The sequence below is a fragment of the Bacillus sp. Au-Bac7 genome (assembly GCF_021341655.1).
GTDB lineage: Bacteria > Bacillota > Bacilli > Bacillales > Cytobacillaceae > Niallia.
The window spans coordinates 1-45,898 of sequence record NZ_JAJTTG010000023.1 but is presented as its reverse complement, the minus strand read 5'-3'; the positions used below and the strand labels follow the sequence as shown (position 1 = coordinate 45,898).

The following is a 45,898-nucleotide window of genomic DNA, read 5'->3' as shown; positions in this document are numbered from 1 at the left end:
GCGCCGATGGTAGTTGGGGGCTCTCCCCCTGTGAGAGTAGGACGTCGCCAGGCATATTTAATATTACCGTCGCGGGGTGGAGCAGTCTGGTAGCTCGTCGGGCTCATAACCCGAAGGTCGCAGGTTCAAATCCTGTCCCCGCAATCAAAGCAGAAAATCCTTAGGGTCTAACCTAAGGATTTTTTTTTAGAAAAAGAAACATGCTGTATTTATTAGGAAAGTTCTAGCACTATCTATATAATGAAGATAGGCTAAAAATAATATAGGACAAACTGGGTGAGTTTTATGGATAAATATATGTGGACAACAAATAATGCTGATGAGACAATGGCTTTTGCTGAAAGACTTGCTGAGCTTTTGGATCAAGGTGATGTACTGACATTAGAAGGAGACTTAGGTGCAGGAAAAACAACCTTCACAAAGGGACTTGCTAAAGGGCTAGGCATTACAAAAACAGTAAACAGCCCAACCTTTACAATTATTAAGGAGTATGCGGGCAGGCTTCCGCTTTATCATATGGATGTTTATCGTGTCGAGGATGCCTTTGAGGACCTTGGTTTTGATGAGTATTTTCATGGCAATGGAGTTACAGTGGTAGAATGGGCACACTTAATAGGGGAACAGCTGCCTGAAGAGTATTTAAACATAAGTATTCATTATAAAAATGAAACAGGAAGAGAAATTGTGCTAACCCCCTATGGGTCTAGATATGTGCAAGTATGTAAGGAGTTAATGAAATGAAAATACTAGCAATTGATACTTCCAATCTTGTATTGGGAATTGCCATTATGGATCAAGATAAAGTAATTGGAGAATATATTACGAATTTAAAAAAGAATCATTCTGTCAGGGCAATGCCGGCAGTAGAGATGCTGATGAAGGAATGTGACGTGAAACCAGCTGATTTAACAAAGATAGTGGTTGCTAAAGGTCCTGGTTCTTACACAGGTGTCCGAATAGGAGTCACAATTGCGAAGACTCTTGCTTGGACATTAAATATTCCTCTTGTTGGTGTTTCGAGCCTTGAGGTATTGGCAGCAAGTGCAGGCCGATATTTTCCTGGCAGTGTAAGTCCGTTGTTTGATGCAAGAAGGGGGCAAATTTATACAGGGCTGTACAAGTTTTCAGATGGAGCAGTAGAACAGCTGGAAAAAGACCAGCTTATTCTGGCAAAGGATTGGGTTAGCCGGTTACGAGATGAGCAAGGCAAGGTTTTATTTACAGGTAATGATCTGTCTATCCATAAAGAGCTGCTTGAAGCTGAACTAAAAGATATTGCTGTATTTGCTGATTATGCTGACTTTAATCCAAGAGCGGCAGTGCTGGCGAGATTGGGGCAAACGAGGGAAGCAGAAGAGGTTCATCCGTTTACTCCAAATTATATTCGTTTGGCTGAGGCAGAAGCGAATTGGCTTAAGGCAAATAATAAAGAGTAAAAAGGAAGAGAGTAGGTATCATGGAGGATTATCTTTTTCGGGATATGACGATTGGGGATATAGATAAGGTACACATGGTTGAAACACTTTCTTTTAGCACACCATGGAGTAAAGAGGCCTTTTTTAATGAGCTGACAAAGAATCGGTTTGCCAAGTATATAGTTATAGAACATGGCGAACAGTTGGTTGGTTATATTGGAGCATGGATTGTTATAGATGAGGTTCATATAACTAATATTGCCATATTGCCTGATTTCCGGGGGCAAAAGCTTGGAGAAAAACTATTAAGAGCAATGATGGAAGAAGCGAAAAAGCAGGAAGCTAAGTCTATGACATTGGAAGTAAGGGTGACAAATATAGTTGCTCAAAACTTGTACAAAAAGCTTGGTTTCCAAAGCGGCGCTATCAGAAAGAATTATTATACCGATAATCAAGAAGATGCTTTAGTAATGTGGGTGAAAATATAATGATAAAAGATGTATTAATAATGGGAATGGAAACAAGCTGTGATGAAACAGCTGTATCCATCGTTAAAAATGGAACGGAAATCTTATCGAATGTTGTTGCTTCACAAATCGAAAGCCATAAAAGATTTGGCGGTGTTGTCCCAGAGATTGCTTCTAGGCATCATGTTGAACAAATAACATTGGTCATTGAAGAAGCACTGCGCACTGCTGATGTTTCTTATGAAAATTTAGATGCAATTGCTGTCACAGAAGGACCTGGACTTGTCGGTGCTTTGCTTGTTGGTGTTAATGCTGCTAAGGCAATCAGCTTTGCACATGGCATTCCTCTTGTTGGTGTTCATCATATTGCTGGTCATATTTATGCGAATCAGCTTGTGGATAAGTTAGAATTCCCGCTGTTATCTCTAGTAGTCTCAGGGGGACATACAGAGCTTGTCTATATGAAGGAGCATGGTCATTTTGAAGTAATTGGTGAGACAAGGGATGATGCAGCAGGAGAAGCATATGATAAAGTAGCAAGAACGCTAAATCTTCCGTACCCAGGAGGACCTCATATTGACAGGCTTGCCGCAGAAGGAAAGCCATCAATTAAGTTGCCGCGTGCATGGCTAGAAGGCAGTTATGACTTTAGTTTCAGCGGGCTGAAATCAGCAGTTATCAACACGGTTCATAATGCTGAACAGCGAGGGGAAACCATAAAGCCAGAAGATTTGGCGGCAAGTTTCCAGGAAAGTGTCATTGATGTGCTGACAACAAAAGCCTTTGACGCAGCAAAAGAGTATAAAGTAAAACAAATAGTCCTAGCAGGCGGAGTAGCTGCAAATAAAGGATTAAGGTCTGCGTTGGAAAAGAAATTTTCAAGCCTTAATGATGTCAGACTGACAATACCGCCATTATCTTTATGTACAGATAATGCTGCGATGATTGCTGCTGCAGGAACAGTTTTCTATGAGAAGGGACAAAGAGCTTTCTCTGATTTAAATGGAAATCCTGGCTTGGATATTACTATCCACAACTAGAAATAGGTATAGGTCTAAATCCCTGTTGAAAAACAGGGGTTTTATTTTAGGATATAAACAGAAATGTCCACAACACTGTGGATAATGTGAGTAAAATCAATAGAAATTGTGGATAATGTGAATAAATCTGTGGAAAGCTAGTTTAATAACTATTTTTATGTGGATAAATATGTGGAAAAAAAGTACTGGGCAAATCACTGCCCAGTACTTTTTACTTATCTGACAATTCAGTCCACTCATCCATAAGGTTGTCGATTTCGCTTTTAAATTCTTCTAGTTCTTTGTTCAGTGCAAATACCTTTTCATGGTCTTGGAAGATGTCAGGCTCACAGAGCTTTTCCTCATGATCTGCTACCTTTTGTTCCAAGCTTTCGATTGTTTTTTCAATTTCTTCAATTCTGCGCATGCGCTGCCGTTCTGCTTTCTTAGCTTCCTTATCTTGTTGATAAGATGTTTTTTCAGTATTATCAACAGCAGGAGCAGAATTGGAAACGGCTGTTTCCATTGCCAGCAACTCTTCTTGTTCGAGTTTCTTGTCTACATAATAGTCATAGTCTCCAAGATATTCCGTTGAACCTTCCTGTTGAAGCTCAATTACTTTTGTAGCAATTCGGTTAATGAAATAACGGTCATGGGAAACGAATAATAGAGTACCAGGATAATCAATTAAAGCATTTTCAAGCACTTCTTTGCTGTCTAGATCAAGATGGTTTGTTGGCTCATCTAAAATCAGTACATTTGGCTTTTCCATCATAAGCTTTGCAAGAGCAAGTCTAGCCTTTTCCCCGCCGCTCAGTGAATTGACAATCTTTAGTACATCGTCTCCTGAGAAGAGAAAATTACCTAGAACGGTTCTAATTTCTTTTTCAGGTCTTAGTGGGAACTCATCCCACAATTCATTTAATACTCTCTTGTTCGAATGGAGTTCTGCTTGCTCTTGGTCATAATAACCAACCATGACATTTGTTCCCCAAGCTGTTGCGCCTGCATGCTTGTCTATTTTTGAGATAATTGTTTTTAGTAATGTTGATTTACCGACACCGTTAGGTCCCACTAAAGCAACACTGTCTCCTCTGGTTAATTGGAAAGAGATATGTTCAGAAACAGTGTTTCCCTCGTAACCAATCGCAAGATCCTGCACCTTTAACACATCATTGCCGGATTGCTTCTCAATTTGGAATCCGAAAGAAGCTGACTTTTCATCACCATCAGGACGCTCAAGACGGTCCATTCGATCCAGTGTTTTTCTTCTGCTTTGAGCTCTTTTTGTTGTCGATGCTCTAGCAAGATTCTTTTGAATAAATGTTTCTAGCTTAGCAATCTCTTCTTGCTGCTTTTCATATACCTTCATATCTCTTTCGTAATTCTCAGCTTTTTGCTGAAGGTAAGAGCTGTAGTTACCATTGAACTTTTGGATATTTGTTCTGGAAAGTTCATATATTTGGGTTACAACTTTATCAAGGAAGTAGCGGTCATGGGAAACAATTAAGACAGCACCATCGTAGCCTTGCAAATATTGTTCCAGCCATGATAGGGTCTCAATATCCAAATGGTTAGTCGGCTCATCCAAAATTAAAATTTCAGGGGTTGTCAGCAAAAGCTTTGCTAAGGCAAGTCTTGTCTTTTGTCCGCCGCTTAATGTAGATATTTTTGTGCTGTAATCAAAGGAACCGAAGTTCAAACCATGAAGTACAGAACGAATATCAGCTTCATACTGATAACCGCCATTTTCCTTAAAGTTATATTGAAGAGTATCATATTCCTTCAATATCTTTTCGAATCTTTCCGGTTGGCTGCTTATGTCAGGGTCTGCCATCTGCTGTTCCAGCTTTCTTAGCTCTGCTTCCTGCTGCTGAAGGCCTTTAAATACGGTCAACATCTCATCCCAAATGGACAGATTAGATTCGAGCCCTGTATTCTGAGCAAGATAACCTATTTCTACATTTTTTGGTTTAATGATTTCCCCAGTATCATATGAAAGGTGGCCAGCGATCATCTTTAGCAATGTCGATTTTCCAGCACCGTTTCGGCCTACTAACGCGATTCTATCTCTTGTTTGCACTTCTAATTTTATATTGGATAAGATAATTTCAGCTCCAAAGTATTTGGAAAGTTGATTCACTTGTAATAGTATCATTGCGTAATTCACCTCAGAATGTATGTATATCAAGTGTAACTTATATACGTGGGAAACCGCAATAAAGGCAATCGCAGGCAGTGAAAATTCTTTAATGATACACTTTAGAAGGAAAATAGTGTATGATTTGCTTAGAGGTGTTAAAAATGAAGAGTTTTACACACTTTAATGATGAGGGCCGAGCGAAAATGGTTGATATAAGCGAAAAAAGCGAAACCGCTCGCATAGCAGTTGCCCACTCAAGCATTATAGTAAATAAATATATATACGACAGCATCATCCATAATACGATAAAAAAAGGAGATGTTTTGGCTGTCGCCCAAGTAGCAGGCATCATGGCAGCAAAGAAAACATCTGACTTAATACCGATGTGCCATCCCATCTCTTTGAAAGGGGTCGATATTTCTTTTCGTTGGGAAGAAGAAGGACAAGAACAAGAAGCTTACCGTTTAGTAATAGAAGTATCAGCAAAGACGATTGGGAGCACCGGCGTGGAAATGGAAGCACTGACTGCAGCATCCGTCACGGCATTAACGATTTATGATATGTGTAAAAGCATTGATAAAGGAATGGTCATCGGCGAAACTTACTTGCTTGAAAAATCAGGCGGTATCAATGGTCCATACAAGAGGGTTTAAAGTTTATCAGGAAAGATAGATGTATTATTAATTACAGGTAGGGGATTACAATGAGCAATGAGATAATGAAGATACCGCAAGCTACTGCTAAGCGGTTGCCTTTATATTATCGCTTCTTAAAAAATTTACATTCTTCAGGGAAACAAAGGGTTTCATCTGCCGAATTAAGTGAGGCAGTTAAGGTAGATTCAGCTACCATCAGAAGGGACTTCTCGTATTTTGGAGCATTAGGGAAAAAGGGTTACGGATATAATGTAAACTACCTGCTTTCCTTTTTCCGGAAGACATTGGACCAAGATGAGCTGACGAAGGTTGCCCTGATTGGTGTGGGTAATTTAGGGGTTGCCTTCTTAAACTATAACTTCTTGAAAAACAACAATACAAAAATAGAAGTGGCATTTGATATTGCAGAAGATAAGACAGGAACGTCAATTGGAGAGGTAGATATCCATCATATGGATGATTTGGAGAAGGTCATTTTAGAGCATGATATCCAGGTTGCCATCTTAACTGTTCCGGCAGCAGTTGCCCAAACGATTACTGATCGTTTAATAGACTGCTCTATTAAAGGCATTCTGAACTTTACACCAGCTCGGCTGACTGTGCCTGCTAGTGTACGAATTCATCATATTGACTTGGCTGTTGAACTTCAATCTCTAGTCTACTTCCTTAAACACTATCCGACTCCAGCAGATGAAGCGGAAGAGGAATGAGCCACAAAAAAAGCAATTATAAATGCTTCCATTTATAATTGCTTTTTTTATTATATATGGCATTATCTCTCCTGATTTTTGCGGGTAGCCTTTTTAATCATAAAATGGAAGGAAATGAGCCGGATTCCAGTGCCTATATCAAATGTCGCCAGTATGACAAGTATATAGGAGAAGAAGCCCCATCCTCCATGATCACGGACTGATTGAACAGCAAAATAGGTAAATAAAGCACCAAGTATTAAATAAAGTATTCCAGAGAGTAATGCTGATTTCCTCATAAAAATCCTCCAATAAATTGTGAAATGTTCTCCATATTTCGCTGCCATTCCTGGATGGCATCCAGATTAAACTGGATGATGACAACCAGTGTGTTCATTGACACATGAGCAAAAATAGGAACCCAGATTCTTTTTGTTCTTACATAAAGGAAAGCAAAGGTGAAACCCATGCTGGCGTACAGCAAGATATGTACAAATTCCATGTGTGCTGCTGCAAAGACAAGAGAACTGATCAATGCAGACAGGAAAAAGCCTAGTCGTTTATAGAGTACCCCGAATATGATTTTCCGAAAAATGATTTCTTCTAAGATTGGACCGACAACGCTGATAACTATAATCACAAGCGGAGAATACTCAACAAAGGTCATAAGCTGCTGTGTATTTTCTGATTCTTGTTCAATTCCTAATGCCATTTCGATTGAACCGGCTATTGATTGAGCAACTAAGGAAAGAAAGATACCTGCCACTGCCCAGCCAATGCTTGCAGGGATGCTTGCGGGATTTTCGCGGAGCGGATTCCTCATCTCATGGCGAAGCAGGAAAAGAACAACGAGCAATGTGACAAGGAAGCTGAAAATCAGCCAAATAACGACAGAAGCCATGCCAAGCTCTGCAGAATCATATCCCATAAGGTTGCCGAAAAACATGACAATCGGAACGCCAATTAAGGTAGATAATTGCATAGCAATATACGATATTACAATAATCCAATATTCTTTTTTCAAGATATCGTACTCCTTTTCGATATTCTAATATATAAATTAATCATATAAACTTTTGAGCATTAGTATTCTTCGCATTCAGCAAATGCTGTCTTTTGCACAAACATGATTAGAATTAGTAATACACATACTATTTATTCTACTAATAAGTGCGTGCTTACTCAAATAGAACACATTAAAAAAGAGGAGATTTTATGAATAAAGTCGAAGAAAGAGTGTATACTTCTTAAAGGCGTGTACAGGGCAGTATAATTTTTTGTAAAATCTAAGGCTTGTCTCTTGCAAATTATAAAAAGATTAATTAATATAATAATTGTGTTAGCACTCAAGAGTGATGAGTGCTAATAATAATAAATTTACATATTATTTGAGGAGGTTGTTTCACTTGTTAAAGCCATTAGGAGATCGTATTGTTATTGAGCTTGTTGAAACAGAAGAAAAAACTGCAAGTGGCATCGTGCTACCTGACTCTGCTAAGGAAAAGCCGCAAGAAGGCAAAGTAGTAGCAGTTGGTAACGGCCGTGTTCTAGACAACGGAGAGCGTGCTGCACTTGATGTATCTGTTGATGATGTAATTATCTTCTCAAAATATTCTGGAACTGAAGTTAAATATGAAGGGAAAGAATATTTAATCCTTCGCGAAAGCGACATTTTGGCAATCGTACAATAATTTGAAATTAATATATAAGAAATAACATAAATTCTTGAGGAGGTTTTTTAAAATGGCTAAAGATATTAAATTTAGTGAAGAAGCGCGCCGCTCTATGCTTCGTGGTGTAGATGCACTTGCTGATGCAGTTAAAGTAACACTTGGACCTAAAGGACGCAATGTCGTGCTTGAAAAAAAATACGGTTCACCGCTAATTACAAATGACGGTGTTACTATCGCAAAAGAAATCGAGTTGGAAGATGCATTTGAAAATATGGGTGCTAAACTTGTAGCTGAAGTTGCAAGCAAAACAAACGATGTTGCTGGGGACGGTACAACAACTGCTACAGTATTGGCACAAGCGATGATCCGTGAAGGACTTAAAAACGTAACTGCTGGTGCAAACCCAATGGGTATCCGCAAAGGGATGGACAAAGCGATTTCAACTGCTATTGAAGAGTTGAAGGCTATCTCAAAACCAATCGAAGGCAAAGCTTCTATCGCACAAGTAGCTGCTATCTCTGCTGCTGACGAAGAAGTTGGCCAATTGATCGCAGAAGCTATGGAACGCGTTGGCAACGACGGTGTAATCACAATTGAAGAATCTAAAGGCTTCACAACTGAATTAGATGTAGTAGAAGGTATGCAATTCGACCGCGGATACGTATCTCCTTACATGGTAACTGATTCAGATAAAATGGAAGCTGTTCTTGATAACCCATACATCTTAATCACTGACAAAAAGATTTCTAACATTCAAGAAATCCTGCCAGTGCTTGAGCAAGTAGTTCAACAAGGCAAGCCATTATTAATCGTAGCTGAAGATGTAGAAGGTGAAGCAAACGCTACATTGGTAGTGAACAAACTTCGCGGAACTTTCACAGCTGTTGCTGTTAAAGCACCAGGCTTTGGTGATCGCCGCAAAGCAATGCTAGAAGATATCGCTGTATTGACTGGCGGAGAGGTTATTACAGAAGATCTTGGCTTAGATCTTAAATCTGCAACAATCGAATCATTAGGCCGCGCTGCGAAAGTTGTTGTTACGAAAGAAAACACAACAATTGTAGAAGGTGCTGGAGATTCAGCAAACATCGCATCACGCATCAACCAAATCCGCGCTCAATTAGAAGAAACTACTTCTGAATTCGACCGTGAGAAATTGCAAGAGCGTCTTGCTAAACTTGCAGGCGGAGTTGCTGTCGTAAAAGTCGGCGCTGCGACTGAAACAGAATTAAAAGAGCGCAAATTGCGCATTGAAGATGCATTGAACTCTACTCGTGCTGCAGTTGAAGAAGGTATTGTAGCTGGTGGTGGTACTGCACTTCTAAACGTATACAACAAAGTTGCTTCTATTGAAGCAGAAGGCGACGAAGCTACTGGTATCAACATCGTTCTTCGCGCAATCGAAGAGCCGGTTCGTCAAATTGCTCACAACGCAGGTCTTGAAGGATCAGTTATCGTTGAGCGCCTTAAAAACGAAGCAGTTGGAACAGGATTCAACGCTGCTAACGGTCAATGGGTTAACATGATCGAAGCTGGTATCGTTGATCCAACTAAAGTTACTCGTTCTGCACTTCAAAACGCAGGAAGCGTTGCTGCTATGTTCTTAACAACAGAGGCAGTAGTTGCTGACAAGCCAGAACCAGCAGGTAGCGCTGCAATGCCTGATATGGGCGGCATGGGTGGAATGGGCGGCATGATGTAAGGCCGTTTACGCCTAACATCTGATAAATAGTTGCAACTATTTTACCTAATACTAAACCCCACTTCTTTTTTTAAAGAAGTGGGGTTTTTTTGCGTTACTATCCCAATGGATACTTTTTTTAATTACATAAATCGCCCTGCTTGTTTCAAGTACTATAATAAAATGGGATAATTATAAACTATTTGAATGAAAGCGTTTAATAAATATCAATCAAACATATTTACGGATATAGCTAAGATGATTAATTAAGTAATAGGTGTTTAGCAGTCTTTGCTTTTTGGATACATGTTGAAACTTCGATAAACTTGGAGGAATTTATGAAAAAGGGCAAACTTAGTTTACAAGCTATCATAATTATTTTTGTATGTATTGTGGTTGCGTTATCACTTGGGATAACCGACTTGCTTATAAGTAAAAGTATTACTTCCAGTGTAGAAGAGACACAGAAAGAAAAGGCGCTGGATGTTGCAAGGACAATGGCGGTTACTCCAGCTGTAATCAAGACTCTTGAAGGACAAGCTAATCAAGCGGAATTACAGGAATTTGCTAATGTAATAAAAGACAAAACGAATGTGAACTTTGTTGTTGTTATGAATATGAAGGGAATTCGGCTGTCTCACCCGGAGTCTAGTAAGGTGGGTAAGCATTTCTTTGGGGGAGATGAAGGCCCTGTTCTTAAAGGGGAGGAGTATGTTTCCATTTCAAAAGGAACGCTCGGTAAATCTATGAGGGCATTTACCCCAATAAAGGATGCACAGGGCAAACAAATTGGAGCGGTTGCTGTCGGGATTTCTTTGAAAAGTGTTACAGAGGCTGTTGATAAAGGACGGATGGGAATTGTTTTGGGGACGTTAATCGGACTTATGATTGGAATAATTGGTGCGGTCGTTCTAGCAAGGTATATTAAAAAAATCCTTTTAGGACTTGAGCCGTTTGTTATTGCGAAGCTGCTTGAAGAGCGCAGTTCTATGCTTCAGTCTGTACGTGAGGGCATTATAGCCATTGACCAGGAAGGAAAAATCACCCTTGTTAACAAGGCAGCGAGTAAGCTTTTTAAAAAGGCTGGTCTTGAGGAAGAGCCAATGGGGATAAATATTGAGGATTACTTGCCAGAAACCCGGTTAACTCGCATTATCAAATCAGGTGAAACAGAGCTCGATCAAGAACAGAACCTGCAGGGGGTTACTATTTTAGTAAACCGGGTACCGGTCGTTGTTGGAAATCAGGCTGTAGGAGCCATCGCTACATTTCGGGATAAAACAGAGGTCCAGCATCTGGCTGAACAGCTGACAGGTGTCCGTAATTATGCGGATGCTCTCCGTGCTCAAGCTCATGAATTTATGAATAAGCTCCATGTTATCTTAGGTCTTGTCAGAACGGAACAATATGATACACTTGCTGATTATGTAAGTGAAACGGTTAATCATCGGGAAACGGAAATGGACTTTGTGACAAGAAAAGTCCAAGATCCTGTGCTTGCTGGTTTTCTGATTGGGAAGCTAAGCTTTGCAAGAGAATCAGGAGTTTCCTTTGCATTTGATTGTGCCAATAAGCTGCCGAAGCCGGCAAACTCGGAAATTACACATGAGCTGATTACGATTATTGGCAATCTTTTGGATAATGCAATAGAGGCTATTGCAAACAGTATAAATAAAAAGGTCCATCTTAAACTGGATTATGCAGAGGATATTTTAACAATCGAGGTTAAAGACACAGGAATGGGAATGACGAATTCACTCCAAAACAAAATCCTAGATAAAGGCTTTTCTACTAAAGGAAATAACCGCGGATACGGATTATACCTTTTGGCACAAGCAATTGAAAGGCTGGAAGGAGAACTGATTATTTCGTCCAAGCCAGGGAAGGGAACGAGTTTTGCTGTGTATATATCATATCAAGAGGAGGATAAAGAGAATTGATTAATGTAATGATCGTTGAAGATGACCCGATGGTAGCACAAATTAATAAACGATATCTTGCCAAAATTGAAGGGTTCCGATTAGCGGCAACAGCTACATCAGTTGATGAAGCTATACAATTACTAAATACAGAAGAAATCCAGCTTATCCTTTTGGATATTTTTATGCCGGGAAAGCTTGGGATTGAACTATTAGCACATCTGCGGAAAAATGAACTTGAAATTGATGTGATCATCATTTCTGCTGCATCCGATCTTGATCGAATAAAGAGGGCATTAAGATATGGGATTGTCGACTATTTAATCAAGCCGTTTGAGTTTGACCGGTTTAACACGGCACTTACTACCTATCTTGAACAAACTCGGTTAATTGATAAGCAAGATTCAGTAAGTCAGCAGGAGCTGGATTCCTTACTGTTGCACAGAGATGAACATGTCATCGCAGAGGAGCTGCCAAAGGGGTTAGCGAAGGATACGTTAAAGCAAGTATGGGATGCCATTCAGCGATTAAAGGCAGACCCTTTTTCGACTGATGACATTGTAAATATTGTAGGCATCTCAAGAGTTTCTGCCAGAAAGTATCTTAATTTTCTTAAGGATACAGGAATCCTGGAGGTTAAGGTTATCTATGGAGCAGTCGGAAGGCCTGTGTATCAGCACGAATATAATCAATTTAAAGAACACTTAATTAAAAATTTTTTGTAAGCAGTTAGGAAAGCTGCTTACTTTTTTTATTTACAAAAAGAATTATTAAACTTTATTAAACTATGAAAACGGTTTACAGGGGAATATGATGTACACGTAACAAAGGGGAGTAATATTGGCAATCACACTATCGCGATTGCAAAGGGAATTTGGATTTTTTACATGATGATAAAAATACAAGGGGGATTAAATATGCAAATTCCAATTAAGAAGACGCTCGATAAAATTCCAGGCGGAATGATGGTAGTTCCGTTATTTTTAGGGGTACTAACAAACACTTTTTTTCCACAGTTTTTAGAAATAGGGCATTTTACAACGGCATTATTCAGTAAAGAGGCATCATCAACTATTTTAGCTTGTTTTATGTTTTTAATTGGTTCACAAATTAACTTTAAACTAGCACCAAAAGCGATTAAAAAAGGTGCAATTTTATTATCTGGTAAATTTATAGTAGGTGCAGGTCTAGGTATCTTTATAGCGATGGTTTTTGGACCGGCTGGTATTCTAGGATTGTCACCACTAGCTATCCTTGCAGCATTGTTAAACGCTAACGGCGGGTTATATGCTTCACTAGCTTCATCTTATGGTGACGAAACAGATGTAGGGGCATACGCATTATTTTCTTTAAAAGATGGTCCATTTTTCACATTAGTTGCTTTAGGTGCATCCGGCCTTGCTTCTATTCCTTTTCAAGCACTTGTAGGCGTGTTAATTCCTATCGTAATTGGGATGATTTTAGGAAATATCGATCCGGATATGAGAAAGTTTCTTGGAAGCAGTAAGTTATTATTAATCCCATTTTTCTCTTTCCCATTAGGGGCAGGCATGAATCTGAATACAATTGTAGAAGCGGGTGGTCCAGGCTTACTACTAGGATTAATCGCTTCATTTACAGGAATTGGTGCTTTCTTGCTTTTGAAATTATTCAAAGAAAATCCTATCGTCGGTTTAGCAACAGGGTCAACTGCAGGTAACGCTGTAGCGACACCAGCTGTAGTTGCGGCAGCAGATCCAACACTTTCTGCAATAGCACCAGCAGCTACTGCGCAAGTTGCAGCAGCATGTGTTGTTTCTGCAATTGTTTGTCCGATTATTGTCAGCTATGTATATAAACGGTCAGAAAAGAAAAAAGCTAAAAAGCTTATAACAAAGGCTGCATGATAAAAAATATATTAAATTTCTATAGAAAGAAGGATTTCCATAATGAGCGTGCCTGATAATGTAATTATTACAACATTAAAAGGAAAAGAAGTTCTGTCTAATCCTTTTATCAATAAGGGAACAGCATTTACTAGAGAGGAAAGGGAAGAGCTTGGACTTGACGGCCTGTTGCCGCCTCACGTGCTTACCCTTGATGAACAGGCTAACAGAGCCTATGAGCAATATTCCATGCGGACTACAAATCTTTTCAAAAACGGTTTGCTTTATGATTTATATAACCGGAATGTTGTCCTTTTTTACCGACTTTTAAAAGATCATTTAGCAGAGATGCTTCCAATCATCTATACACCTACTGTCGGAGAAGCGATTCAGACATACTCTCATAGCTATCATCGCCCAGGTGGATTATATCTTTCCATTGATCATCCTGAAGGTGTTGAAAAAGGATTTGCTAATCTTGGGGTCTCAAAAAATGACATAGACTTAATCGTTGTCACTGACTCTGAAAGTATCCTTGGAATCGGGGATCAAGGGGTAGGCGGTATTAATATTGCAATCGGTAAACTGGCTGTTTATACAGCGGCAGCCGGGATTGATCCAAGCCGCGTCCTGCCAATCGTATTGGATGTTGGCACAAACAATCAATCTTTAATTGACGACCCTATCTATATTGGTAACAAGTTCGCCCGTGTCCGCGGTGAACGTTATGATAAATTCATTGATTTATTTGTACAGACTGCCAGAAAATTCTTCCCAGAAGTGCTTATCCATTGGGAGGATCTTGGCAATGTAAATGCTCGAAATATTTTAGAAAAATACGGTGACAAAATCCTTACATTTAATGATGATATCCAAGGAACAGGTGCTGTTACGCTTGCAGCGGTTATGTCTGCATTAAAGGTCACAGAAACTTCTCTGAAAGATCAGCGTATTGTTGTCTTTGGACCAGGTGCTGCGGGGATCGGGAACGCAGACCAAATGGCAGATGCAATGGTCCTTGAAGGATTGACAGAAGAAGAAGCATACGACCGTTTCTGGGCAATTGATTATCGAGGATTACTGACAGATGAAACACCGGATGTCCTGAAATTCCAACTTCCTTACGTAAGAGAAGGAGAGGAAGTAGAGGGCTGGGAGAGAAACGAGGAAGGAATCATTCCATTAATGGAAGTAGTGAAGAGAGTAAAACCTACCATCCTTATCGGTACTTCCGGTCAAGCTGGCGCCTTCACAGAGGAAATAGTGAGGGAGATGGCTAAGCATGTTGAACGTCCAATCATCATGCCTATGTCTAATCCGACTCATCTTGCAGAAGCCATACCAGAAGATTTAATTAAATGGACAGACGGCAAAGCGTTAATTGCGACAGGAAGCCCATTTGATAATGTAGAATATAACGGTGTTTCCTATGAAATCGGACAGTCTAATAACGCATTTGTATTTCCAGGTCTAGGGCTTGGAGCGATTGTTGCAAAAGCCCAAGTAATCTCAAAAGGAATGTTCGCAGCAGCTGCAAATGCTGTAGCAGAGATGTGCGACAATACTGAGCCAGGCTCGTCATTGCTGCCGTCAATTGAGAAACTACATGATGTATCAATCTATGTGGCTGTTGAAGTAGCTAAGGCTGCACTAGAGGAAGGTATCGCAAAAGCAGATATTTCCAGTGACGTACCAAAAGCTGTTGTTGATGCTGTTTGGCAGCCTGAGTATAAGGAAATTAAGAGTGTTGGGATTTGGACGAGAGTTTAACCATAAACAGATAATAACTAATTTTATAAAGATGGACTACTCCTGAATTGGGGTAGTCTTTTTTGTTGATACCTAGGATGCGACTATTTTAATGCTTGTTCCATAATATAACTGTCGATATAATGTATGTGTATTATTTCACATTCTGGTTGCTGCTAATTAACAGAAACTTAAATGAAAGTAGGTATTGTTATGGCAAAAATATTAATAATTGAAGATGATCAGGCAATTAACAATTTAATCTTTATGAATTTGGATTTGGTTGGCTATGATTGTAAACAGGTGTTTGACGGAAAAGAGGCTAGTGAAGTTATATATAGTTGGCAACCAGATTTAATTTTGCTAGATGTGATGATTCCATATGTAGATGGGTTTACACTTATAGAACAAAACAAGTTTAGTACTATTCCGGTTATATTTGTTACTGCAAAAGATAATATTTCTTTTAAGGTTAAGGGGTTACAACTAGGTGCTGATGATTATATTGTAAAACCGTTTGAATCAATTGAATTGCTTGCGAGAATAGAAGCAGTACTACGACGTACAAAACCAGTTAAAAGGAGATATAGTATCGGCAGTACTATTATTGATCTGGATGAGCATATAACTATTGTTAAAAATGAACCTGTAAGTCTGACTAACCAAGAGTTTGTGCTTTTAGAAGCATTAATTAACAATTGTAATTTAGCCTTATCTAGGGAGCAATTACTTAATTTGGCTTGGGGTCAGGATTATTTTGGGGATGCTAGGACTGTAGATGTTCATATTACTAAATTGCGAAAAAAGTTACAATTAGAGTCATATATACAGACGGTATACAAGTTTGGGTATCGACTGGAGTTTCAAAAATGAACTTCTGGCAAAAGATTTTTTTGAGTACATTTTTCATTTTTATTACGTTATTTGACATAGCAGCTTTTGTACTAATATCTTCTTCTTACCATTTCAGTCTTCAAAGAGAAGAAGAAAATAGTATACGGGAACAATCGATTATTTTAAAATCCATAGAAAATAGTATAAGTCAATTCCTTCAGTCTGCTTCTTACAACAAAGAGCAACTAACCTCTCTTATAAAACCACTTGCAAATTACTATGAGAATCAAAATGTTTACCTTGCATTATACAATGAAAACACGAAAGTATATTCAAATACTCCAATCTTAGATAGTAAGCTACTAGGTATTCAAGAGAAAGAAACGAGGAAGATACAAACGAAAAAATTGGGTGGCAAGAGATATTTATTTGTATCTTCACCATTACCTTCAAATCCAAATTACTCCCTTGTTTATGCTCGAAATATTAGTCAACTTGATGTCTATCTTTCTTCAATGAGCCGTGTATTCGTAATAGTTAGTATTCTAGTATGTATTGTACTGGGTATTTTAAATTTCATATTTTTAAAACGATTAACTGATCCACTAAATAAAATGATTTCTATTACAAGTGAGATAGCAAATGGAGCTTTTCATAAAAGAGTTCATATTAAACGAAGGGATGAGCTTGGCACTCTGGGGAGTACGTTTAATATGATGGCTGATTCAATAGAAGATAAAGTTGGTCAATTAACAAAGGAATCACAAAATAAACAGCAGTTTATTGATAATCTTGCTCATGAAATGAAGACGCCGCTTACTTCTATTTTAGGTTATTCAGAATACTTGCAAAAGGCAAAGTATAAGGAGAAACAACGTCTCATCGCAACTCAACATCTCAATGAAGCAGCAGAAAGACTGCAAAAATTGTCCATTAAACTTCTTGATTTAACATCAATGCGTACCAAAAATAAAGATTTTAAAGAGGTTAATATGGAGGGGTTGTTTGCTGCTTTATATAGGTTCATGAATCCAATTTTAAAAAAGAAAAATATTCATCTAGAGACAAGAGCAGAGGTAAAGTCCTTGTTAGGTGATGAAACACTGTTACTGTCGCTATTAATTAACTTGGTAGAGAATTCAGCAAGAGCCTCTAAGGATAATGACTTAATAGCTGTAAGGTCATATGTTGATGAGAAGGAAGAGTTTATAGTTGAAGTAAAAGATTATGGTATTGGTTTAGATAAAGAAGAAATAAAAAAAATAACTGAACCCTTTTATCGTGTTGATAAATCTCGTTCTCGTGAATTTGGAGGTTTCGGCTTAGGTCTAAGTATTGTTGCTCAAATAGCTAAATATCATAATGCTGATTTGGACATTCAATCACAAAAAGGTACGACAATAAGGATAATCTTTAACAAGACTCTAACAACTTAATAGCAACTCAAAAATATCATGAGTGTATCCTTGCTTCATATAAGGGATATTACATTCTGTATATAGGGGGCTTAAATGAAAAAAGGGAAATATATAGTCGGGGCATACATTACAGGATTCACTTTTTGCGCTGGGCTTTTAGTCAATAGCTTTGCTTTTCCTTCTGTTCTAGCTGCAACAACAGAAAATTTAAAGGTTAAAACCGTTGAGGCTGCTAATCTTGAAGAAAATCAGAAAACTGAGCAAATAAAAGATTCATCAAATGAATTATCTCAATATGGAATCAAAGATGGCATTTCAGAAAAAGAAGCGCTATTAATAGCTATTAACGCATTTAAAGAAACAAAGGATGTCAGCAACCTAACTTATGATATTAAAATTGTCCAGGAGGATATTCCAGTAGATCCAATCAAGTGGTTTGTTACATTTTATGATAATAACGATGGATATATGGCTACTATAAATCCCTTTTCCGGTACAATTATTACTCTGGAGCAATTTTCAGGAGTTAAAGAAGTTTTCTCTAAAGATATGGAAAAAGCCAGAGAGGAAAAGGAAAAACTTTATAACGAGTATTATAAAGAGATATTTTCTATCTACAATAACGAATAAACAAGGAATATATCCCTTATGAAGTTAAAAAAGTATTCTTACCCTCTAACTGATTGGTAAGGATACTTTTTTATTTTCCAATATATCTTAGTTATTACTTGGAAAATTATTGAAACTATGAAAAAATATAATCAGAAAATCATTGGAAGAAACATGCACTTATATAATTTTGAGGTGACTTGTTGTGGTTAATAAATCTGTTTTATCTGTAAGAAATCTATCAAAAGTTTATAAAGGTGTCGGTCATGAGGTGCAAGCATTAAAGGATGTTTCATTTGAGTTATATGAAGGGGAACTGATTGCCATAATGGGGACAAGCGGTTCGGGAAAAAGTACGTTGCTTAACGTGTTGGCAGCATTGGATGAGCCAGATAAAGGGGAAATTCAATTATATGGCCAAAAACAAACAGAAATGTTTACAGAACCAAATGCTACTCATTATCGGCGAGATAAAATTGGCTTTATCTTTCAAGCTTTTCATCTTTTGAAAGATTTAACAGTGGAAGAGAATATTGCTTTGCCACTTATTCTAAAGGGAGAGAAAAAGTCTTATATAGATGAGAAAGTAGATGAGATGTTACAGTTTGTCGGGCTCTTGGGCTGGAGGAAACAAAGACCAGTTCAATTATCAGGCGGACAACAGCAGCGGGTTGCAATCGGCAGGGCATTGATAACTGCACCGCCAATTGTGTTGGCGGATGAACTCACAGGGAACTTGGATTATAATACTTCAAATGATATTCTTCAGGTTTTAGTAAAGATGAAAGAGACGTTGAACCAAGCAATTATAGTTGTTACACATGATCCACATGTTGCAGCTTTTGCTGATCGTGTGCTGTTTTTTCATGATGGACAGATTGTGAATGAATATGATTGTTCTGGGAATCAAGCGATGGATGATATTTTAGAGCATTTTGGGAAGCTGTTGGAGTTCAAGGTATGATGAAAACAATACAAGGACTAGCCTTGCGCTTCTTTCAAAAAAATAAATTTATAACATTTTCCTCTGTTATTAGTGTACTTTTATCGGTCTTTTTAGTGGTTGTTATGGTAGCTTTCGCAACAAATGCGGAGCGCTCGTTAAGAGAAGAAGTGCAAAAAATGTATGGAGAGATGGATTTATCTGTCGGCTATAATGCGGAACTGAGTAAAAACGTCGATCGAGACTTTATTTCTGCTTTGCAGACAAACAAAGATATTCAAAAGATATCTCCAGTCATCATTAACCAGCTAAAGGTAGATAAATTGCAAGCAGACATTTATTCAGTTGGTCTAGAAAATGATTATCTAGCAAAGAGCAGATATCATTTAAAAGAGGATATAAATGAAAATGAAGTTATGATGAATGAAAGTTTGGCTGAAAGCTTACAAGTAAAAGCTGGTCAAAAGGTAGATATTGAAGGCAGGGAGTTTACGGTAACAGAGATATTAGAGGATTTAAACGCAAGTGGGCTTACTCCCGATATGCTCATTGTATCTAAACCAACAGCCAAAGAATTAGTAAAGCATAGGTCCGGTCAACATGTAGAGGCTACTTATGTGCTAGTCAAAGCGAAAAAGAATGTTGATCCACTTTTGCTTGCCAATGATATTAAGAAATATGATGCCGGTGTAAGGATTGATATTGCTGAAGAAGATGAATTTCTAAAAAGGAATGTACAGTCTCTGAAAATTTTCATCTACTCTTTAGCTTTTCTAATGTTAATCATTACAGCGTTATTGATTGTTGCCAATTTTGAATTTTTTTTATATAAGTATAAAAATCAATTTGCGATTTTGCGTTCCATTGGCGCCACAACCAAACAATTATCTAACATAATACTCATTCAAAGCAGTCTTATTACAATAGCGGGCACAATAGGCGGCTTCCTATTAGCTATCGTTAGTCATCAATATATTCAACCGGGGCTTGAAGCGATATTTTCTTTCCATTTACCAACAGCAGCGGGTTATAACTATAAGGAAAGTTTAATGATTGCACTAGCAAGCGGTATGATTATACAAATATTTATGCTGATTCCAGCTTATAAAAGTTCAAAATTATTACCGCTTAAAATCATGCAGGAAAATGAAAAGAATGACTTCAGTTATAGGAAAACTCGCAGAAATATTGGGTTTGGTTTGATCTTTATTGCCCTGTTATTGATTTGTATTGGTAAAGTAATGCCCAAAACAGAAGGGACGGGAGTTTTGTGTATCTTTATAGCTGCGTTGTTTTTACTAAGCAGCATTTATCTTCTTTTTCCTGTCTATCTATCAGCTGCTTTAATAGGGGTTCTGCCAATAATAAAAAAGCTGTTTGGAAATGTTTCTTATATCGCAATTAAAAACTTAGTGCCTCAAGTCAGAAAAAATACATTCGTGATGTTAACAATCAGCGCGATGATGATTATCGCTGTATTTGGGTCTGTTATGTTAAAGACAATCCAGCAAAATGAAATAAACTATTTAAAAGAACAATTTCCAACCTCCATTGTGCTGAATAGTCGTCTAGTATATGATTCAATGATTGAACCAAAGGATTTGGAGAAAAACGTAAAAGAAATTAGCGGAGTTCAGAAAGTAAGCTCTCAAAGCACTACTTCTGGGGCAGTGATAATCGGAAACGATGATGATCCTAATTTGGAGTATACATTAGCCGATATAAAAGGGATGGAGCAACAAGGAATCATTCCAAAAATGGAGGATGATAGTAAATTAATTGTTGTATCTGAGGCATTTTTAGAAAAGCATGGACTTAAAGTAGGTGATTCTATCGACTTGGGCTTATACTCGGAAGAAAAGCAAAGTCCTGTATTTTTGGATACATTTATTGTGGGAGCTGCAGTAAAAAATCTACCTAATGCTGATGCGTATATCGATTGGGAAAATACATCATTCAAAGAGGAATTTACGAAATTTAGCGCAATGTACATCACTTCTAACGATGAAAAACAAACTGTTCAAGAATTAGAAGCACTAAAACAGCAGTACCCAGAACTTCAAGTTAATGTATATCAGCAGTCTGTTGAAAAAGCTAATGAGTTGTTCTTGCAAAGATGGTCTGTTTTTATTGTGGTTATGGTTGTCATCTTGGTGTGTGTGATGTTGGGTGTAGTTACTACACTAGGTAACAATATTTATTCCAAAAGAAAAGAGTTTGCAATATTAAGGACTATTTTTGTTGATCGGAAGGGGATAAAAAAGGTCATTTTAACCCAAGTCAATCTGTATATAATAATAGGGCTGCTGCTTGGAATAATAGCAGGTTTACTTTTTACCGCCGTGATTTTGCTAATAGATTCTGGGCAAATTTCGATTTATTACTCATTGATCATCGGAATTACAGCAGCGCTATTGTTAGTTGGAAATAGTGTGTTTCTTCCTATTGCAAGTAAGATAGGGAAAAAGAAGATATCCTTAGAGCTTACGGAGGATAATAAATAAATTTTTCTTAAAAGATAAGGCCATTCATCTGTTTATGACTGATGGATGGCCTTATCTTTTCTGGAATACCCATTCTTCCAATCCTCTCAATAAGGTATAATAGTGGCAGAAAGAAAACGGAAATACCATGCTCAAAAAGGAGGGATGCTCTTGCAAAGCAAAAATAAAACGGTAGTAAAGTCAATGGACATTCTTAATCTTTTCCTTCACCATTCAAAGCTGAGCTTTAATGAGATTGTTCAGTTTTCAGGTATTCCAAAGACGTCTGTGTACAGGATGGTGCTGTCGCTCGAGGAAATGGGTTTGCTTGATAAGGATGTGGATGGGAAATATTCGCTTGGGCTTTTGTTTCTTCAGTTCGGCCATTTGGTGTCAGAGAGGCTTGATATTAGGCAGTTAGCTTTGCCTGTAATGCATATGCTTCACCAGGAGGTTGGCGAAGCAGTTAACTTGATTGTCCGCGATGGAAATGAGGCCATTTATATTGAAAAGCTGGACACGAAACAGCCTGTGAGACTTTATACGGCAATTGGGAGAAGGACACCTCTTTATGCGGGTGCTTGCTCTCGTGTTATTCTTGCTTTCCTGCCGTATATGGAGCGGGAGAAATATATTGATGAAACAGAATTACAGCCAATTGCGTCAGGTACAATCACAGACAGAGAAAAACTGCGTCAGCTGATTACGGAATCAAGGGAAAATGGTTTCTCTGTCAGTTATTCAGAGCTAGAGGATTATTCGGCTGCTCTTGCTGCACCGGTTTTTAACTTTAAAGGAGAAATCGTAGCTGGCATTAGCGTTGCTGGGCTTGATGTTAATTATAAGCAGGACAAGCTGGGGCCGCTTTCTGAGAAAGTGAAGGCAGCTGCATTGGAGATTTCCCGCAAATTGGGATATATAGAATAAGATAAAGGACATGGATGTATAATCTCATGTCCTTTTTATATGTCCTTAAGAGCGGAAAGGGGTAATCTCAATCCTTGATTTTTCAAGGGTTTCCTTGATTTGCTGGGCAAAAGTGAGAGCTTCAGAGCCGTCGCCATGAATGCAAATAGTATCAGCTTTGACAGATATATCTGCTCCTTGTCTAGTAGTGACTTTTCCTTCCTTAACCATGCGGACTACTTGGCCGACCGCTTGGTTCTTGTCATGGATAAGGGCATCTGGCTCTGTTCGCGGTGTTAACGTACCGCCGCTATCGTATGTGCGATCGGCAAATACTTCATTTGCTGTTTGCAGACCAATTCTTTCACCAGCAGTGACTAGTTCACTGCCAGCTAAACCGAATAGTATTAATTCTGGGTCAACTTTATAGACTGCTTCTGCGATTGCAGTTGCAAGAAGGCTGTTTTTGGCAGCCATATTGTATAACGCTCCATGGGGCTTAACATGCTGCATCTTTGCACCTTCTGCTTTGACGAAGCCAGACAAAGCGCCAATCTGGTAAATGACAATATCATGTGCTTCTTGTGGCGAGATATTCATGTTTCGTCGTCCGAACCCAGCTAAATCGGGAAGGCCTGGATGTGCACCGATTTTAACGTTATTATTGAGTGCAAGCTTTACCGTATTCCTCATCACTGATGGGTCGCCAGCATGAAAACCACAGGCAATATTTGCTGATGTAACGAAGCGAAGAATCTCTTCATCCATTCCTATCTTATATGCTCCGAAACTTTCACCTAAATCACAGTTCAAATCAACTTTATACAAAAAAATGCCTCCCAACTTAATATTCCGATTTAAGGAACTATTGTTTCGAATATCGTAGCATAAAACAGTATTTATGCATATCAGCAAATTTTTATAATATTTAAATTAGTTGATTTAAACCTCTACATGTAGGGTCTTTTCGATAATGTTAGTTTGAAATAATAAATTATATTGTATTTTTATTCTTACTAGTATAATATAACAGATAAATCTAATAATTCAGAACTTCAGTTCCGAAAATCGGAACTGTTAGAAATGGATGTCGTCATACTTAAAGTAATAGATACATAGAAGGGAGTAATCTTATAGATGATTAAACTAATAGGAATTCTTGTTGTGGCAATTGGCTTTGCATTTCGTTTTAACACATTGCTGGTTGTTACCGTTGCAGGTATTGTAACAGGCCTTGTGTCAGGCTATTCTTTTAATGAAATACTAACTTTATTTGGGCAATTCTTTATCGATAACCGCTATATGTCTTTACCAATTATCCTGACATTGCCGGTGATTGGGGTGCTCGAGCGTTATGGTCTGAAAGAGCGAGCAGAATCTTTAATTAAAAAAGCAAAAAATGCAACAACAGGACGTGTGTTGTTGACTTACTTGTTTATCCGCGAAGGTTCTGCGGCAATAGGCCTTAATATCGGCGGACATGCTCAAACGGTCCGGCCTCTTGTTGCACCAATGGCTGAAGGAGCGGCGGCTGCACGATATGGCGATCTGTCGGAAAAAACAAAAAATGATATAAAGGCACATTCTGCTGCTGCCGAAAATACAGGCTGGTTTTTCGGAGAGGATATCTTTATCGCAACAGGTGCAATCCTGCTGATGAAGGGTTTCTTTGATTCAGTCGGCATTCATGTAGAGGTTTGGGATATGGCACTATGGGGCATTCCTACTGCCATTACTGCATTGATTGTAAGCTGGTTCCGTTTTAACAGACTTGATAGACGTATTGCCAAAGCGGCAGGAAAAAACGGCAGTTTAAACAACTTGGCAAAAACGAACAAAGATGAGGAGGTAATGTAATGCACTTAATAACGCTTGATACACTTTATTACTTATTAGGTATTATCGTTGCCTTCGTTGCAGTTCGTGTTGCATTGGATAAGAATCATCCAACCCGGTGGGGATCCACTATTTTCTGGGGGATTTTTGCGATAACTTTCCTGGTTGGCAAACAAATCCCGCCGCTTTATGTTGGATACCTTGTATTAGTGATGGTGATAGTTGCTTCAATTGGAAAGGTGACAAAGTCAAAAGAGGAAGAATCAGATTCTGCTGAAAGAGAAGGGCATGCAGAAAGACTTAGAAATAAAATATTCCTTCCAGCTATCTTGATTCCAGTTCTCACCATTGTAGGAACACTGACTCTTGGAAAAATCAAGTTTGGTTCTGTCCAGCTTGTAAATCCGGAGAATGTTACATTGATTGCTCTTGGGCTTGCAACAATTATCGCCTTTATAGCGGCACAGCTAATCACAAAGGCAAAGGCAACAGTTCCTATTAATGAAGGGAGCCGTCTCCTTCAAGCTGTAGGCTGGGCAGTTATTTTGCCGCAGATGCTCGCAGCATTAGGCGGAATATTCTCTAAGGCAGGCGTCGGTGATGTTGTATCAGGAATTGTCGGAGATTTCCTGCCGACAAATTATGCTTTTGTAGCTGTAGCTGCTTATTGTATCGGAATGTTGCTGTTCACGATGATTATGGGAAATGCTTTTGCTGCTTTTGCTGTAATAACAGGAGGAATCGGGCTTCCTTTGATTGTTCAGCTCCATGGCGGCAATCCTGCTATCATGGCAGCACTTGGTATGTTTGCAGGCTATTGTGGAACATTGATGACGCCGATGGCTGCTAATTTTAATATTGTTCCAGCAATGCTTTTGAATTTAAAGGATAAAAATGCAGTCATTAAAGCACAAATACCTGTGGCTATACCAGTGTTTATTATTAATATGCTGCTGATGTATTTCCTTGTATACCATTTTTGATTTCGTATTAACCAAACAATTAGGAGGGATATGAAATGCAGAAGATTTTGCTGACAGGATTTGATCCATTTGGAGGAGAAGCAACTAACCCAGCTTTAGAATCTGTTAAAAAGCTTGATGGTGTTAAAATTGGAGATTATTTAATAGAAGCACGAGAAGTTCCAACTGTTTTTGATGAATCAATAGCGAGATTAAAAGAATATATAAAGGAAATAAAGCCAGCGCTGGTTATTTGTGTTGGTCAAGCAGGCGGCCGTCCTGATGTTACGATTGAGCGGATTGCGATTAATGTCAATGACGCACGGATTGCAGACAATCAAGGACAGCAGCCGATTGATACAGCCGTTGTAGAAGGAGGTCCAGCAGCCTATTGGTCTTCACTTCCCATCAAGGCCATCGTGAAAGCAATGCGAAAGGAGGGAGTGCCAGCCTCTGTTTCCCAGACTGCAGGCACATTTGTCTGCAACCATATTTTCTATGGTCTAATGAATGTATTAGAGCAAATGGGTAACAAGATAAAAGGAGGCTTTATTCATATTCCATTCCTTCCTGAGCAGGCGACAGCACATCCAGGTCAGCCAAGCATGGCACTTGATACGATAGTTAAAGGGCTGAAGACAGCAGTTGAAGCAGCGGTTGTTAATGAAAAGGACATTCAGGAAATAGGCGGACAGACTCATTAAACAGGAAATATAGTGCTGTCTAAAGAATAGATAAAAGTGACATGAGTAATGGTTGCTCATGTCACTTTTCTATTCAGAGAAGTTGCGTTTTAAATTTCTGATAATTATAATAGTTTTATAATCTAATATACGGAACTGTAATTCCGAAAATCGGAATTTGAGAAGGGGGGATAATATGGGAGAAAATATTGTCGGTGACAAACCAGATACTCAAATGAAACCACTCGGAGACTCAGGGATACTTGTCCAATTCGGCACAGAAATAAGTCCCAATGTACATGAAGAGGTAAAGGCATTTACAGACTGTATAGAAGCAAATTCTTTTCCCGGCTTTATAGAATGTGTGCCAGCTTTTACTAGTGTGACCATCTTTTATAGTCCTTTACTCGTCTTTCAAATATATAAAGGGAAAGGCAAGCCAGAGGATTTGTCACCATATAGTATTGTCCAATCTATTCTGCAGGAAAGATTAAAGAGTCTTCATACGTCAAAAAGAAGGGAAAAAAGAGTGGTTGATATTCCTGTGTGCTATGGGGGAGAGCTTGGCCCTGATTTAGAGGCAGTGGCAAAATATCATCAATTAACACCGGCAGAAGTAATAGATATCCATTCACAAGCAGAATATCTCGTTTATATGATTGGCTTTGCTCCTGGCTTTCCCTATTTAGGAGGAATGTCTGAACAGATTGCCACACCGCGCCATTCTTCTCCAAGATTATCAATACCAGCAGGTTCTGTCGGTATTGCTGGCATGCAAACTGGTGTTTATCCGATTTCCACCCCGGGGGGCTGGCAGATCATTGGACGAACACCAATTAACCTCTTTTATCCAGACAAGAATCCGCCAACTCTATTAACATCTGGTGATATTGTCCGATTTAAGCCGATTTCAATAGAAGAGTATAAGGAATATAAGGAGACAGTGCTATGAGCTTAAGAGTGGAGCGCCCTGGTATGCTGACAAGTTTGCAGGATCTGGGCAGATACGGTTATCAAAAATATGGAGTAGTTGTCAGCGGAGCAATGGATTCCATCTCTTTGCGTATTGCTAATTTGCTCGTCGGCAATAAGGAGAATGAGGCAGGGCTGGAGATGACGTTAATGGGCGGGTCATTCCTTGTTGAAGAAGACTTGCTTATTGCTGTTACAGGCGGAGATTTGGCTCCGGTTATAGAAGAAGAGTCAATCCCGCTATGGAGGCCAGTGTGGATAAAAAAGGGAAGTCTGCTTCGGTTCCGAGCTTCCCGTTCAGGCTGCAGAACGTATATGGCTGTTGCTGGCGGTTTTGATGTGCAGGAGGTGCTTGGAAGCAAAAGCACTTATTTGCGAGGAGAACTCGGCGGGCTGAAAGGGCGGGCTCTTTCAGCAGGTGACAAACTGACTTGCGGCGGGGCTGCCCACCGTTTTCAGCACTTAAAAAGCAGCGCTGGGGCAATATCCTTTGCTGCCACTGCTTGGCATGTTAATCCAGAACCGTTTATTAATCTGAAGGAAACAGTGATACGTGTAATAAGAGGCGGAGAATTCGATTATTTTACTGAATCAAGCAGAGACCGTTTCTTTAAGGAGGATTTTCGTATTACACCGAATTCAGATCGGATGGGATACAGAATGGAAGGCACTCCCTTGGAAATGACCGATTCATTTGAACTCCTATCTGAACCTGTAACAAATGGGACGATTCAAGTGCCGAAGGATGGAAACCCCATTATCTTGCTGGCAGATCGGCAGACGACGGGAGGCTACCCGAAAATCGCACAAGTCGCAACGGTGGACCTACCGCTGCTAGCTCAAAAGAAGCCGGGGGAAATTGTCCGCTTTAAAGAAATATCGTTAGCAGAGGCCGAACAGCTTTATTTAAGGCAAGAACTGCAATTAGAAAAACTAAAGGCCGGCCTATCATTGAAAGTTGATGAAACAGCGTAAATTAGGAAATAAAGATAAAAAAGGAGATGCAAAAAACGGATGTGGGTTATAACCGTCTATTCACCAGAAAATGATATTGCGCAATTTGAATTCACTACAGAACAAGAAGCTCGGGAAGCATTTGAGCAATTGCAAGGCTGCAAGATTCTCACAGAGGTTATTTACTTTAATGATGAGATTATCTTAGCAACAGCTTAAGACAGCTTTTCCTTTAAGCTCTAGTTATGCACCCTTACAATTCAATAGATTCTAGACAATAGGATTCTATGAAAGTAGCAACTGAAATTGCTATAATAGGTAGTACAAGCTATTGAATATCAATTGGAGGAGCAGGTTAATGAGTGAAAATATAAAGCATTTAGGGAATTTGCTGTTGCAAAATTCACAAGAAATTGCGCTGACTGTGCATAAGCGGAGAATAGAGGGAGAAAGCTCTGAAAAATTAGCGCAAATCAGCTCTGTTGAAGGAGAAATTCTTCAGCTGCGCGCTCATTTTGTTTCCTTATTCGGTAAAAGCCTGTTAAACTATCCAGATTTAAAAGGAGCTCGTTCTTTATTTACCGATTGGGGAATCAGCACTGGTGCGAATTTATCCTCCGAAGGAGTACCGTTAGATGAGGCATTAAAGGATGTGTCATTCTACAGAACAGCAATTTGGGAAGTTTTAAAGACAGAGATGAAAGAAAAGGATTATTCCATCGATGAGGCTTTTGAGGTGAAGGATATTATTGATCCTTTACTGGATTATGCGTTGTACAATTTCAGCCTGTCTTATGTGGATTCCTATGCGAATACACTCAATAATTCAAGAAAAGCGTTTTTGGAGCTGTCTGTTCCAGTTGTGCCGATTACAGAAAATATCGCTATTCTGCCTTTAATTGGGGATTTAGATACAGAAAGAGCACAGCTGCTTATGGAAGAAACATTGGTTAAAACTAGAGATATGGGAATCAGTCACTTAATCATTGATATTTCTGGGGTTATCATTATAGATACGATGGTTGCTAATGAATTGTTTAAACTTATGGATGCATTAAGACTGCTCGGGATTGGCACAATTTTCTCTGGAGTGAGGCCGGAGATAGCCCAGACGATGGTAAGTCTTGGTCTCGACATTAAGAATTTAGTGACGAAGGCAAGCTTAAGACAAGCACTTGCTCTCCTTGAAAGAGAAAATGTGATTTAAATAGGAAAAGAGCTGGCGGATATGGCCAGCTCTTTGTTGTTTTTATTTCAATGTATTTAATGTATTTAAATCATGGTGCAATGATTCTGACGGTACTTTAGTTATTGGCACATTCCCTTTTGCGACAGGCTCTTTCACATAGACGAAGTCTCCTGTGCCATCAGGGGCGCTTCCAGTTGCCCATAAGCCGTCAGATGACTCGGATCCTTCAGAGAGGTTCCAGAATTCATAAGCTTCAGGCTGTGATTCCTTCTCTGCTTCTGGCGGGAAGCTTGCTGGTACAACGACACCGTTTTTGCTTTCCAATTCCTCAATTGCTGCAAGCCATTGATATTGGTGATATCTGTCGCGAGCAAGCATTTTTCTAAATGTAGCGCGGACACCCTCATCCTTTGTCATATGGTACAGTCTTGCAACTTGCAGGCGGCCTTGACTTTCTGCATGCAGGTTAGAGCGCATATCTGCAAGTAAGTTTCCGCTTGCTACGATATAAGAACCATTCCACGGCACTCCATTAGAGTTAGTTGGAAGACCTCCTAATCCGCTCACAAGCAGATGCTGCGGATTGACTCCACCCATGATGGCAGCAATCGTCGGATCTTTAGCTGCTTCTGCCTGATCATCTGGTGATGCACCATCTAGAAGTTGGCTTATAAGGGAACATAACATTTCTACATGCCCGATTTCCTCTGTACCAATGTCCATCAGCATGTCCTTGTATTTTTCTTCCCCGCGGCAGTTAAAACCTTGAAAAAGATATTGCATCATAACAGTCATTTCTCCGAATTGTCCACCAAGAACCTCTTGAATTTGGCGGGCCAGCATTGGATCTGGCTTGTCCACTTTTACTTCAAATTGTAATTCTTTCTGATGACGAAACACATATATCTCCTCCTTTTGGTTTTGCAGTTACGCTTATGAAGTACCCCTGCTAAATTAGAGATAAACACAGTGCTAAAAATTGCCAAAAAAAATGAGCCTTCAAGGCTCATCATTTATTAATGGATTCTTCCTGGTTATTTGTTTTGTGAGTTTCTTCCATAACTTGTTTTTCGTTCTTATCTTTTTCATATTCCTTACGGATTTTTCCGCATGTTATACACTCGCCGCTATAATAATAGCTGTATTTATGGTACTTGCGGATTGAACAAATTATCGATCCAAAAAGCATATGTAACACAACTCCTTTACATATAAATTGTACAATAAAGAGAATGAAGCGAAGATTAAATAAAAGTGACACAACAAGTCAGATAGGTGACAAAAACCGTCTTTGATTACCGAATGAAAACATTATGACGATGAACATTAAAGGTTTGTTATAAAAGAAATAACGATGTAATATCTACTCTTTGCATCCTTCATAAATTTCTTTTCCCTTCTTGGTTAATACTAATAATCCTGTTAAAAAGACGCCTTAGGAGGGGGAAGATGAAAAGACTAAAAAATCTGCATAAATCAGATTTAAAGATACCGTTTATCTATTTACTCATTTCTGCATGCTGGGTTATGTTTTCATCTTATCTACTCCCTTATTTCACTGGCGATTTGCGTAATTTGGCATCCTATGAAATGCTGAAAGGCTGGATTTTCATCTGTGTTACAAGTACTATTCTTTTCCTTCTAATAAGAAGGGAAAGGCTGAAGGATGAACAATCGAATAAAAGAATTTCAGAAGCTGAATTTAAATTTCGAACATTAGTAGAGGAATCTTTGTTAGGAATTTATATCCTTCGTGAAGGAAGATTTGCGTATGTCAATTCTACTTTGCTTGCATTAAGCGGCTATCACAGTAAAGAGCTGCTTTGCATGCATTTTTCAGACTTGATTTTGCCACTTCATGAAGGGGAAGAAGTCGGTCTTTACAACAATAGAGCTGAACTTCAGCTTCAGAAAAAGGATGGCACGCTGTTGGATGTAGTGGTTCTTTCTCACAAATTAAGTGTGATACATAATGATGCACCTGCCATTATGGGTTCTATTCTAGATAATACGGAGAAGCGTAAATACCAGCGGAAATTGGAGAGACTGGCATTCTACGATCCATTAACAAACCTAGCCAACCGCCGCATGCTTAGCAATTCAATGAATGAGGCAATGAATAAAGCAAGAACAACAAATGAGAAGCTTGCGCTTTTATTTATAGATTTAGATCATTTTAAAGGTATCAATGACAGCATTGGGCACGATATGGGGGACAAGGTGTTAAAAGAGCTCGCAGATAGAATTGTTGGTTGTATCCCGAAAAGCGGACTTGTTTCCCGATATGGAGGAGACGAGTTTACTGTTATGCTTCCGGGACTTCAGTCTGCTAAGGAAGCGGAAAGGATTGCCAAAGATTTAATTTCCCTTTTTAACGAGCCGCTTCATATTGAAAATCAGAAGTTCTATATTACATTAAGCATTGGTATATCTATTTTTCCCGATCATGGAAAAGAGTTAGAAACTCTCGAAAAGAATGCGGATATTGCGATGTATTTTGCGAAAGAAAAGGGGCGTAATAATTCACAGTTGTTTACAAAAAGCATGAAGGTGTTTATGGTTGAGCGGCTTCACCTCCAGCATGAACTTAGAAAAGCAACAGAAGATATGGATAATCATTTCTTTCTTGTGTATCAGCCGAAAATTGATGTGTTCTTAAATAAGGTAATTGGAGTGGAAGCATTGCTGCGCTGGAATCATCCTGTGTCTGGTCTAATATCTCCTAGTCGCTTTATTCCTGTTGCAGAGGAAATGGGGACAATAGGTGCTATAAGCAATTGGGTCATTAATAAAGCTTGCAGACAATTAAAATACTGGAATGAACAAGGAATCAGCCTGACCATTTGCATCAATATATCACCTTTATTATTTCAGCAGGCTGATTTTGTAAACAACATTCTTGAGCCAATTTCGGAAGCAGGAGTAAAACCAAGCCATATCCAGTTAGAGATTACCGAAAGTGTGCTCACTAATTATCTTGATGAGGCGATAGACAAACTGAAATTGCTGAAGAGGAATGGACTTACAATTGCTATTGATGATTTTGGCACAGGATATTCCTCCTTGAGTGTACTAAGAAAAATGCCGATTGACCGATTGAAAATTGATCAATCCTTTATTAGAGATCTGCAGAAGGAACAGGATATTGTTGCGTTGATTATATCGATGGCGCATAAGCTTTCCATGCATGTAACGGCAGAAGGTGTGGAGACGGTGGAGCAATGCAGGCTTCTCCGAGATTTAAATTGCAGAGAGATGCAAGGCTACTTATTCAGTAAACCAATTACAGCAGTAGAAATGGAAGAATACTTAAAGAGGCGGCCGATTGCTGCTTCCATACAAGAAAGGCTCTGACAAAGTTGGAGCCTTTTGTTTTTGGAAAGAAGGAATCAGTTGCTTTTCTCGCGAATGGATACGGAAAAAGGGAACTTTTTGTTATTTTTGTACGTATATAGGCAGGTTAGAAAATTCCAAATAATAACGAACTCATGTACAATAAAAATAATACAATGGCACTGGACACAAGGGTGAATTAGTTGCTAAGGAGGAATAGTAATGGGCGTAATGCTTAGCAAAGGACAGAAGGTGGACTTAACGAAAACCTATCCAGGTTTGAGCACTGTAATAGTAGGGTTAGGATGGGATATCAATCATACAGGTGCTGATTATGATCTTGATGCTTCCGCATTTTTACTTGGGGGCAACAGCAAGGTTCTCAGCGACCAAGATTTTATTTTTTACAATAATCCGAGCGGAGCGGGCGGCTCTGTTATGTACAGCGGAGATAACAGGACAGGAGCAGGGCATCTTGACGACGAACAAATAAGAATTGACTTAAACAGGGTACCTCCGTCCATTCAGCGAATTGCCTTTTCTATTACCATACATAATGCATATGAAAAAGGGCAGAATTTTGGCCATATATCTAATGCATATGTTCGTGTGTTTAATGAAGGAAACCAAACAGAGTTAATTCGCTTTAATCTTGGCAGAGATTACACCGTGGAAACAGCAATTGTGGCTGCGGAGCTTTATCGCCATAACGGGGAGTGGAAGTTCAATGCAATCGGAAGCGGCTTCCAAGGAGGACTTGGTGCTTTATGCAGGAACTTTGGTGTAACGGTCGATGACGAACCAGCACCGCAAAATAGCTTTAATGCCCAGCCGCATAGCTTTGCTCCACCTGTGCAAAACCAGCCATACTACGAGAACTCGAACACCTATGCAAATACATACCCATCTAGCAGTGCTGGAACATATCCTCCTGTCAATCAGCCATCCTATGGACAAGCACCTTTTCATGGCGGCAATCAGCAGCAAGGCTTTGGCCAAAGCCAAACAGGGTATGGCGGTGACCATATTGCTTGCCCGAGGTGTAACAGCACAAATGTAAGAACAGGAGAGAAGGGCTTCGGATTGGGGAAAGCAGCTATCGGCGGCTTAATTCTTGGCCCAATCGGCCTATTAGGCGGATTTATTGGCAAAAATCAATTGAAATTTACATGCAACAGCTGCAGAAACACCTGGTCACCTTCTAGTACAGATTATGCGGAGTGGGGAAGACAGCAAAAGCAGAGAGCAAAGGAGCTGTTCATGCGCTTTAAAAGTCCGGATGTTCTTGATGCTGTTGTTGCCTCCTGTGCCCTTGTCAGCATGGCAGATGGCAGGCTGGACCCTGCCGAAGAACGGAAGATGATAGAGTTTATCCATCAGAGTGAAGAACTGCGAGTATTTGATACAAACAAAGTGCAGCAGCAATTTAATCATTTTGTAAGAAGAATGGAATATGACCAAATAATTGGACGGGCTGAAGCTTTTAGAGCTATTGGGAAAGTTCGTTCCAAGCCGGAGGTTGCGCGGCTTGTGGCACGGTATTGTATATCTATCGGTTATGCAGACGGAAACTTCGACCAAAGAGAAAAGCAAACAGTTGCAGAAATCTGTCAGGAGCTTGGGCTTAATCCGAATGAATTTCTTTCTTAACAAAAATAGATAAAGGCAGAAGGATGGCTTGTTTTAAGCTTTCCTTCCGCGGCAATTTTTACAGGTACTTTTATATAGGAGGAGAAGCATGACAATCACACAAGAAGCTAATGGCAAAGTGAACAGAATAATTGAAAATATAGAGAAGGTAATGATTGGCAAGCGGGAAGTGGCAGAGCTAAGTTTGATTGCTCTGTTGGCACAAGGTCATGTGCTCCTCGAAGATGTTCCAGGCGTAGGAAAGACAATGATGGTTCGTTCATTGGCTAAATCGGTCGGCGCAAATTTCCGCAGAATTCAATTTACTCCAGACTTGCTTCCATCTGACGTAACTGGTGTGTCTATCTATAATCCAAAGGAAATGGAGTTTCAGTTTCTTCCTGGACCAATACTTGGCAATATAATTCTCGCAGATGAGATTAACAGAACTTCCCCTAAAACCCAATCCGCATTATTAGAGGCAATGGAAGAAAGCAGTGTCACCATAGATGGTGTGACACATAAGCTGAATAAGCCCTTTTTTGTTATGGCCACTCAAAACCCGATTGAATATGAAGGGACATATCCTTTGCCAGAGGCTCAGCTGGACAGATTTCTTTTGAAGATGAAAATGGGTTATCCAACACATGAAGAGGAGATGGAGGTACTGACAAGAGTCCAAACGTCAGCTCCTATTGAAGAATTGGAAAGTGTTGTTTCATTAGAAGAGCTGCTTATGCTGCAGGCAGAAGTGAAGAAGGTTTATGTTGATGCTACGATTAAGAAGTACATTGTCGATCTTGCAACAGAATCGAGAGCACATCGCAATGTTTATTTAGGTGTCAGTCCCCGTGGATCAATTGCCTTGATGAGAGCTGTTCAAAGTTATGCATTTGTTCAAGGCAGAGATTATGTTATTCCTGATGATGTTCAATATCTTGCCAAGGCTGTATTTTCCCATAGAATTATCTTAAAGTCAGAGGCTAAGTTTGACGGTATCTCTGCAGAGGATATAATGGGCGAGATTCTGGCAGCTGTTCAAGTTCCTGTCAGAAGGCTAGGTACGTGATGAACAGGATACTTAGAAGATTGCTTCGCATCTGGAAGTTACTTGTTTTGTTTCTGTTGGCAGGTGCAGCTTTTGCGTATGCAATGTTTCAAGGTGGGTTTGTCAGCTGGTTTTTGTTTTACAGCTTTTTGCCATTTGCCATATACGGAGCTTTGCTTGCTATGTATCCGTTAAAGGCTTGGAAAGCAGTAAGGAAAATTACGAAGCATGAATACACTGCGATGGAGAAAATGACAGTGGAGTTGGAGCTGACAAGATCGTCCGTGTTTCCCCTTTTTTACTTGGTGGTAGAGGATGTGTTCAGCACCAGCTTGAAAGAGCAGGCTTCAGGAAAAGTATTAGTCTTTCCTGGTTTTAAAAGGCGAATTGTTCTTTCTTATCATATAGATGCCGTACCAAGAGGAGAGCATCTGTTTACAGAGGTAGCTGTTAAAACAGGTGATCCGCTTGGCTTAATGGAAAAGGAATTAAAGCTTGCTTTGCCAGACCAGATTATTGTTTATCCAGTATATGAGGAGCTTTCCTACAAACCGTTTATGACACATTATGATCAAGGGGCGACAGTATCGAAGGAACGGGTCCAACGTGATACAACGATGGCAGTCGGTATTCGAGAATTTCAGACTGGTGACAGATTTTCGTGGATTAACTGGAAGGCGAGTGCTAAAAGGGATTCCTTTATGACTAAGGAATTCGAACAGAAACAGTCACATGACATTTTAGTTGTACTTGACTGTGAAAAAAGCGAAAAATTCGAGACGCTTGTTTCGTTTACTGCTTCTTTAATTAGAGGGATTATTCGTAAAGGCGCACAAGCAGGTTTGCTTACGGTCGAAAAGGAGCGGACAACCTTTCCGATAAGAGGCGGGGAAGGCCAGCGCAGTCTTCTATTCCATCACCTAGCTAAGTGTGAGGATGCATCTCCGCTTTCCTTGGCAAATGTGCTTGATAATGAAATGTCCTTATTGCAGCAGCAAGCCACCTTGTTAATCACTACAACAAACTTGACGAAGCAGCTTGTTGAAAAGACAAGCTATCTCGCTAATAAACGCTATCAGGTAGCTGTTTTTCTTGTGAAGGAGGCAAATGAGAGCTTGACTCAGGAAGAAAGAAGTTTAAAAGCTGCGGCTTCTTCGAGGGGAATTATGGTTATACCTGTGTCTAAGGGAAGATTCAAGGATGCATTTTTGGAGGTGGCAACTAGTTGAGATTTATAGGAATTCATACGGCTATTTCTAATTTTTTGCTGTATGTGCTAGGTTTTTTTCTTATATGGGAATGGCTGCGGCCGATGGAGCAACTAACTAATACAGGGAATGTTGTCGTGTTTATCCTGTTTTTGCTTCTCTCACTTGTTATGGCCTATCTGCGTTTTCATCCTACTTTAAGCGGTATTATTAAAATTGGCTATATTCTATTTGTTTTACAATATTTGTACTATGGAAATTCCTTTTTTACATTCAACTGGATTGGTGCCTTTACAACAGAAGTAATGGATAATTTTGCAATTTTATTTGATACGAATTGGCCTGAGTTAACCAATATGTTCAAAAGTCTGCTTTTCTTTATTTTGCTTTGGTTAATGTCATATCTTATTGATTACTGGCTGATTAAACGCAGAAGAATATTTACCTTCTTTCTATTAACGATGGTTTATATAACGGTTCTTGATACATTTACTCCATATGATGCATCAATAGCAATCATAAGGACAACTATCATAGGCTTTACAGCAATGGGCATGCTGACCTTCTATCGGATGAAGGATAAGGAAAATATAACTGACCGAAGATTCTTAGCATTAAAGTGGATGGCTCCATTGCTTTTCTTTGTTTTTGCTAGTGCGGCAATAGCATATGCAGCGCCGAAAGCAAATCCAATCTGGCCAGATCCTGTGCCGTTTATCCAGACAATTGGTGACAATGGTGGTGAAGGCGAAGGTAATGGCAACGGACCCCATCGAGTAGGCTACAGTGTTGATGATTCGAGGCTTGGCGGAGACTTTGAGCCGGATGATACATTAATGTTTCAGACTGAAGTTGAATCCTCTCATTATTGGAAGGTAGAGACGAAGGATACGTATACAGGTAAGGGCTGGGTTCAATCGGAAGAAGCAGTCACAATGAATGGACAAGACTTTCAGAGATTAGAAGGAGCTGGTGATATCCCGTTCGTATCTTTTGAGGAAGGCGACAGTGTAAAGACAGAAGCACAGGAAAGTACGGTTAACTTTGCACAGCCTTTTGATTATCTCTTATATCCTTTAGGAGTGACAGAAGCAGCTTCAAGTATGGATACGACGATGATTGTAGAAACAGGAAGTGAACGGATTTCCTTCGATTTTCCAACAGATTCCTATAGTGTGAGTTATGAAAAGCCTGAATACAGTTTAAGTACATTGACGAGTGCTGACATGAGCGGCTATTTAAGAGAAAATCCGGAGATAGCAGCAAGATATACGCAACTACCGCAAAATTTGCCACAGAGAGTCATTGATTTAGCAGCTGAAATCACGAAGGATGAGGATAATGTTTTTGCAAAGGCAAGAGCAATTGAAAACTACTTTTCCGGAAATGGTTTTGTATACAGCCAAAGCGATGTGGCCATACCAGCAGATGATGAAGATTATGTCGATCAGTTTCTTTTTGAAACAAAAATAGGTTATTGTGATAATTATTCAACTTCAATGGTTGTGATGCTGCGATCTCTCGGCATTCCTGCAAGATGGGTTAAAGGATTTACTGAAGGTGATCTCATCAAACAGGAAAACAATAGAAGCCAATATGAAGTAACCAATAACAATGCTCATTCCTGGGTAGAAGCATATTTTCCTGGAGCTGGCTGGGTAACCTTTGAACCGACACAAGGATTCTCCAATGAAAATACGTATGTAAATGATGTTCGAAACGAAGCGGACACAAACACAGAAGAAAATGAACAAACCGAGCAGGAAGCACAACAGCAGCGGGAAGAGCAACAAGTACCAGAAGAAGAGACAGTAGCATCAGATCAGTCTGAAGAGAAATCATTCGGAAAGTGGTGGAATACAATTGCAAACTTTGCTGCTGAAAGATGGCAGTGGCTGGTTGGCGGAGCTGTTCTAATCATAGCCATGAGCTGGATACTGTTCTGGAAGAGACATAAGTGGCTGCCTATATTTTATATATGGAAATACAAGCGCGGGAAAAAAGGCAATGACTTTGAAAAAGCCTATTTAACCTTGCTCAAAATGCTCAAGCTCTCAGGTTGGGGCAAACAAGACAACATGACATTGCGGGAATATGCCAAATACATTGACCATGTTTTAAAAACGAATGAAATGGCTGTTTTGACTGCCAAATATGAGGAGCTCTTGTATAAAGGGAATAGTCAGGACAATAATTGGACGGAATGGAAGGAAATGTGGGAAAGGCTGATTAGAAAGACAGCAGCTTGACCTGATGAAAGGAATTCAACACATTTTTATTGGGGTGTTGGATTCCTTTTTTTATAGCATTTATCAGATTAGAATGATAAAAGGATCTGCCAAATAGAGGAAGTTATTAAATGAAAGCAAGCTACAAAAGTATGAATAGAATGACTTGGTGAATTGTGCGAAAATTTAATCAAAACAACAACACCTTGACCAGCAATTCGACATGTTGTTACAATGTTCTAAACTAATAAATTTCCTTCATATATCCTCGATGATATGGTTCGAGAGTCTCTACCGGGTCACCTTAAAGGATCCGACTATGAAGGCAGATGGGTCTTATTTTTATATGGTGTGTGTAAACCATTGTAATAGTAAAAGACTAGAATTCTGCCTTCGTTTTTATTTGAGGCCGAATTCTAGTCTTTTTTATATGAAGAAATACCTTTTTTGCTGCTATAAAATAGTCTTTTTCAATATTTTTTGCCATGGCTTTTCGTTTTATAGCATGAATAAGCAAAAATGTGAAAAAATAGTAACAATGAGCTTTTTAATAGATTAATGAGGTGAATAACATGGGGAAAACAAGCATTCAAGACCAACAAATGATTGTCGTTCTTGATTTCGGCAGTCAGTACAATCAATTAATCACAAGAAGAATTAGGGAATTTGGCGTTTATAGTGAGCTTCACCCACATACAATTACAGCAGAAGAAATCAAAGCGCTAAATCCAGCGGGGATTATCTTCTCTGGCGGACCTAACAGTGTTTATGATGAGAATGCATTCGGCTGTGACGAGCGAATCTTTGATTTAGGGCTGCCAATCTTCGGTATTTGCTACGGCATGCAGCTGATGACAAAGCATTTCGGCGGTAAAGTTGAAAAAGCGAAGCACCGTGAATATGGAAAAGCTGAAATTAAAATCGAAAACAGCACAAAGCTTTTCTCTGATCTGCCAAGTGAGCAAATCGTGTGGATGAGCCACGGAGATCTTGTAGTCGAGCAGCCTGAAGGATTTACAGTAGACGCAATTAATCCTTCTTGCCCAATTGCTTCTATGAGCAACGAGGAAAAAGGTCTTTATGCTGTTCAATTCCATCCTGAAGTGCGCCATTCCGTATACGGAAATGAACTGTTGAAAAACTTTGTTTTCGGTGTATGTGGATGTAAAGGCGACTGGTCAATGGAAAACTTCATTGAAATCGAAATGGAGAAAATCCGTCAAACAGTTGGAGACAGAAAAGTTCTTTGCGCACTTAGCGGCGGGGTAGACTCTTCTGTTGTTGCTGTTCTTATCCATAAAGCAATCGGCGATCAGTTGACATGTATCTTCGTTGACCATGGTCTATTGCGTAAAGGCGAAGCAGAAAGTGTTATGAAGACTTTCACAGAAGGCTTCCATATGAACGTAATCAAAGTGGATGCTAAAGAACGTTTCATGTCTAAATTGGAAGGTGTCAGCGATCCAGAGAAAAAACGTAAAATAATCGGTAACGAGTTCATCTACGTATTTGATGATGAAGCAAGCAAGCTTGAAGGAATTGACTTCCTTGCACAAGGAACGCTTTACACAGATATTATCGAAAGTGGTACAGCAACTGCACAAACGATTAAGTCCCACCACAATGTTGGCGGACTGCCAGAAGATATGCAGTTCGAACTAATCGAGCCATTAAATACATTGTTCAAGGATGAAGTAAGAGCATTAGGTACAGAGCTAGGAATAGCTGATGAAATCGTTTGGAGACAACCATTCCCAGGACCGGGTCTTGGTATCCGTGTATTGGGCGCAATCAGCGAAGATAAGCTGGAAATCGTTCGTGAGTCTGACTACATCCTGCGTGAAGAAATTAAAAAAGCAGGCTTAGACCGTGATATCTGGCAATACTTCACAGTTCTGCCTGACATCCGCAGTGTTGGTGTAATGGGTGATGCGCGCACATACGATTACACAATCGGAATCCGTGCAGTTACATCTATCGATGGTATGACATCTGACTGGGCACGTATTCCATGGGAAGTGCTTGAAGTTATTTCAACAAGAATTGTTAACGAAGTGGATCATGTTAACCGCGTCGTTTATGATATTACAAGTAAGCCACCTGCTACTATTGAGTGGGAATAATAAAGGTTGCCTAAGGGAACGGTCCCTTAGGTAATTTGGTATAATAATTTCCAAATTAATCTAATAGAAATATCCAAACACGAACATTAAGGGGTAAAAAGTAAGCGAACGTTTACAAAAAAATATCCTCTTAATGTTCGTTTTTTGTATTGACGAAAAGAAAACATGCTGATAAACTAAATTTGCAACTAAAGAAATACTCGTATAATTATGGGGGATATGGCCCAAAAGTTTCTACCGAGCTACCGTAAATAGCTTGACTACGAGGTTGTGTATATAAAGGGATACGTATTAGAACTTTTATTCTTTATTATCTAATCCCTGCTATATTTCACAAACCCTAGTCAACGCTCCTACGATAATGGAGTGTTTTTTTGTTCTTATTGAATTGGAACATGAAAGGGGAAAAAAGAATGAAAAAGTTTTTCAAATTTGAGGAACTGGGAACGAATTACCGTAAAGAGTTTGTTGGTGGTTTTACAACCTTCCTAGCAATGGCATATATATTGGCGGTTAACCCATTTACATTAACACTAGGCGATGTAGCAGACTTGCCGGATGCGCTTCGTATGGATTACGGTGCAGTATTTGTGGCAACGGCATTAGCTGCAGCAGTTGGATCTCTTATCATGGGATTGTTTGCTAATTATCCAATTGCACTTGCACCAGGTTTGGGTTTAAATGCGTTTTTTGCATATACAGTTGTTTTAACACAAGGTGAGCCATGGGAATACGCTTTGGCAGCAGTATTTATTTCAAGTTTCTTCTTCCTGCTGTTGACGATTACCGGTCTTCGTGAAAAATTAATAAATGCAATACCAGTTGAGTTAAAGCTTGCAGTTGGAGCGGGAATAGGTTTATTTATTACATTCATCGGCTTGCAAAATGCTGAAATCATCGTCGACAATCCTGCAACATTAGTTCATATCGGTGATTTGTCAAAGCCTAGCACACTGCTGGCAATCTTCGGGATTTTCGTAACAATCATTTTAATGGTTAAAAAAATTCATGGCGGCGTATTCTACGGAATGATAATTACAGCTGTGGTCGGAATGATTTTTGGTGTTATTAATACGCCATCAGGTGTTGTATCAGCAGTGCCAAGTATAGAGCCGACTTTCGGTAAATTGTTCTCCGCTTTCGGAGACGGCGCATTCTATACACAAAGCATGCTTGTTGTTATTCTTACATTCTTATTCGTAGATTTCTTTGATAATGCTGGAACATTGGTTGCTGTAGCGAACCAAGCAGGATTAATGAAAGACAATAAATTGCCAAGAGCAGGTAAAGCATTGTTTGCAGATTCTATTGCTTCAATGGTAGGTTCTATCTTCGGAACTTCAACAACGACTTCTTTCGTTGAATCATCTGCTGGTGTTGCAGCAGGAGCTCGCTCAGGTTTTGCATCAGTTGTAACAGCAGGATTTTTCTTGCTTTCCCTGTTCTTCTTCCCGCTATTGGAAGTAGTTACATCTGCTGTTACTACACCGGCGCTAGTTGTTGTCGGAATATTGATGGTATCGTCTCTAGGGAAAATTGATTGGACTAAGTTTGAAATTGCAGTGCCTTCTTTCTTGGTAATCGTGTCAATGCCTTTAACGTACAGTATTGCAACAGGTATTGCTGTTGGATTCATTTTCTACCCGATTACAATGCTGTTAAGCGGCCGCAGAAAAGAAATCAATCCAATCATGTATATTTTCTTTGCCATCTTTGCACTATACTTTGTTTTCCTTCAATAAGGAATAAGATTTTAAAGGCTGCTATTTTTAGCAGCCTTTTGTTATTTTTTCGTTGACTTACAAGTTCGACTTTAATAACATTAAATTACCTAGAAGTCTGTCGAAGTGAGGAAAAAATCATGCCAAATTTACTAGTGAAAAAAGCGCTTAATAATAATGTGCTTATTGGTGAGCATCCTTCATATGGAGAAGTTGTGCTAATTGGAAAAGGAATAGGGTTTAACAGAAAGAATGGTGACTCTATTGACGCGGATGTAGTTGAGAAACTTTTTGTTCTTCGCAATGAAAAAGAACAGATAAACTACCTGAAACTCCTTCCTCAAGTAGACAACGATTTGCTAGATGTTATTATTTCTTCTATAGAGCTTATTAAAAGCAAAACAAATGCGATGCTCAATGAGCATATTCATGTTGCGTTAACAGATCACATCATGTTTGCGGCTTCGAGATTATCAAATGGGCTTGTGCTAAATAATCCCTTTTTGATCGAAACGAAGGCTCTATATCCTTTTGAATATAAGATTGCTGAGGATGTAGTAAAGCTAATTAGTGAACAGACAAAAATTAATTTGCCTGTAGGTGAAATCGGTTTCATCGCTCTTCATATTCACAGCGCAATGATGAATAGAAATCTTTCTGAGGTTAACCAGCATTCTCAATTAGTGACACATCTTGTCAATTTAATTGAAGAACAGCTGGAAATCGAAATTGATAAAGACAGCATTGATTATATGAGACTAGTTCGTCATCTTCGTTTTACGATTGAAAGAGTTCATAATGGGGAAAAAGTGGATGAACCAGAAAAAATAACTTCCCTATTGAAAGATGAATATCCGCTGTGCTATAATCTCTCATGGAAGCTCATTAAAGTGATGCAACAATCATTAAAGAAACCTGTATTTGATGCGGAAGCTGTGTATTTAACAATGCATCTTCAGCGACTTCAAAAAAAGGTTAAATAGTTATTATCTTATAAACGTGTTACTGATTCGATCAGGCATGAGTGAAAAAGATGATTGAACGGAGTTATTTAGGGCAATATATCCCTGAACAGCTTTTTTCAGTTACTTTTTACTCATGCCTTTTTGTTTTGCCTTTTGATAACGCTTTATGGGCTAGAAGAATTTTTTTAATAAAGTAGGAGGAAAAACGAATGTTTAAAAAGATTTTCGGTGTTTTGCAAAAAGTCGGAAAAGCACTTATGCTTCCGGTTGCATTATTGCCAGCTGCTGGTATTTTGCTTGCGCTAGGTAATGCGCTTCACAATGAAGCATTGCTAGATCTTGCTCCATTCTTAGATAATAGTGGAGTATCGATGGTAGCGTCCGTAATGGAAAACGCGGGTAATATCGTATTCAGCAACTTGCCGCTGTTGTTTGCAGTTGGTGTTGCAGTAGGTTTATCTGGCGGTGAGGGTGTTGCTGGTCTTGCTGCAATTATTGGTTACTTAATTATGAATGTAACAATGGGTACTGTTAAAGGCTATACAGCTGAATCTGTTAACGGTATCGATATTGCTAACGTACTTGGTATTCCAACGCTTCAAACAGGGGTGTTCGGCGGTATCATCGTAGGTATACTTGCTTCTATGCTTTATAACAAGTTCTATGAAATAGAATTGCCATCATATTTAGGGTTCTTTGCTGGAAAGCGTTTTGTGCCGATTATTACGGCAGGAAGTGCTGTTATCTTAGGTTTGTTAATGGTATTAATCTGGCCTCCAATCCAAACTGGTCTAAATGCATTCTCTCAAAACATGGTTAATGCAAACTTGACTATTTCAGCATTGATTTTTGGTATCATTGAACGTTCATTGATTCCATTCGGATTGCACCATATCTTCTACTCTCCATTCTGGTATGAGTTTGGACAATACACTACTGCTGCTGGTGATGTAGTACGTGGTGACCAACGTATCTTCATGGCTGAAATTAAAGATGGTGTACAAAACTTGACTGCTGGTACATTCATGACAGGTAAATTCCCGTTCATGATGTTCGGATTGCCAGCTGCAGCTCTTGCTATTTATCATGAGGCACGTCCAGAAAGAAAAGCAGTTGTTGGTGGTTTGATGGCTTCTGCTGCATTAACTTCTTTCTTAACAGGTATTACTGAGCCTTTAGAATTCTCATTCTTATTCGTAGCACCAGTTCTATTCGGTATCCACGCAGTATTTGCAGGTCTATCATTTATGACAATGCAACTGTTGGATGTTAAGGTTGGTATGACTTTCTCTGGTGGTTTAATTGACTATATTCTATTTGGATTAATTAACCCACAAACAAATGCTTGGATTATCATTCCGGTTGGTTTAGTGTTCGCTGTTATTTATTACTTTGGTTTCCGTTTCGCAATCCGCAAGTTTAACTTGAAAACTCCAGGACGTGAAGATGAAACTGAAGAAGAAGAAACTGCAGGCGGCACTACTAGCGACCTTCCATATGAAGTACTAGAAGCAATGGGTGGACAAGAAAATATCGCTCACCTTGATGCATGTATCACAAGACTTCGTGTGTCAGTTAATGACATTAAAGATGTTGATAAAGATCGTTTGAAAAAGCTTGGTGCTGCTGGGGTACTTGAAGTCGGCAATAACATTCAAGCAATATTCGGTCCTCGTTCTGAAACAATTAAAGGTCAAATGAGAGATATTATGAGCGGTAAAAGACCGCGTCCAGCTGCAAATGCTTCAATGGATAAAGAAGTGAAGCAGCAAATTGAAGAGGTAAATCCAAATGCTCTTAAAGGTGATGTTGACGGTGACGATTCACTTGTATCACCAATTAAAGGTCAGTTGGTGCCAATTACAGAAGTTCCAGATCCAGTGTTCGCTGGTAAAATGATGGGTGATGGCTTTGCAATCATTCCATCTGAAGGTACTGTTGTATCTCCTGTTGACGGGAAAATTGTAAACTTGTTCCCGACAAAACACGCAATTGGTATTATGGCAGATTCAGGCCGTGAAATCTTAATCCACTTCGGTATCGATACAGTGAAACTGAAAGGGGAAGGATTCGAAACTCTAGTAGGGGAAAATGACGAAGTTAAAAAAGGTCAGCCTCTATTGAAAGTAGACCTGGACTTCATTAAAGAAAATGCAACATCAACAACAACGCCAATTATCTTCACTAATTTAGCTGAAGGTGAATCTGTACAGATTAATAAACCAGGCGATGTTGATTTGAATGAAGAAGATATTATTTCTATCGTGAAATAAACTTTTTGAGAACCCGGCTGTTATTGCTGGGTTCTTTTTTATATATATAATAGAAGAAAGTGTTTTATGAATGATTTTTTTAAAAAGTTATGTTGACTATTGGGTTAGATGGTGATATTATATGAAAACAGCGTCTTTGAGGAACATCTTGTAAAAAAATAAGCTGTTGACTTTGAAGAAAAATGCTGGTATTATTTAAAAAGTCACTTCTAACAGTGATTTAAAATTGCTCTTTGAAAACTGAACAAACAAAACGTCAACAATAATCGTTTTTATAACTTGCGTTATAAAGATGAAAATAAAGT

At 39.1% G+C, this 45,898-nt stretch carries 40 protein-coding genes, 1 tRNA gene and 2 riboswitches; of the genes, 35 read left to right on the top strand and 6 right to left on the bottom strand.

Annotation, left to right across the window (positions count from 1 at the left end; translation table 11 throughout):
• The first annotated feature begins 70 nt into the window (after window positions 1-70).
• The 5 genes from LXM54_RS26130 to tsaD all read left to right on the top strand — a co-directional run bounded on the left by LXM54_RS26130 (window position 71) and on the right by tsaD (window position 2,922).
• Window positions 71-144 (top strand) — tRNA-Met (locus LXM54_RS26130).
• A 141-nt stretch (window positions 145-285) separates the two neighbouring features.
• Window positions 286-741 (top strand): tRNA (adenosine(37)-N6)-threonylcarbamoyltransferase complex ATPase subunit type 1 TsaE, encoded by a 456-nt coding sequence (gene tsaE, locus LXM54_RS26125; protein ID WP_233319042.1) that lies wholly within the window; start codon window positions 286-288, stop codon window positions 739-741.
• Complete coding sequence (gene tsaB, locus LXM54_RS26120; RefSeq protein ID WP_233319040.1) at window positions 738-1,436, top strand: tRNA (adenosine(37)-N6)-threonylcarbamoyltransferase complex dimerization subunit type 1 TsaB; 699 nt, start codon at window positions 738-740, stop codon at window positions 1,434-1,436. Before tsaE ends, tsaB begins: the two co-directional genes overlap by 4 nt.
• Before the next feature lie 20 nt (window positions 1,437-1,456).
• Window positions 1,457-1,903, top strand: coding sequence for a ribosomal protein S18-alanine N-acetyltransferase (gene rimI / locus LXM54_RS26115; protein ID WP_233319037.1), 447 nt, complete (start codon window positions 1,457-1,459; stop codon window positions 1,901-1,903).
• Window positions 1,903-2,922, top strand: coding sequence for a tRNA (adenosine(37)-N6)-threonylcarbamoyltransferase complex transferase subunit TsaD (tsaD, locus tag LXM54_RS26110; protein WP_233319034.1), 1,020 nt, complete (start codon window positions 1,903-1,905; stop codon window positions 2,920-2,922). The genes rimI and tsaD overlap by 1 nt, the downstream gene beginning before the upstream one ends.
• Window positions 2,923-3,133: 211 nt before the next feature.
• On the opposite strand, the gene LXM54_RS26105 is transcribed toward tsaD, so the two are convergent.
• Window positions 3,134-5,059, bottom strand: a complete 1,926-nt coding sequence (locus LXM54_RS26105; protein WP_233319032.1) for an ABC-F family ATP-binding cassette domain-containing protein — start codon at window positions 5,057-5,059, stop codon at window positions 3,134-3,136.
• Between the two features lie 146 nt (window positions 5,060-5,205).
• Here LXM54_RS26105 and moaC point away from each other — a divergent pair, with 146 nt between their 5' ends.
• A complete protein-coding gene (moaC, locus tag LXM54_RS26100) occupies window positions 5,206-5,697 on the top strand; it encodes a cyclic pyranopterin monophosphate synthase MoaC (protein ID WP_233319030.1) in 492 nt (163 codons plus the stop codon).
• 50 nt (window positions 5,698-5,747) lie between these two features.
• The gene (locus LXM54_RS26095; protein WP_233319027.1) at window positions 5,748-6,410 is read left to right on the top strand and encodes a redox-sensing transcriptional repressor Rex; all 663 of its coding nucleotides are present in this window, start codon (window positions 5,748-5,750) and stop codon (window positions 6,408-6,410) included.
• Between the two features lie 62 nt (window positions 6,411-6,472).
• On the opposite strand, the gene LXM54_RS26090 is transcribed toward LXM54_RS26095, so the two are convergent.
• Complete coding sequence (locus LXM54_RS26090; protein WP_233319025.1) at window positions 6,473-6,688, bottom strand: YdiK family protein; 216 nt, start codon at window positions 6,686-6,688, stop codon at window positions 6,473-6,475.
• Complete coding sequence (locus LXM54_RS26085) at window positions 6,685-7,413, bottom strand: CPBP family intramembrane glutamic endopeptidase (protein WP_233319023.1); 729 nt, start codon at window positions 7,411-7,413, stop codon at window positions 6,685-6,687. Before LXM54_RS26085 ends, LXM54_RS26090 begins: the two co-directional genes overlap by 4 nt.
• A gap of 382 nt (window positions 7,414-7,795) precedes the next feature.
• On the opposite strand from LXM54_RS26085, the gene groES reads away from it, so the two are divergent.
• The 12 genes from groES (at window position 7,796) to LXM54_RS26025 (ending at window position 22,490) form a co-directional block, all read left to right on the top strand.
• On the top strand, window positions 7,796-8,080 hold the full coding sequence (gene groES, locus LXM54_RS26080) for a co-chaperone GroES (RefSeq protein WP_127742660.1): 285 nt from the start codon (window positions 7,796-7,798) through the stop codon (window positions 8,078-8,080).
• 52 nt (window positions 8,081-8,132) lie between these two features.
• Window positions 8,133-9,764, top strand: a complete 1,632-nt coding sequence (gene groL, locus LXM54_RS26075; protein ID WP_233319021.1) for a chaperonin GroEL — start codon at window positions 8,133-8,135, stop codon at window positions 9,762-9,764.
• A 317-nt stretch (window positions 9,765-10,081) separates the two neighbouring features.
• The gene (gene dcuS, locus LXM54_RS26070; RefSeq protein ID WP_233319019.1) at window positions 10,082-11,683 is read left to right on the top strand and encodes a DcuS/MalK family sensor histidine kinase; all 1,602 of its coding nucleotides are present in this window, start codon (window positions 10,082-10,084) and stop codon (window positions 11,681-11,683) included.
• Window positions 11,680-12,387: a response regulator gene (locus LXM54_RS26065; protein WP_233319015.1), complete on the top strand. Its 708-nt coding sequence runs from the start codon at window positions 11,680-11,682 to the stop codon at window positions 12,385-12,387. The genes dcuS and LXM54_RS26065 overlap by 4 nt, the downstream gene beginning before the upstream one ends.
• Window positions 12,388-12,579: 192 nt before the next feature.
• Complete coding sequence (locus LXM54_RS26060; RefSeq protein ID WP_233319013.1) at window positions 12,580-13,548, top strand: 2-keto-3-deoxygluconate permease; 969 nt, start codon at window positions 12,580-12,582, stop codon at window positions 13,546-13,548.
• A gap of 42 nt (window positions 13,549-13,590) precedes the next feature.
• Window positions 13,591-15,297, top strand: coding sequence for an NAD-dependent malic enzyme (locus LXM54_RS26055; protein WP_233319011.1), 1,707 nt, complete (start codon window positions 13,591-13,593; stop codon window positions 15,295-15,297).
• Window positions 15,298-15,489: 192 nt separating this feature from the next.
• Window positions 15,490-16,149: a response regulator transcription factor gene (locus LXM54_RS26050; RefSeq protein ID WP_233319009.1), complete on the top strand. Its 660-nt coding sequence runs from the start codon at window positions 15,490-15,492 to the stop codon at window positions 16,147-16,149.
• The gene (locus tag LXM54_RS26045; protein WP_233319007.1) at window positions 16,146-17,546 is read left to right on the top strand and encodes a sensor histidine kinase; all 1,401 of its coding nucleotides are present in this window, start codon (window positions 16,146-16,148) and stop codon (window positions 17,544-17,546) included. Before LXM54_RS26050 ends, LXM54_RS26045 begins: the two co-directional genes overlap by 4 nt.
• 75 nt (window positions 17,547-17,621) lie before the next feature.
• Entirely contained in the window at window positions 17,622-18,158 is a 537-nt protein-coding gene (locus LXM54_RS26040) for a hypothetical protein (RefSeq protein WP_233319005.1), read from the top strand.
• A gap of 184 nt (window positions 18,159-18,342) precedes the next feature.
• A complete protein-coding gene (locus LXM54_RS26035; protein ID WP_233319003.1) occupies window positions 18,343-19,101 on the top strand; it encodes an ABC transporter ATP-binding protein in 759 nt (252 codons plus the stop codon).
• Window positions 19,098-21,584, top strand: a complete 2,487-nt coding sequence (locus LXM54_RS26030; protein ID WP_233319000.1) for an FtsX-like permease family protein — start codon at window positions 19,098-19,100, stop codon at window positions 21,582-21,584. The genes LXM54_RS26035 and LXM54_RS26030 overlap by 4 nt, the downstream gene beginning before the upstream one ends.
• 150 nt (window positions 21,585-21,734) lie before the next feature.
• Entirely contained in the window at window positions 21,735-22,490 is a 756-nt protein-coding gene (locus tag LXM54_RS26025; RefSeq protein ID WP_233318998.1) for an IclR family transcriptional regulator, read from the top strand.
• A 45-nt stretch (window positions 22,491-22,535) separates the two neighbouring features.
• On the opposite strand, the gene pxpA is transcribed toward LXM54_RS26025, so the two are convergent.
• The gene (pxpA, locus tag LXM54_RS26020; protein WP_233318996.1) at window positions 22,536-23,297 is read right to left on the bottom strand and encodes a 5-oxoprolinase subunit PxpA; all 762 of its coding nucleotides are present in this window, start codon (window positions 23,295-23,297) and stop codon (window positions 22,536-22,538) included.
• A 309-nt stretch (window positions 23,298-23,606) separates the two neighbouring features.
• Between pxpA and LXM54_RS26015 the strand changes: the two genes are divergently transcribed.
• From LXM54_RS26015 to LXM54_RS25985, 7 genes are all read left to right on the top strand, one after another.
• On the top strand, window positions 23,607-24,326 hold the full coding sequence (locus tag LXM54_RS26015; RefSeq protein WP_233318994.1) for a DUF969 domain-containing protein: 720 nt from the start codon (window positions 23,607-23,609) through the stop codon (window positions 24,324-24,326).
• Entirely contained in the window at window positions 24,326-25,288 is a 963-nt protein-coding gene (locus LXM54_RS26010; protein WP_233318991.1) for a DUF979 domain-containing protein, read from the top strand. Before LXM54_RS26015 ends, LXM54_RS26010 begins: the two co-directional genes overlap by 1 nt.
• Window positions 25,289-25,323: 35 nt before the next feature.
• The gene (gene pcp / locus LXM54_RS26005) at window positions 25,324-25,971 is read left to right on the top strand and encodes a pyroglutamyl-peptidase I (RefSeq protein ID WP_233318989.1); all 648 of its coding nucleotides are present in this window, start codon (window positions 25,324-25,326) and stop codon (window positions 25,969-25,971) included.
• 175 nt (window positions 25,972-26,146) lie between these two features.
• Window positions 26,147-26,902, top strand: a complete 756-nt coding sequence (gene pxpB, locus LXM54_RS26000) for a 5-oxoprolinase subunit PxpB (RefSeq protein ID WP_233318987.1) — start codon at window positions 26,147-26,149, stop codon at window positions 26,900-26,902.
• The gene (locus LXM54_RS25995; RefSeq protein WP_233318985.1) at window positions 26,899-27,897 is read left to right on the top strand and encodes a biotin-dependent carboxyltransferase family protein; all 999 of its coding nucleotides are present in this window, start codon (window positions 26,899-26,901) and stop codon (window positions 27,895-27,897) included. The genes pxpB and LXM54_RS25995 overlap by 4 nt, the downstream gene beginning before the upstream one ends.
• A gap of 39 nt (window positions 27,898-27,936) precedes the next feature.
• Window positions 27,937-28,095 carry a hypothetical protein gene (locus tag LXM54_RS25990; protein ID WP_233318983.1) on the top strand — a complete coding sequence of 53 codons (159 nt, stop codon included), beginning with the start codon at window positions 27,937-27,939 and terminating at the stop codon, window positions 28,093-28,095.
• 139 nt (window positions 28,096-28,234) lie between these two features.
• Complete coding sequence (locus tag LXM54_RS25985) at window positions 28,235-29,083, top strand: STAS domain-containing protein (RefSeq protein WP_233318981.1); 849 nt, start codon at window positions 28,235-28,237, stop codon at window positions 29,081-29,083.
• Window positions 29,084-29,125: 42 nt separating this feature from the next.
• Here LXM54_RS25985 and LXM54_RS25980 read toward each other — a convergent pair whose 3' ends face one another.
• Window positions 29,126-29,965: a manganese catalase family protein gene (locus LXM54_RS25980; protein WP_233318980.1), complete on the bottom strand. Its 840-nt coding sequence runs from the start codon at window positions 29,963-29,965 to the stop codon at window positions 29,126-29,128.
• A gap of 109 nt (window positions 29,966-30,074) precedes the next feature.
• Window positions 30,075-30,254 (bottom strand): hypothetical protein, encoded by a 180-nt coding sequence (locus tag LXM54_RS25975; RefSeq protein ID WP_233318978.1) that lies wholly within the window; start codon window positions 30,252-30,254, stop codon window positions 30,075-30,077.
• Window positions 30,255-30,514: 260 nt separating this feature from the next.
• Between LXM54_RS25975 and LXM54_RS25970 the strand changes: the two genes are divergently transcribed.
• The 9 genes from LXM54_RS25970 (at window position 30,515) to ptsG (ending at window position 45,593) form a co-directional block, all read left to right on the top strand.
• A complete protein-coding gene (locus LXM54_RS25970; protein WP_233318976.1) occupies window positions 30,515-32,419 on the top strand; it encodes a putative bifunctional diguanylate cyclase/phosphodiesterase in 1,905 nt (634 codons plus the stop codon).
• 201 nt (window positions 32,420-32,620) lie between these two features.
• Entirely contained in the window at window positions 32,621-34,048 is a 1,428-nt protein-coding gene (locus LXM54_RS25965) for a TerD family protein (protein WP_233318974.1), read from the top strand.
• An 88-nt stretch (window positions 34,049-34,136) separates the two neighbouring features.
• On the top strand, window positions 34,137-35,096 hold the full coding sequence (locus LXM54_RS25960) for an AAA family ATPase (RefSeq protein ID WP_233318972.1): 960 nt from the start codon (window positions 34,137-34,139) through the stop codon (window positions 35,094-35,096).
• Window positions 35,096-36,304 carry a DUF58 domain-containing protein gene (locus LXM54_RS25955; RefSeq protein WP_233319044.1) on the top strand — a complete coding sequence of 403 codons (1,209 nt, stop codon included), beginning with the start codon at window positions 35,096-35,098 and terminating at the stop codon, window positions 36,302-36,304. The genes LXM54_RS25960 and LXM54_RS25955 overlap by 1 nt, the downstream gene beginning before the upstream one ends.
• Window positions 36,301-38,532 carry a transglutaminase-like domain-containing protein gene (locus LXM54_RS25950; RefSeq protein ID WP_233318970.1) on the top strand — a complete coding sequence of 744 codons (2,232 nt, stop codon included), beginning with the start codon at window positions 36,301-36,303 and terminating at the stop codon, window positions 38,530-38,532. Before LXM54_RS25955 ends, LXM54_RS25950 begins: the two co-directional genes overlap by 4 nt.
• 217 nt (window positions 38,533-38,749) lie before the next feature.
• Window positions 38,750-38,851: riboswitch (purine riboswitch) on the top strand.
• A 232-nt stretch (window positions 38,852-39,083) separates the two neighbouring features.
• On the top strand, window positions 39,084-40,634 hold the full coding sequence (gene guaA / locus LXM54_RS25945) for a glutamine-hydrolyzing GMP synthase (protein ID WP_233318968.1): 1,551 nt from the start codon (window positions 39,084-39,086) through the stop codon (window positions 40,632-40,634).
• 180 nt (window positions 40,635-40,814) lie between these two features.
• Window positions 40,815-40,917, top strand: a riboswitch (purine riboswitch).
• A gap of 130 nt (window positions 40,918-41,047) precedes the next feature.
• Entirely contained in the window at window positions 41,048-42,376 is a 1,329-nt protein-coding gene (locus LXM54_RS25940; protein WP_233318967.1) for an NCS2 family permease, read from the top strand.
• Window positions 42,377-42,495: 119 nt separating this feature from the next.
• Window positions 42,496-43,338, top strand: a complete 843-nt coding sequence (gene glcT / locus LXM54_RS25935; RefSeq protein ID WP_233318965.1) for a glucose PTS transporter transcription antiterminator GlcT — start codon at window positions 42,496-42,498, stop codon at window positions 43,336-43,338.
• 191 nt (window positions 43,339-43,529) lie between these two features.
• The gene (gene ptsG / locus LXM54_RS25930; protein ID WP_233318962.1) at window positions 43,530-45,593 is read left to right on the top strand and encodes a glucose-specific PTS transporter subunit IIBC; all 2,064 of its coding nucleotides are present in this window, start codon (window positions 43,530-43,532) and stop codon (window positions 45,591-45,593) included.
• Window positions 45,594-45,898 lie beyond the last annotated feature (305 nt).

Excerpts from the sequence above, each read along its gene's own strand:
- LXM54_RS26045 (WP_233319007.1), top strand. The coding sequence starts at position 16,146 with ATGAACTTCTGGCAAAAGATTTTTTTGAGTACATTTTTCATTTTTATT.
- pcp (WP_233318989.1), top strand. The coding sequence starts at position 25,324 with ATGCAGAAGATTTTGCTGACAGGATTTGATCCATTTGGAGGAGAAGCA.
- LXM54_RS25985 (WP_233318981.1), top strand. The coding sequence starts at position 28,235 with ATGAGTGAAAATATAAAGCATTTAGGGAATTTGCTGTTGCAAAATTCA.
- LXM54_RS25965 (WP_233318974.1), top strand. The coding sequence starts at position 32,621 with ATGGGCGTAATGCTTAGCAAAGGACAGAAGGTGGACTTAACGAAAACC.
- ptsG (WP_233318962.1), top strand. The coding sequence starts at position 43,530 with ATGTTTAAAAAGATTTTCGGTGTTTTGCAAAAAGTCGGAAAAGCACTT.
- guaA (WP_233318968.1), top strand. The coding sequence starts at position 39,084 with ATGGGGAAAACAAGCATTCAAGACCAACAAATGATTGTCGTTCTTGAT.
- tsaE (WP_233319042.1), top strand. The coding sequence starts at position 286 with ATGGATAAATATATGTGGACAACAAATAATGCTGATGAGACAATGGCT.
- LXM54_RS25995 (WP_233318985.1), top strand. The coding sequence starts at position 26,899 with ATGAGCTTAAGAGTGGAGCGCCCTGGTATGCTGACAAGTTTGCAGGAT.
- tsaB (WP_233319040.1), top strand. The coding sequence starts at position 738 with ATGAAAATACTAGCAATTGATACTTCCAATCTTGTATTGGGAATTGCC.
- LXM54_RS26010 (WP_233318991.1), top strand. The coding sequence starts at position 24,326 with ATGCACTTAATAACGCTTGATACACTTTATTACTTATTAGGTATTATC.
- LXM54_RS25970 (WP_233318976.1), top strand. The coding sequence starts at position 30,515 with ATGAAAAGACTAAAAAATCTGCATAAATCAGATTTAAAGATACCGTTT.
- LXM54_RS25960 (WP_233318972.1), top strand. The coding sequence starts at position 34,137 with ATGACAATCACACAAGAAGCTAATGGCAAAGTGAACAGAATAATTGAA.
- LXM54_RS25955 (WP_233319044.1), top strand. The coding sequence starts at position 35,096 with ATGAACAGGATACTTAGAAGATTGCTTCGCATCTGGAAGTTACTTGTT.
- LXM54_RS26090 (WP_233319025.1), bottom strand. The coding sequence starts at position 6,688 with ATGAGGAAATCAGCATTACTCTCTGGAATACTTTATTTAATACTTGGT.
- moaC (WP_233319030.1), top strand. The coding sequence starts at position 5,206 with ATGAAGAGTTTTACACACTTTAATGATGAGGGCCGAGCGAAAATGGTT.
- LXM54_RS26055 (WP_233319011.1), top strand. The coding sequence starts at position 13,591 with ATGAGCGTGCCTGATAATGTAATTATTACAACATTAAAAGGAAAAGAA.
- LXM54_RS26040 (WP_233319005.1), top strand. The coding sequence starts at position 17,622 with ATGAAAAAAGGGAAATATATAGTCGGGGCATACATTACAGGATTCACT.
- LXM54_RS26015 (WP_233318994.1), top strand. The coding sequence starts at position 23,607 with ATGATTAAACTAATAGGAATTCTTGTTGTGGCAATTGGCTTTGCATTT.
- pxpB (WP_233318987.1), top strand. The coding sequence starts at position 26,147 with ATGGGAGAAAATATTGTCGGTGACAAACCAGATACTCAAATGAAACCA.
- LXM54_RS26030 (WP_233319000.1), top strand. The coding sequence starts at position 19,098 with ATGATGAAAACAATACAAGGACTAGCCTTGCGCTTCTTTCAAAAAAAT.
- LXM54_RS26105 (WP_233319032.1), bottom strand. The coding sequence starts at position 5,059 with ATGATACTATTACAAGTGAATCAACTTTCCAAATACTTTGGAGCTGAA.
- LXM54_RS25990 (WP_233318983.1), top strand. The coding sequence starts at position 27,937 with ATGTGGGTTATAACCGTCTATTCACCAGAAAATGATATTGCGCAATTT.
- LXM54_RS26095 (WP_233319027.1), top strand. The coding sequence starts at position 5,748 with ATGAGCAATGAGATAATGAAGATACCGCAAGCTACTGCTAAGCGGTTG.
- dcuS (WP_233319019.1), top strand. The coding sequence starts at position 10,082 with ATGAAAAAGGGCAAACTTAGTTTACAAGCTATCATAATTATTTTTGTA.
- LXM54_RS25975 (WP_233318978.1), bottom strand. The coding sequence starts at position 30,254 with ATGCTTTTTGGATCGATAATTTGTTCAATCCGCAAGTACCATAAATAC.
- rimI (WP_233319037.1), top strand. The coding sequence starts at position 1,457 with ATGGAGGATTATCTTTTTCGGGATATGACGATTGGGGATATAGATAAG.
- LXM54_RS26050 (WP_233319009.1), top strand. The coding sequence starts at position 15,490 with ATGGCAAAAATATTAATAATTGAAGATGATCAGGCAATTAACAATTTA.
- LXM54_RS26060 (WP_233319013.1), top strand. The coding sequence starts at position 12,580 with ATGCAAATTCCAATTAAGAAGACGCTCGATAAAATTCCAGGCGGAATG.
- groL (WP_233319021.1), top strand. The coding sequence starts at position 8,133 with ATGGCTAAAGATATTAAATTTAGTGAAGAAGCGCGCCGCTCTATGCTT.
- tsaD (WP_233319034.1), top strand. The coding sequence starts at position 1,903 with ATGATAAAAGATGTATTAATAATGGGAATGGAAACAAGCTGTGATGAA.
- glcT (WP_233318965.1), top strand. The coding sequence starts at position 42,496 with ATGCCAAATTTACTAGTGAAAAAAGCGCTTAATAATAATGTGCTTATT.
- LXM54_RS25940 (WP_233318967.1), top strand. The coding sequence starts at position 41,048 with ATGAAAAAGTTTTTCAAATTTGAGGAACTGGGAACGAATTACCGTAAA.